The 54,856-nt window shown below is 58.8% G+C and carries 60 protein-coding genes (2 of these 60 only partly in view); 37 read left to right on the forward strand and 23 right to left on the reverse strand.

The window, feature by feature from the left end:
* Positions 1 to 99: the start of a CaiB/BaiF CoA transferase family protein gene (locus tag PFAS1_RS10430; protein WP_076029105.1), read on the reverse strand. It extends 1,122 nt beyond the left edge of the window; the window shows 99 of its 1,221 coding nt (coding positions 1-99); it begins with the start codon at positions 97 to 99; its stop codon lies off the left edge, out of view.
* Positions 100 to 112: 13 nt separating this feature from the next.
* On the reverse strand, positions 113 to 1,294 hold the full coding sequence (locus PFAS1_RS10435; RefSeq protein WP_076029106.1) for an acyl-CoA dehydrogenase: 1,182 nt from the start codon (positions 1,292 to 1,294) through the stop codon (positions 113 to 115).
* A 157-nt stretch (positions 1,295 to 1,451) separates the two neighbouring features.
* Between PFAS1_RS10435 and PFAS1_RS10440 the strand changes: the two genes are divergently transcribed.
* The 11 genes from PFAS1_RS10440 (at position 1,452) to PFAS1_RS10490 (ending at position 11,550) form a co-directional block, all read left to right on the forward strand.
* On the forward strand, positions 1,452 to 2,351 hold the full coding sequence (locus PFAS1_RS10440; protein WP_076029107.1) for a LysR family transcriptional regulator: 900 nt from the start codon (positions 1,452 to 1,454) through the stop codon (positions 2,349 to 2,351).
* Between the two features lie 435 nt (positions 2,352 to 2,786).
* A complete protein-coding gene (locus tag PFAS1_RS10445; protein ID WP_074872386.1) occupies positions 2,787 to 3,908 on the forward strand; it encodes a Re/Si-specific NAD(P)(+) transhydrogenase subunit alpha in 1,122 nt (373 codons plus the stop codon).
* 15 nt (positions 3,909 to 3,923) lie between these two features.
* Entirely contained in the window at positions 3,924 to 4,247 is a 324-nt protein-coding gene (locus tag PFAS1_RS10450) for an NAD(P) transhydrogenase subunit alpha part 2 (protein WP_003187010.1), read from the forward strand.
* Complete coding sequence (locus tag PFAS1_RS10455; RefSeq protein WP_076029108.1) at positions 4,247 to 5,683, forward strand: NAD(P)(+) transhydrogenase (Re/Si-specific) subunit beta; 1,437 nt, start codon at positions 4,247 to 4,249, stop codon at positions 5,681 to 5,683. The genes PFAS1_RS10450 and PFAS1_RS10455 overlap by 1 nt, the downstream gene beginning before the upstream one ends.
* A gap of 180 nt (positions 5,684 to 5,863) precedes the next feature.
* A complete protein-coding gene (locus PFAS1_RS10460) occupies positions 5,864 to 7,357 on the forward strand; it encodes an acetyl-CoA hydrolase/transferase family protein (protein WP_074872382.1) in 1,494 nt (497 codons plus the stop codon).
* 319 nt (positions 7,358 to 7,676) lie between these two features.
* Complete coding sequence (locus PFAS1_RS10465; RefSeq protein ID WP_008154465.1) at positions 7,677 to 7,892, forward strand: DUF1127 domain-containing protein; 216 nt, start codon at positions 7,677 to 7,679, stop codon at positions 7,890 to 7,892.
* A gap of 258 nt (positions 7,893 to 8,150) precedes the next feature.
* Entirely contained in the window at positions 8,151 to 8,357 is a 207-nt protein-coding gene (locus PFAS1_RS10470; protein ID WP_076029109.1) for a DUF1127 domain-containing protein, read from the forward strand.
* A 144-nt stretch (positions 8,358 to 8,501) separates the two neighbouring features.
* Entirely contained in the window at positions 8,502 to 8,819 is a 318-nt protein-coding gene (locus PFAS1_RS10475; protein ID WP_074872379.1) for a DUF2388 domain-containing protein, read from the forward strand.
* A 107-nt stretch (positions 8,820 to 8,926) separates the two neighbouring features.
* Positions 8,927 to 9,244 (forward strand): DUF2388 domain-containing protein, encoded by a 318-nt coding sequence (locus PFAS1_RS10480; protein WP_076029110.1) that lies wholly within the window; start codon positions 8,927 to 8,929, stop codon positions 9,242 to 9,244.
* 27 nt (positions 9,245 to 9,271) lie between these two features.
* Positions 9,272 to 9,592, forward strand: a complete 321-nt coding sequence (locus PFAS1_RS10485) for a DUF2388 domain-containing protein (protein ID WP_076029111.1) — start codon at positions 9,272 to 9,274, stop codon at positions 9,590 to 9,592.
* Positions 9,589 to 11,550 carry a DUF7844 domain-containing protein gene (locus PFAS1_RS10490; protein WP_076029112.1) on the forward strand — a complete coding sequence of 654 codons (1,962 nt, stop codon included), beginning with the start codon at positions 9,589 to 9,591 and terminating at the stop codon, positions 11,548 to 11,550. The genes PFAS1_RS10485 and PFAS1_RS10490 overlap by 4 nt, the downstream gene beginning before the upstream one ends.
* A 125-nt stretch (positions 11,551 to 11,675) precedes the next feature.
* Here PFAS1_RS10490 and trpA read toward each other — a convergent pair whose 3' ends face one another.
* Together trpA and trpB are read right to left on the reverse strand one after the other, a co-directional pair.
* On the reverse strand, positions 11,676 to 12,488 hold the full coding sequence (gene trpA / locus PFAS1_RS10495; protein ID WP_074872371.1) for a tryptophan synthase subunit alpha: 813 nt from the start codon (positions 12,486 to 12,488) through the stop codon (positions 11,676 to 11,678).
* Positions 12,488 to 13,708, reverse strand: coding sequence for a tryptophan synthase subunit beta (gene trpB / locus PFAS1_RS10500; protein WP_076029113.1), 1,221 nt, complete (start codon positions 13,706 to 13,708; stop codon positions 12,488 to 12,490). The genes trpA and trpB overlap by 1 nt, the downstream gene beginning before the upstream one ends.
* 122 nt (positions 13,709 to 13,830) lie before the next feature.
* Here trpB and PFAS1_RS10505 point away from each other — a divergent pair, with 122 nt between their 5' ends.
* A complete protein-coding gene (locus PFAS1_RS10505) occupies positions 13,831 to 14,724 on the forward strand; it encodes a LysR family transcriptional regulator (protein ID WP_076029114.1) in 894 nt (297 codons plus the stop codon).
* Here the strand turns inward: PFAS1_RS10505 and PFAS1_RS10510 are convergent.
* The gene (locus PFAS1_RS10510; RefSeq protein WP_076029115.1) at positions 14,721 to 15,047 is read right to left on the reverse strand and encodes an ElaB/YgaM/YqjD family protein; all 327 of its coding nucleotides are present in this window, start codon (positions 15,045 to 15,047) and stop codon (positions 14,721 to 14,723) included. The two genes, PFAS1_RS10505 and PFAS1_RS10510, sit on opposite strands and share 4 nt — an antisense overlap.
* 155 nt (positions 15,048 to 15,202) lie before the next feature.
* On the opposite strand from PFAS1_RS10510, the gene PFAS1_RS10515 reads away from it, so the two are divergent.
* Complete coding sequence (locus PFAS1_RS10515) at positions 15,203 to 15,418, forward strand: dodecin (protein ID WP_008027736.1); 216 nt, start codon at positions 15,203 to 15,205, stop codon at positions 15,416 to 15,418.
* A gap of 121 nt (positions 15,419 to 15,539) precedes the next feature.
* A complete protein-coding gene (locus PFAS1_RS10520; protein ID WP_076029116.1) occupies positions 15,540 to 15,764 on the forward strand; it encodes a DUF1161 domain-containing protein in 225 nt (74 codons plus the stop codon).
* Positions 15,765 to 15,828: 64 nt separating this feature from the next.
* On the opposite strand, the gene PFAS1_RS10525 is transcribed toward PFAS1_RS10520, so the two are convergent.
* Complete coding sequence (locus PFAS1_RS10525) at positions 15,829 to 16,830, reverse strand: LLM class flavin-dependent oxidoreductase (protein WP_076029117.1); 1,002 nt, start codon at positions 16,828 to 16,830, stop codon at positions 15,829 to 15,831.
* Positions 16,831 to 17,072: 242 nt separating this feature from the next.
* Between PFAS1_RS10525 and PFAS1_RS10530 the strand changes: the two genes are divergently transcribed.
* A complete protein-coding gene (locus tag PFAS1_RS10530; protein WP_008152515.1) occupies positions 17,073 to 17,504 on the forward strand; it encodes an OsmC family protein in 432 nt (143 codons plus the stop codon).
* A 156-nt stretch (positions 17,505 to 17,660) separates the two neighbouring features.
* Entirely contained in the window at positions 17,661 to 17,894 is a 234-nt protein-coding gene (locus PFAS1_RS10535) for a DUF1161 domain-containing protein (protein ID WP_074872359.1), read from the forward strand.
* A gap of 6 nt (positions 17,895 to 17,900) precedes the next feature.
* Here the strand turns inward: PFAS1_RS10535 and PFAS1_RS10540 are convergent, their stop codons facing one another.
* The gene (locus tag PFAS1_RS10540) at positions 17,901 to 18,323 is read right to left on the reverse strand and encodes a PA0061/PA0062 family lipoprotein (protein WP_076029118.1); all 423 of its coding nucleotides are present in this window, start codon (positions 18,321 to 18,323) and stop codon (positions 17,901 to 17,903) included.
* A gap of 40 nt (positions 18,324 to 18,363) precedes the next feature.
* Complete coding sequence (locus PFAS1_RS10545) at positions 18,364 to 18,786, reverse strand: PA0061/PA0062 family lipoprotein (protein WP_076029119.1); 423 nt, start codon at positions 18,784 to 18,786, stop codon at positions 18,364 to 18,366.
* Between the two features lie 59 nt (positions 18,787 to 18,845).
* Here PFAS1_RS10545 and PFAS1_RS10550 point away from each other — a divergent pair, with 59 nt between their 5' ends.
* Positions 18,846 to 19,922, forward strand: coding sequence for an aminopeptidase (locus tag PFAS1_RS10550; protein ID WP_076029120.1), 1,077 nt, complete (start codon positions 18,846 to 18,848; stop codon positions 19,920 to 19,922).
* Positions 19,923 to 20,040: 118 nt separating this feature from the next.
* Here the strand turns inward: PFAS1_RS10550 and PFAS1_RS10555 are convergent, their stop codons facing one another.
* Positions 20,041 to 20,691: an HAD family hydrolase gene (locus PFAS1_RS10555; protein WP_076029121.1), complete on the reverse strand. Its 651-nt coding sequence runs from the start codon at positions 20,689 to 20,691 to the stop codon at positions 20,041 to 20,043.
* Positions 20,692 to 20,717: 26 nt separating this feature from the next.
* Entirely contained in the window at positions 20,718 to 21,263 is a 546-nt protein-coding gene (locus PFAS1_RS10560) for a gamma carbonic anhydrase family protein (protein ID WP_076029122.1), read from the reverse strand.
* A 62-nt stretch (positions 21,264 to 21,325) separates the two neighbouring features.
* Between PFAS1_RS10560 and prlC the strand changes: the two genes are divergently transcribed.
* From prlC to PFAS1_RS10575, 3 genes are all read left to right on the forward strand, one after another.
* The gene (gene prlC, locus PFAS1_RS10565) at positions 21,326 to 23,404 is read left to right on the forward strand and encodes an oligopeptidase A (protein ID WP_198044962.1); all 2,079 of its coding nucleotides are present in this window, start codon (positions 21,326 to 21,328) and stop codon (positions 23,402 to 23,404) included.
* Complete coding sequence (locus tag PFAS1_RS10570; protein ID WP_074872347.1) at positions 23,401 to 23,688, forward strand: YheV family putative zinc ribbon protein; 288 nt, start codon at positions 23,401 to 23,403, stop codon at positions 23,686 to 23,688. Before prlC ends, PFAS1_RS10570 begins: the two co-directional genes overlap by 4 nt.
* 114 nt (positions 23,689 to 23,802) lie before the next feature.
* Entirely contained in the window at positions 23,803 to 25,845 is a 2,043-nt protein-coding gene (locus PFAS1_RS10575; protein WP_076029123.1) for a M3 family metallopeptidase, read from the forward strand.
* Between the two features lie 9 nt (positions 25,846 to 25,854).
* On the opposite strand, the gene PFAS1_RS10580 is transcribed toward PFAS1_RS10575, so the two are convergent.
* Positions 25,855 to 26,499 carry a phosphatase domain-containing protein gene (locus PFAS1_RS10580; protein WP_076029124.1) on the reverse strand — a complete coding sequence of 215 codons (645 nt, stop codon included), beginning with the start codon at positions 26,497 to 26,499 and terminating at the stop codon, positions 25,855 to 25,857.
* A gap of 300 nt (positions 26,500 to 26,799) precedes the next feature.
* Between PFAS1_RS10580 and PFAS1_RS10585 the strand changes: the two genes are divergently transcribed.
* The 3 genes from PFAS1_RS10585 to PFAS1_RS10595 are packed head-to-tail and all read left to right on the forward strand — an operon-like array spanning position 26,800 to position 30,641.
* Complete coding sequence (locus PFAS1_RS10585; RefSeq protein WP_076029125.1) at positions 26,800 to 27,540, forward strand: gluconate 2-dehydrogenase subunit 3 family protein; 741 nt, start codon at positions 26,800 to 26,802, stop codon at positions 27,538 to 27,540.
* 2 nt (positions 27,541 to 27,542) lie between these two features.
* Positions 27,543 to 29,327 carry a GMC family oxidoreductase gene (locus PFAS1_RS10590; protein WP_076029126.1) on the forward strand — a complete coding sequence of 595 codons (1,785 nt, stop codon included), beginning with the start codon at positions 27,543 to 27,545 and terminating at the stop codon, positions 29,325 to 29,327.
* Between the two features lie 12 nt (positions 29,328 to 29,339).
* Positions 29,340 to 30,641, forward strand: a complete 1,302-nt coding sequence (locus PFAS1_RS10595) for a c-type cytochrome (RefSeq protein ID WP_076029127.1) — start codon at positions 29,340 to 29,342, stop codon at positions 30,639 to 30,641.
* A 66-nt stretch (positions 30,642 to 30,707) separates the two neighbouring features.
* Here PFAS1_RS10595 and PFAS1_RS10600 read toward each other — a convergent pair whose 3' ends face one another.
* Positions 30,708 to 31,013 carry a hypothetical protein gene (locus PFAS1_RS10600; RefSeq protein ID WP_076029128.1) on the reverse strand — a complete coding sequence of 102 codons (306 nt, stop codon included), beginning with the start codon at positions 31,011 to 31,013 and terminating at the stop codon, positions 30,708 to 30,710.
* Positions 31,014 to 31,220: 207 nt separating this feature from the next.
* Here PFAS1_RS10600 and PFAS1_RS10605 point away from each other — a divergent pair, with 207 nt between their 5' ends.
* The 3 genes from PFAS1_RS10605 (at position 31,221) to PFAS1_RS10615 (ending at position 34,871) form a co-directional block, all read left to right on the forward strand.
* Positions 31,221 to 32,279, forward strand: coding sequence for a PA0069 family radical SAM protein (locus PFAS1_RS10605; RefSeq protein ID WP_076029129.1), 1,059 nt, complete (start codon positions 31,221 to 31,223; stop codon positions 32,277 to 32,279).
* 243 nt (positions 32,280 to 32,522) lie between these two features.
* Positions 32,523 to 33,254, forward strand: a complete 732-nt coding sequence (locus PFAS1_RS10610) for a carbonic anhydrase (RefSeq protein ID WP_033059830.1) — start codon at positions 32,523 to 32,525, stop codon at positions 33,252 to 33,254.
* Positions 33,255 to 33,344: 90 nt separating this feature from the next.
* A complete protein-coding gene (locus tag PFAS1_RS10615; RefSeq protein ID WP_076029130.1) occupies positions 33,345 to 34,871 on the forward strand; it encodes a SulP family inorganic anion transporter in 1,527 nt (508 codons plus the stop codon).
* Positions 34,872 to 34,990: 119 nt separating this feature from the next.
* On the opposite strand, the gene PFAS1_RS10620 is transcribed toward PFAS1_RS10615, so the two are convergent.
* Positions 34,991 to 35,641, reverse strand: a complete 651-nt coding sequence (locus tag PFAS1_RS10620; RefSeq protein ID WP_008152480.1) for a hypothetical protein — start codon at positions 35,639 to 35,641, stop codon at positions 34,991 to 34,993.
* Between the two features lie 371 nt (positions 35,642 to 36,012).
* Between PFAS1_RS10620 and coxB the strand changes: the two genes are divergently transcribed.
* The 4 genes from coxB to PFAS1_RS10640 all read left to right on the forward strand — a co-directional run bounded on the left by coxB (position 36,013) and on the right by PFAS1_RS10640 (position 40,459).
* Positions 36,013 to 37,140: a cytochrome c oxidase subunit II gene (gene coxB, locus PFAS1_RS10625; RefSeq protein ID WP_074872331.1), complete on the forward strand. Its 1,128-nt coding sequence runs from the start codon at positions 36,013 to 36,015 to the stop codon at positions 37,138 to 37,140.
* Between the two features lie 82 nt (positions 37,141 to 37,222).
* The gene (gene ctaD / locus PFAS1_RS10630) at positions 37,223 to 38,815 is read left to right on the forward strand and encodes a cytochrome c oxidase subunit I (RefSeq protein ID WP_074872329.1); all 1,593 of its coding nucleotides are present in this window, start codon (positions 37,223 to 37,225) and stop codon (positions 38,813 to 38,815) included.
* A gap of 165 nt (positions 38,816 to 38,980) precedes the next feature.
* Entirely contained in the window at positions 38,981 to 39,538 is a 558-nt protein-coding gene (locus tag PFAS1_RS10635) for a cytochrome c oxidase assembly protein (RefSeq protein ID WP_074872327.1), read from the forward strand.
* A gap of 33 nt (positions 39,539 to 39,571) precedes the next feature.
* Entirely contained in the window at positions 39,572 to 40,459 is an 888-nt protein-coding gene (locus tag PFAS1_RS10640; protein WP_074872326.1) for a cytochrome c oxidase subunit 3, read from the forward strand.
* Positions 40,460 to 40,462: 3 nt separating this feature from the next.
* On the opposite strand, the gene PFAS1_RS10645 is transcribed toward PFAS1_RS10640, so the two are convergent.
* Positions 40,463 to 40,666, reverse strand: coding sequence for a twin transmembrane helix small protein (locus PFAS1_RS10645; protein ID WP_076029131.1), 204 nt, complete (start codon positions 40,664 to 40,666; stop codon positions 40,463 to 40,465).
* A 70-nt stretch (positions 40,667 to 40,736) separates the two neighbouring features.
* On the opposite strand from PFAS1_RS10645, the gene PFAS1_RS10650 reads away from it, so the two are divergent.
* The 5 genes from PFAS1_RS10650 to PFAS1_RS10670 are packed head-to-tail and all read left to right on the forward strand — an operon-like array spanning position 40,737 to position 44,645.
* Entirely contained in the window at positions 40,737 to 41,477 is a 741-nt protein-coding gene (locus PFAS1_RS10650; RefSeq protein WP_076029132.1) for an SURF1 family protein, read from the forward strand.
* A complete protein-coding gene (locus PFAS1_RS10655) occupies positions 41,443 to 42,036 on the forward strand; it encodes a hypothetical protein (protein ID WP_076031517.1) in 594 nt (197 codons plus the stop codon). Before PFAS1_RS10650 ends, PFAS1_RS10655 begins: the two co-directional genes overlap by 35 nt.
* Before the next feature lie 10 nt (positions 42,037 to 42,046).
* A complete protein-coding gene (locus PFAS1_RS10660; protein WP_076029133.1) occupies positions 42,047 to 43,126 on the forward strand; it encodes a COX15/CtaA family protein in 1,080 nt (359 codons plus the stop codon).
* Positions 43,114 to 44,013: a heme o synthase gene (gene cyoE / locus PFAS1_RS10665; protein WP_076029134.1), complete on the forward strand. Its 900-nt coding sequence runs from the start codon at positions 43,114 to 43,116 to the stop codon at positions 44,011 to 44,013. The genes PFAS1_RS10660 and cyoE overlap by 13 nt, the downstream gene beginning before the upstream one ends.
* Entirely contained in the window at positions 44,010 to 44,645 is a 636-nt protein-coding gene (locus PFAS1_RS10670) for an SCO family protein (protein WP_076029135.1), read from the forward strand. Before cyoE ends, PFAS1_RS10670 begins: the two co-directional genes overlap by 4 nt.
* Before the next feature lie 173 nt (positions 44,646 to 44,818).
* Here PFAS1_RS10670 and PFAS1_RS10675 read toward each other — a convergent pair whose 3' ends face one another.
* From PFAS1_RS10675 to PFAS1_RS10685, 3 genes are all read right to left on the reverse strand, one after another.
* Complete coding sequence (locus tag PFAS1_RS10675) at positions 44,819 to 45,592, reverse strand: MetQ/NlpA family ABC transporter substrate-binding protein (RefSeq protein WP_076029136.1); 774 nt, start codon at positions 45,590 to 45,592, stop codon at positions 44,819 to 44,821.
* 80 nt (positions 45,593 to 45,672) lie between these two features.
* Positions 45,673 to 46,347 carry a methionine ABC transporter permease gene (locus PFAS1_RS10680; protein WP_074872313.1) on the reverse strand — a complete coding sequence of 225 codons (675 nt, stop codon included), beginning with the start codon at positions 46,345 to 46,347 and terminating at the stop codon, positions 45,673 to 45,675.
* The gene (locus PFAS1_RS10685; RefSeq protein ID WP_076029137.1) at positions 46,347 to 47,354 is read right to left on the reverse strand and encodes a methionine ABC transporter ATP-binding protein; all 1,008 of its coding nucleotides are present in this window, start codon (positions 47,352 to 47,354) and stop codon (positions 46,347 to 46,349) included. Before PFAS1_RS10685 ends, PFAS1_RS10680 begins: the two co-directional genes overlap by 1 nt.
* 263 nt (positions 47,355 to 47,617) lie before the next feature.
* Here PFAS1_RS10685 and katE point away from each other — a divergent pair, with 263 nt between their 5' ends.
* Complete coding sequence (gene katE, locus PFAS1_RS10690) at positions 47,618 to 49,762, forward strand: catalase HPII (protein WP_076029138.1); 2,145 nt, start codon at positions 47,618 to 47,620, stop codon at positions 49,760 to 49,762.
* A gap of 125 nt (positions 49,763 to 49,887) precedes the next feature.
* On the opposite strand, the gene PFAS1_RS10695 is transcribed toward katE, so the two are convergent.
* From PFAS1_RS10695 to zur, 4 genes are read right to left on the reverse strand one after another with little or no spacing between them, the layout of a single operon-like run.
* Positions 49,888 to 50,604 carry a PA5502 family lipoprotein gene (locus tag PFAS1_RS10695; protein ID WP_076029139.1) on the reverse strand — a complete coding sequence of 239 codons (717 nt, stop codon included), beginning with the start codon at positions 50,602 to 50,604 and terminating at the stop codon, positions 49,888 to 49,890.
* Between the two features lie 37 nt (positions 50,605 to 50,641).
* Complete coding sequence (gene znuB, locus PFAS1_RS10700) at positions 50,642 to 51,430, reverse strand: zinc ABC transporter permease subunit ZnuB (RefSeq protein ID WP_074872307.1); 789 nt, start codon at positions 51,428 to 51,430, stop codon at positions 50,642 to 50,644.
* Entirely contained in the window at positions 51,423 to 52,208 is a 786-nt protein-coding gene (znuC, locus tag PFAS1_RS10705; RefSeq protein WP_076029140.1) for a zinc ABC transporter ATP-binding protein ZnuC, read from the reverse strand. Before znuC ends, znuB begins: the two co-directional genes overlap by 8 nt.
* Positions 52,208 to 52,690 carry a zinc uptake transcriptional repressor Zur gene (gene zur, locus PFAS1_RS10710; protein ID WP_033059798.1) on the reverse strand — a complete coding sequence of 161 codons (483 nt, stop codon included), beginning with the start codon at positions 52,688 to 52,690 and terminating at the stop codon, positions 52,208 to 52,210. The genes znuC and zur overlap by 1 nt, the downstream gene beginning before the upstream one ends.
* Before the next feature lie 66 nt (positions 52,691 to 52,756).
* Here zur and PFAS1_RS10715 point away from each other — a divergent pair, with 66 nt between their 5' ends.
* A complete protein-coding gene (locus PFAS1_RS10715; protein WP_076031518.1) occupies positions 52,757 to 53,677 on the forward strand; it encodes a zinc ABC transporter substrate-binding protein ZnuA in 921 nt (306 codons plus the stop codon).
* A gap of 123 nt (positions 53,678 to 53,800) precedes the next feature.
* Here the strand turns inward: PFAS1_RS10715 and PFAS1_RS10720 are convergent, their stop codons facing one another.
* Positions 53,801 to 54,751: a homoserine kinase gene (locus PFAS1_RS10720; protein WP_076029141.1), complete on the reverse strand. Its 951-nt coding sequence runs from the start codon at positions 54,749 to 54,751 to the stop codon at positions 53,801 to 53,803.
* 58 nt (positions 54,752 to 54,809) lie between these two features.
* A protein-coding gene (locus PFAS1_RS10725) for a DUF2782 domain-containing protein (protein WP_076029142.1) crosses the window boundary here: on the reverse strand, positions 54,810 to 54,856 show its end. The gene runs 244 nt beyond the window's last position; only the last 47 of its 291 coding nucleotides appear in the window; its start codon lies beyond the right edge, outside the window — the gene reads right to left on this strand; its stop codon occupies positions 54,810 to 54,812.

Here is a 54,856-nt window from a genome sequence, read left to right on the forward strand (position 1 = left end):
GATCACTTCGGCGCCAAGGTCAGCAAGGATCTGCCCGGCCCACGGCCCGGCCAGAACACGCGATAAATCCAGTACCCGTAGATGCGAAAGCGCGCCCATGGCCGTTCTCCTATTAATAGAACGCCTGAATGCCAGTCTGCGCACGACCGAGGATCAGTGCATGCACGTCATGCGTACCTTCATAGGTATTCACCACTTCCAGGTTGACCAAGTGGCGAGCAACACCGAACTCATCGGAAATACCGTTACCACCCAGCATGTCACGCGCCATGCGAGCAATGTCCAGGGACTTGCCGCAGGAGTTGCGCTTCATCATCGAAGTAATCTCGACTGCCGCAGTACCTTCATCTTTCATACGTCCCAGTCGCAGGCAACCTTGCAGCGCCAGGGTGATTTCGGTCTGCATGTCGGCCAGCTTCTTCTGGATCAACTGAGTGGCGGCCAATGGACGGCCGAACTGCTGACGATCCAGGGTGTACTGGCGAGCGGTGTGCCAGCAAAACTCGGCCGCGCCCAGTGCGCCCCAGGAAATGCCGTAACGCGCCGAGTTGAGGCAAGTAAAAGGGCCTTTCAAGCCACGGACATCCGGGAAGATGTTCTCTTCAGGGACAAACACGTTGTCCATGACGATCTCGCCGGTGATGGATGCACGCAGGCCAACCTTGCCGTGAATCGCAGGAGCACTCAGGCCCTTCCAGCCCTTCTCCAGAACGAAGCCACGGATGTCCCCGGCGTCGTCCTTGCCCCAGACCACAAACACATCAGCGATTGGGCTGTTGGTGATCCACATCTTGTTGCCGGTCAGGCTGTAGCCGCCTTCCACTTTGCGTGCACGAGTAATCATCGCGCCCGGGTCGGAACCGTGGTTAGGCTCGGTCAGACCGAAGCAACCAATCCATTCGCCTGAGGCCAGTTTCGGCAGGTACTTCTGCTTCTGGGCTTCGGTGCCGAATTCATTGATCGGCACCATGACCAGCGAGGACTGCACACTCATCATCGAGCGATAGCCGGAATCGACGCGTTCGACTTCACGGGCAATCAGGCCGTAGCTGACGTAATTCAAGCCACTGCCACCATACTGCTCGGGGATAGTCGCGCCCAACAGACCCACTTCACCCATCTCGCGGAAGATCGCCGGGTCGGTCTTTTCATGGCGGAAAGCTTCGAGAACACGCGGTGCAAGCTTCTGCTGAGCGAATTGCTCAGCGGTGTCGCGGATCATGCGTTCTTCTTCGGTGAGCTGTTGATCCAGCAGCAGGGGATCGATCCAGTTGAAGCTAGCTTTACCGCCCATGAGTGTGTCCTCTCGAATCGGGTCAAATAACGTGGGCTGATCCTAGGCCGGGTTCGGTGTTACGGCAAACGAGGATTTTGCATACTGTTGTGCTAATTTCTCACTCCGAAACATCGCAAGTTAGCTTTTATGCGATGTATTAGTGAGGTTGACGTACATGCGCAGGAAAATCCCCAGTACAACGGCCCTGATCAGCTTTGAAGCGGCCGCGCGGCACGAAAGTTTTACCAAGGCTGCTCAGGAACTTTCGCTCACTCAAGGCGCCATTTGCCGACAGATCGCCAGCCTTGAGGAGTTCCTCAGCGTAGAACTGTTCCGACGCTCGCGACGTGGGGTCAAGCTGACGGAGGCCGGTCTTTCCTACAGCCGTCGGGTGGCCACCCAACTCGATGCCGTTGAACGGGACACCTTGTCAGTGATGGGCCAGCAAGGAGCCAACGTGATTGAGCTGGCGGTGGTTCCAACCTTCGGCACTCAATGGCTGCTGCCACGACTCAAGGATTTCCAGCAAAAACACCCGGAAGTGACGGTCAACCTCACTAACCGAACGCGGCCCTTTCTGTTTGCCGACACCGACTTCGATGCCGCGATCTATTTTGGCGACGCGGACTGGTCGGGTACCGAATCCCACAGGCTGATGGGCGAAAATCCGATGCCGGTGTGCAGCCCCAATCTCATGGGGAAAAACACAACCCTGTCTCCCAGCGATATCGCTGAATTGCCCCTGCTGCAGCAGACCACTCGCCCTTATGCCTGGCGCCAGTGGTTCAACTCTCAAAACCTAAATATCCCGCGAGACATGACAGGACCGCGCTACGAGCTATTCTCCATGCTTGCCCAAGCGGCCATGCACGATATGGGAATAGCACTGATTCCGCCGTTCCTGATTCAACGCGAACTGGCCGAGAAGCGCCTGGTCATTGCCAACCCCCAGGCGCTATCAAGTATCAAGGCGTATTACTTGATGATTCCCGAGCGAAAGGTCGAATCAGCCTCTTTAAGGGCATTTCGCGATTGGTTGGTCAATCAGGCACAGAGCTACAGCCTAGAAGGATAAAGGCTTTTCGCGACAATCTGACCGCGTAGTCAATAAAACCAAAACACTACAGATATAAGTATTTGTCGCATATTTGATAACTGTACCGACAAGCAGTACAAACGTCCCACAAGCGCCTGAAAACGTGGCCTTGAGCCTCTATTGCGGAGCAATAACGACTCATTCACCTGACCGATGCGTAAATTCTTCAATTTTTATAAAAATCCTTAAAAGGCACGGCCTGCAAGGGATTGAACCGGTTAGTTGCGACATTCGGTCACGGGGTGACTTGTAGTTAATTTTCCGTCACCCCTCATAAACCCTTGAAGGGCACTAAGTTCGCCTGCAAAATGCCGCGCCCCGCCCTGATTTGGCGGGATCGTGCTGATCGGCCGCCCCAGCCGCACCATCCGAAGTGCCTGGGTTTACTCAATAAGATCACGCAGGAGATTTGACGTGCACATTGGTGTTCCTCTCGAAACCCAGACGGGTGAAACGCGGGTTGCTGCAACCCCGGAAACCATCAAGAAGCTGATCGGCCAGGGTCATAAGGTCACTGTGCAAAGCGGCGCCGGTATTAATGCCAGCGTTGTCGACAGTGCCTATGAAGCGGCAGGCGCAATTATTGGCAGCGCCAACGATGCGTTTGGTGCCGAACTGATTCTCAAGGTGGTCGCCCCCAGCGACAGCGAGCTGACGCTGATTAAGAGCGGCACCGTTGTGGTGGGCATGCTCAATCCGTTCAGCAATGAAACCATTGCCAAGCTGGCCGAGTGCGGCATTACCGCGTTTGCGCTGGAAGCCGCGCCACGCACCTCCCGCGCTCAGAGCCTGGATGTTCTGTCCTCCCAGGCAAACATCGCCGGTTATAAAGCCGTGTTGCTGGCCGCTCACCACTATCCACGCTTCATGCCGATGCTGATGACGGCTGCGGGTACCGTGAAAGCGGCGCGCGTGCTGATTCTTGGCGCAGGTGTAGCCGGTTTGCAGGCGATCGCTACAGCGAAACGTCTGGGTGCAGTGATCGAAGCGTCTGACGTACGCCCTGCGGTAAAAGAGCAGATCGAATCCCTCGGCGCCAAGTTCGTCGACGTGCCTTACGAAACCGATGAAGAGCGCGAATGCGCCGTTGGTGTGGGCGGTTACGCACGACCAATGCCCGCCAGCTGGATGCAACGTCAGGCCCTGGCCGTGCACGAACGCGCCAAACAGGCCGACATTGTCATCACTACCGCACTGATCCCGGGCCGTAAGGCGCCAGTATTGTTGAGCGCGGAAACCGTGGCGCAGATGAAGCCTGGCTCGGTGGTCATCGACCTCGCGGCAGCCCAGGGCGGCAACTGCCCGCTGACCGTGGCGGACCAGGTTGTGGTCGAGAACGGCGTGATCATTTGCGGCCCGACCAACCTGGCCGGCGCCGTAGCCGCAGACGCTTCGGCCCTGTACGCGCGCAACCTGCTGGACTTCCTGAAGCTGGTCTTCAACAAAGAAGGCCAGTTCGAGATCAACCTCGAAGACGACATCGTCGCCGCGTGCCTGATGTGCCGCGACGGCCAAGTCATCCGCAAAAACGCCTAAGCAGGGATTCAGACGATGGAAGAGCTTATCTCCCCCGGTATCTACAACCTGATCATCTTCGTGCTGGCGATTTATGTCGGTTATCACGTGGTCTGGAACGTTACACCCGCACTGCACACGCCTTTGATGGCTGTCACCAACGCAATCTCGGCGATCGTGATCGTCGGCGCCATGCTGGCCGCGGCTTTGACCGTAACGCCACTGGGCAAGACCATGGGCACCCTGGCGGTAGCCCTGGCAGCGGTGAACGTATTTGGCGGCTTCCTGGTTACCCGCAGGATGCTTGAGATGTTCAAGAAAAAAGCCCCGAAAGCAGTAAAAGAAGAGGCGCCTAAGTAATGAGCATGAATCTCGTAACGACGCTCTACTTGATCGCGTCGATCTGCTTCATCCAGGCCCTGAAAGGCCTGTCGCACCCGACCACCTCGCGGCGCGGCAATGTGTACGGCATGCTCGGCATGGCTTTGGCGATTCTCACCACAGTGGGTCTCGTCTATAAGCTAGGTGCCGAATTGGCCACCGCCGGCATCGGCTACGTCATCGTAGGTCTGTTGGTCGGCGGTACTGCCGGGTCGATCATGGCCAAGCGCGTTGAAATGACCAAAATGCCGGAACTGGTCGCCTTCATGCACAGCATGATCGGTATGGCCGCGGTGTTCATTGCCATTGCAGCGGTTGTCGAGCCGCAATCGCTGGGTATCGTCAAAGAACTGGGCGATGCGATTCCTGCCGGTAACCGCCTGGAGCTGTTCCTCGGTGCGGCCATCGGTGCAATCACCTTCTCCGGTTCGGTAATCGCTTTCGGCAAGCTGTCGGGCAAGTACAAGTTCCGCCTGTTCCAGGGCGCACCCGTACAGTTCGGCGGTCAGCACAAGCTGAACCTGCTTCTGGGCCTGGCGACACTGGGCCTCGGCGTGACCTTCATGCTGACCGGTAACCTGAACGCCTTCGCGCTGATGCTGGCCCTGGCCTTCGTGCTGGGCGTGCTGATCATCATCCCGATCGGCGGCGCGGACATGCCGGTGGTTGTGTCGATGCTCAACAGCTACTCCGGTTGGGCAGCGGCAGGCATCGGCTTCTCGCTGAACAACTCGATGCTGATCATTGCTGGTTCGCTGGTGGGCTCAAGCGGTGCGATCCTCTCGTACATCATGTGCAAAGCGATGAACCGCTCGTTCTTCAACGTGCTGCTCGGTGGTTTCGGCAACACCGCGGACGCCGCCGGCCCTGCTGGCTCGAAAGAAGCCCGCCCGGTCAAATCCGGTTCGGCTGACGATGCGACCTTCCTGCTGACCAACGCCGACACCGTGATCATCGTTCCGGGCTACGGCCTGGCGGTAGCACGGGCGCAGCACGCGCTGAAAGAGCTGACCGAGAAGCTGACCCATCGCGGCGTGACCGTGAAGTATGCGATTCACCCGGTCGCCGGTCGTATGCCTGGCCACATGAACGTATTGCTGGCCGAGGCCGAAGTGCCTTACGACCAGGTGTTCGAAATGGAAGACATCAACTCCGAGTTTGGCCAGGCCGACGTGGTGCTGGTACTGGGCGCCAACGACGTGGTCAACCCGGCTGCCAAGAACGATCCGAAATCGCCAATTGCCGGTATGCCGATTCTCGAAGCGTTCAAGGCCAAGACGATCATCGTCAACAAGCGCTCGATGGCCAGCGGCTATGCCGGTCTGGACAACGAGCTGTTCTACCTCGACAAAACCATGATGGTCTTCGGCGACGCCAAGAAAGTCATCGAAGACATGGTCAAAGCCGTCGAGTAAAACCTGCTCCAGCGCAATACCCAAAACCTCAGCCTTTAGTAGGCTGGGGTTTTTTATTGCCCGCCAAAAACCGACCAAAGGCTCTAAATCGGGGCTCTGCATTCGACCATGGTAGCGGGAGGATTTTTTTTGAAATCACTAGACTGCACTCCTTGCTTTCGTTGCCCGAGATAACAATCCATGTACCGTGACCGTATTCGCTTGCCTTCGTTGTTGGATAAAGTGATGAGCGCTGCTGACGCCGCCGCTCTGATTGAGGACGGCATGACCGTCGGCATGAGTGGCTTCACCCGCGCCGGCGAAGCCAAAGCCGTGCCCCACGCATTGGCCGAACGCGCCAAAATCACTCCGCTGAAAATCACCCTGATGACCGGCGCCAGCCTGGGCAACGACCTCGATAAACAGCTCACCGAAGCTGGCGTATTGTCACGACGCATGCCCTTCCAGGTCGACAGCACCCTGCGCAAGGCTATTAATGCCGGCGAAGTGATGTTCATCGACCAGCACCTGTCGGAAACCGTGGAATCGCTGCGCAATCAGCAACTCAAGCTGCCGGACATCGCGGTGATTGAGGCCGTGGCGATCACCGAGCAGGGCCATATCGTGCCGACCACGTCGGTGGGTAACTCGGCCAGCTTCGCGATTTTCGCCAAGCAGGTGATCGTCGAGATCAACCTCGCGCACAATCCGAATCTCGAGGGCCTGCACGACATCTACATCCCGACCTATCGGCCGACTCGCACACCGATTCCACTGGTCAAGGTCGACGATCGCATTGGCAGCACTGCCATCCCGATCCCACCGGAAAAGATCGTCGCCATCGTGATCACCAATCAGTCCGACTCGCCGTCCACCGTGCTGCCGCCGGACGTTGATACCCAGGCCATTGCCGACCACCTGATCGACTTCTTCAAGCAGGAAGTGGCAGCCGGGCGCATGACCAACAAGCTCGGCCCGCTGCAAGCCGGGATTGGCAACATCGCCAACTCGGTGATGTGCGGGCTGATCGACTCGCCGTTCGAAGACCTGACGATGTACTCCGAAGTGCTTCAGGACTCGACCTTCGACCTGATCGACGCCGGCAAGCTGAGCTTTGCTTCTGGCAGTTCAATCACCTTGTCGAGCCGTCGCAATACCGATGTTTTTGGCAACCTTGAGCGCTACAAGGACAAACTGGTCCTGCGCCCGCAGGAGATTTCCAACCACCCGGAAGTGGTGCGCCGGCTCGGCATCATCGGCATCAACACGGCGCTTGAGTTCGACTTGTATGGCAACGTCAACTCCACCCACATCTGTGGCACGCGGATGATGAACGGTATCGGCGGCTCGGGCGACTTTGCGCGCAATGCTCACTTGGCAATCTTCGTGACCAAGTCGATCGCCAAGGGCGGCGCAATTTCCAGTGTGGTGCCGATGGTCAGTCACGTTGATCACACTGAGCATGACGTCGACATCCTTGTCACCGAGATCGGTCTGGCGGACTTGCGTGGCCTGGCGCCGCGAGAACGCGCACGGGTCATCATCGACAACTGCGTGCACCCGGACTATCGCCAAGCCCTGGATGACTACTTCACAGCCGCTTGTGCGCTCGGCGGTCACACACCGCACATCCTGCGTGATGCCCTGAGCTGGCACATCAACCTGGAAGAAACCGGACGGATGCTCGCGGTGTAATTGGTACAGATAGCAGCTGACGCAAACACAGTTTCGTCAGCTCGCTGTTGCCAGACCAAATCCTGAATAAAACTGTACTGCTGTACCGGTCTTTTCCTACCGTAATTGCCTACCTTTCCGAGTCAATCTAGCAAAAACGCACAATATTAGTGCAGACAAGTACAGTTGCCTCAATTTAGACCAGTACACCACCCTTTAACAGTTAACTGGTCCCTCACAATACAGGTGAACTGTATCTAGAGAGACTGGCCAAACGAGAGGATCATTGGCATCAGTTAAACCACTACCTAATCCCGCCATAAGCGGAAGGATGTCAACCATGGAACGTACACTCAGTTCCGAGCTGTTTTTCGAAGACAACGCTGTAAAAACCCAGGCTTCCACGCCTCTTCGCGTTCTCGCCAACCTGATGCTGTGGCAGCGCCGCATCTCCAGCCGCCATCAACTGGCTCGTCTGGATTCGCGTCTGCTGGCTGACGCAGGGATTAGCGAAGCACAACGCTACGAAGAGCTGAGCAAGCCGTTCTGGCGCTAAGTTAGCGTCGCTGGCTCTGACCCAACGGGTCCACCGCCAGCACTCCAAATTGAAAAAACAAAGCCCGTCGTGGGAAACCACGACGGGCTTTGTCGTTTTGGACCTTCAACATGGGTCATACAGTAGCGACCCTGAGTAACAGGTACAGTTTCACTATTTCAACAATTGAACCAGTACAATTCAATCGCAGTGTGTCTGTTGCGGAAGAAAGGACGGGATCACCATGAAATCCCGATCTGCCAGCAAAAGGACCGCGCCATGAATCACTTACTGGATGTTTCCGTTTCCACGCAATCACCACCTCGTTTCCTTTGGCTTCGTAGATTACTGAGAGGCGTTGCCAACCCTCTTGAAAGGGCCCGAACCCGGCGTTTACTAGGCCAATTTGATGACCGACAACTCTCGGACCTGAACATCAGCCACGCAGATCGTCTCAACGAACTGGATAAGTCGTTCTGGCGTTAACTTCCCGCTTGAACAGACGGGACTGTGCGAACCGATACTCATAGGCCTAATATCCAAATGGAACGTGGCGAACGCTGCACGACTGGCGTCTGAATAAACAGACACTGCGCCACCTCTCAATCGGTTTTCCAAAGGAGTTTCACCATGTCCCGTCTTCGTCTGCTCAGCGCTGCAGCCCTGCTTGCCGTGGCCGCCAATTCCCACGCCACCAGCTTTATCGTGACCACCGATGCCGTCGTCGGCGCGCTCAAGGCCACGTCCGATGCAACCTCCGATGTCACTTCTTCCTTTCGCGATGACAAAATCGTACGTGCCGCACGCGACGACGCCGCCAGCTTCGTGGCCAGCGAAGGCGCCATTCGTGGCGTGAAACTGGAAAGCGCACTCGACCATATTCGCCACCAGGCACCTCAGCTGAACGCGAGTGACGCACAACTGGCGCAAGCCATACTGACTATCTAAGCGTCACCACTGCTGTGGGACACGCCCGCCGTGTCCCAATGTTTCGGCGCTGGCTCTAGACCGGGCGTTGCGCTAGCCTTGGGACTCGCCTTCAGCTATCGAGTCTCATGCGTTTTCTTTCAAATCTGCTGATCTCCCCGCTTTTCGTGGCAGCCTGCTGGGTGGGCTCGGTCCATGCCTATGACGCCTTCAATCTGTCTACCCAAGGCATCGTGGCTACCGGCTACGCCTCAAGCATGGTGACCTCCGCCCCCTTCGACCGTAAGCTGCTCCTCGCTGCACAGGATGACGCTGCGGCGTTCATCGCCAGTGACGGCCAACTGCGAGGAGCACAACTGGAGTCCGCCCTGGTTTATCTGCGCCGGACCCAGCCAAAACTTCGTGCCAGCGACCTTGAACTGGCGCAGGCAATTCTCGTCCAATAGTTATCCTTGTTCTTGCGGAGTCGTTCCATGCGTAGCCCTCTGATTGTTGCCGCCCTTGGCCTTCTGTTCCTGGTCGATGTGGCCCAGGCGCACACTCTGGTCGCCACCAGTAACATCCTCATCAATGCCACCCAGCGCACGCTTGATTTCACTTCCGATACCACGACGTCCATCCGAGACTCGAAGATCATTCGTGAAGCCCACGACGATGCGGCCAGTTTCGTCGCCAGCGATGGCGAGATTCGTGGCGCGCACCTGGAAGCGGCCTTCAACACGTTGCGTACCCGCGTACCGGAAGCTCGCGACGCCAGTGATCAGGTTCTCGCCGAAGCCATCCTCGCACTGTGAGGTCGACAGGCGCCTGGCTGTTGGCCGGGGTCATGTTGCTGCTCGGCAACGTGGCCCAGGCTGACTTGCAATTAAGGCTTAAAACCGAAGGTCTCAGCCCCGCTCAACAACAGGCCAGTCAGGCGCTGCTGGATGAAGCCATGCAAGCGTTGCCGCCGCGGTTCATCGAGCAGCTCGACCGACGCATCGACGTCGGCTGGACCGATAACATGCCAAGCAACGCCTATGGCCAGGCGTCACTGGTGTCGGAGCTCGACCTGAACCGCAACCTGCTTGCCGGCCTTACTGACGGCAGCGCCGCGACCAAAAAGACTTATCGCCCCCATGGCACCGTGCGCCGCGAAATGCTTGCCACGGTGTTGCACGAGCTCACCCACATTTATGACCGCTCGCGCCTGTGGCCAGATGCGGAGCGCAGGCTGGTTCAACGCTGCACCCGCCGCAACAGCAGCTCAGGGCTGGTGGGTATCCCCGATGAATGCCGCGGCCAGTTCGACCGACGCTTTACGCTCAGCGATGACCCGCGCCTGCTAGACCTCGCCGGCTGGCCGCAATACGTAGGCCGTCGTGGCGAGCGCGAACAGCACAACCGACAAATTGCTCGCAGCCCGGACATTTACGAGACGAGCAGCCCCAAGGAGTTCGTCGCGGTCAACATGGAGTATTTCCTTCTCGACCCCGCCTACGCCTGTCGCCGTCCTGCGCTGTACCGTTATTACAACGAACATTTCGGCTGGGCGCCCGCCGCTAAAGACACCTGCGGCAAATCCTTTTCCTTCCTCAATGCCGGCAATGATTTCGCCAAAACGCCCCTGGGCCAGGTCGATCCGGAACGGGTTTACGCCGTCGACTATCTGCTGGCTGAAGCCAACCAGAACTGGGTCAGCCGCTGGGGTCACAGCATGTTGCGGTTGGTGATCTGTGCACCCGGACGACCACGCGGGCCGGATTGTCGATTGGATCTGGATCAGCACCTGGTGTTGTCCTACCGCGCCTTCGTCGGTGATGTGCAACTGTCGAGCTGGGACGGATTGGTGGGCAAATATCCGTCACGCCTGTTTGTCCTGCCGCTGGCTCAGGTGATCGACGAATACACCAAGACCGAACTGCGCAGCCTGGCCTCGGTGCCGCTGAACCTGTCGCGCAGCGAGATCGAAGACGTGGTGGAACACGCCGCCGAAATGCATTGGAGTTACGACGGCAACTACTTCTTCCTGTCCAATAACTGCGCGGTAGAGGGCCTGAAGTTACTGCGTAGCAGTACCAACAATACAAAACTGGTCGGGTTGGACAGCATCATGCCCAACGGTTTGCTGGAAGTGCTCAAGGGCCGCGGGCTGGCGGACACCAGCGTGCTGGATGATCCCCGCGAAGCGCTGCGCCTGGGTTATCGTTTCGACTCCTTCCGCGATCGTTATCAAGCGATGTTCGAAGTGCTGAAGAAGCACTTGCCGATCAAGCAGGAAAAGGTCGAAGACTGGCTCGCCTTGAAAGCTGAAGAGCGTCGCCAATGGATCGACCAAGCCGATTTGCGCACCAGCGCAGCCTTGCTATTACTGGAGCAGGCAGCCTTCCGCCAACAATTGGTGCTGGCCCAGGACGAAGTAAAGCAACGCTATCTGGGCGCTCGGGAACTGAAAAATGGCGGCATGGACAAGGCCAATGCGACCTTGCAGCAAATTCTTGCCAACAGCGGCTTCCTCAGCCGTCCGGCGGAACTGCTCGGCACCGGTGGTTATGGATTGCCGCAGCCGAGCGAGTGGCAACGTCTTGAATCGGAAAGCAGTCTGCGGCAGAAACAGCTTCAGGCGCTCACAGGCGATCTGGACAAAGAGGTAAGAGCGTTGCTCGAACCGAGTCGTGCAGCCGAGATGGCCGCCAACGAAGCCAACGTGAAGCAGGTGGGCGAGCATCTGAGAAAGCTGCACAAAGCGTCCGGCGGCTTGGAGTTGCCGTGATACAAACACCGCAAGACTTGCGTCAGCTGCACATACAGCAAAAAGGGCTTCAGAACCTAGTCCTGAAGCCCTCGATCTTGCTGTTTAGCTGTGACGCGAAGCTCTGATTCCTCTGTATCAGGAACTCAGCTGATGCGGGCTTTACGCACGCCATCTGCCAGCGCCGAGCAAAGGCTCAACACGCCATCAACTGCCTGATCCGGCGTCGAGGCATTGGCGATGTGATCGATCAACGCCGAACCCACCACCACGCCATCAGCCAGGCGCGCGATGGACGCCGCTTGCTCCGGTGTCCGAATGCCGAAACCGATGCTGATCGGCAGATCGGTATGGCGGCGCAGACGGGCAACGGCTTCCTCAACGTGTTCCAGCGTCGCCGCGCCCGCACCGGTCACACCGGCGACAGACACGTAATAGACGAAGCCTGAGCTGCCGTTCAAGACGGTCGGCAGGCGCACATCATCGGTCGTCGGGGTGGTCAGGCGGATGAAGTCCAGACCGGCAGCCTGAGCCGGGTCGCACAGCTCGCCGTTATGCTCGGGCGGCAGGTCGACCACGATCAGACCGTCAACGCCGGCCTCTTTTGCGTCCGCGATGAAACGCGGCACGCCGTACATGTGGATCGGGTTGAAATAACCCATCAGCACCAGCGGCGTCTCGGTGTTGCCTTCCCGGAACTCACGAACCATTTGCAGGGTTTTCGCCAGGTTCTGCTTGGCGCCGAGGGCGCGGATGTTGGCCAACTGGATGGCCGGGCCATCGGCCATTGGATCGGTGAAGGGCATGCCCAGCTCGATCACGTCGGCACCCGCGCCGGGCAAGCCTTTAAGGATCGCCAGGGAAGTGTCATAGCTCGGGTCGCCAGCAGTCACGAAGGTCACCAGGGCGGCGCGATTCTGTTCCTTGAGTTCGGCAAAACGCGTTTGCAGGCGGCTCATCAGTGTTTCTCCTGCTTCGATTGTTCCATATGGTGCATCACGGTTTGCATGTCTTTGTCGCCACGACCGGAAAGGTTGACCACCATCAGGTGATCTTTCGGCAGGGTCGGTGCGCGCTTGAACACTTCGGCCAGGGCATGGGCGCTTTCCAGTGCAGGAATAATCCCTTCCAGGCGGCAGCATTTGTGGAACGCATCGAGGGCTTCGTCGTCGGTTACCGAGGTGTACTGAACGCGGCCGATGTCATGCAACCAGGCGTGTTCCGGTCCGATGCCTGGATAGTCGAGGCCGGCAGAGATCGAGTGAGCGTCGATGATCTGACCATCGTCGTCCTGCAGCAGGAAGGTACGGTTGCCGTGCAGTACCCCCGGTACGCCGCCGTTCAGGCTGGCCGCGTGTTTACCGGTTTCGATGCCGTAGCCGGCCGCTTCAACGCCAATAATCTCGACGCTCTTGTCGTCGAGGAACGGGTGAAACAGGCCCATGGCGTTAGAGCCGCCACCGATGCACGCCACCAGGCTGTCCGGCAGACGACCTTCCTGATCTTGCAGTTGAGTACGGGTTTCTTTGCCGATAACGGACTGGAAGTCGCGAACCATCGCCGGATAAGGGTGCGGGCCGGCCACAGTGCCAATCAGGTAGAAGGTGCTGTCAACGTTAGTCACCCAGTCACGCAGGGCTTCGTTCATCGCATCTTTCAAGGTGCCGGTACCGGCCACGACCGGGATCACTTCGGCGCCCAGCAGCTTCATGCGAAATACGTTGGCCTGCTGACGTTCGATGTCAGTGGTGCCCATGTAGATCACGCAATCAAGGCCGAAACGTGCAGCAACGGTGGCGGTCGCCACGCCGTGCATGCCAGCGCCGGTCTCGGCGATGATGCGTTTCTTGCCCATGCGCCGCGCCAGCAGGATCTGGCCGATGCAGTTGTTGATCTTGTGCGCGCCAGTGTGGTTCAGCTCTTCGCGCTTGAGGTAAATCTTCGCGCCGCCGCAGAACTCTGTCAGACGTTCGGCAAAGTACAGTGGGCTTGGACGACCCACGTAGTCGCGCTGGAAGTAGGCCAATTCTTCTTTGAATGCAGGATCTTCCTTGGCCAATTCGTATTCACGGGCCAGATCGAGGATCAACGGCATCAGGGTTTCGGCGACGTAACGGCCGCCGAACGCGCCAAACAGGCCGTTGGCGTCGGGGCCGTTGCGCAGGTTAGTCTGGGTCATGGGTCGCTCCAGTTGAATGCGTGGGATGCGTTTGAAGAGAGAGTGGGCTAACTCTACCCCTGACGCCTCAGGCTGAAAACCGATAAGATCGCGTCAACCTGTCAGGAAAACTCACAGATCTCATGAGCCATGACCTTCCCCCGCTAAACGCCCTCCGGGCCTTCGAAGCGACTGCCCGCCTGAACAGCGTCAGCAAGGCCGCCGAACAGCTGCACGTCACCCATGGCGCGGTCAGCCGACAACTCAAGGTGCTTGAAGAACACTTGGGCGTAAGCCTGCTGATCAAGGACGGGCGCGGCCTGAAACTCACAGATGCCGGTATTCGCTTGCGCGATGCCAGTGGCGAGGCGTTCGAGCGATTACGGACGGTTTGTGCAGAGCTGACCCAAAGCACCGCCGATGCACCGTTCGTGCTGGGTTGCTCGGGCAGCTTGTTGGCACGCTGGTTTATTCCCAGGTTGGGACGATTGAATACCGACCTGCCGGACTTGCGCCTGCACCTGTCGGCTGGTGAGGGTGATCTCGATCCGCGCCGGCCGGGGCTGGACGCCTTGCTGGTATTTGCCGAGCCACCGTGGCCTGCGGACATGCAGGTCTATGAGTTGGCGAGCGAACGGATCGGCCCGGTCATGAGCCCGCGATTCGCGGGCTACGAACGACTGCAAAACGCACCGCCCGCAGCACTGTTGGGCGAGCCATTGCTGCATACGACCTCCCGCCCTCAGGCTTGGCCAAGTTGGGCACAGCAAAGCAGCCTCGACACCAAAGCATTGAAGTACGGACAGGGTTTCGAGCATTTGTATTATTTGCTGGAGGCCGCAGTGGCCGGCCTGGGTGTGGCGATTGCGCCCGAACCGCTGGTGGCCGAGGACTTGAAAGCCGGGCGCCTGGTTGCGCCTTGGGGCTTCAGTGAAACCCCGGCGCAACTGGCGTTGTGGCTACCCAAGCGCGCCGCGGACGGCCGCGCTCGGCAACTGGCGCAGTGGCTCAAAAACGAGCTGCGCCAGACGGATTAGTCACCGCGTTTGAACAGCAGATAAGCCGCGAGCAGACCCAATGCACCGACAGCCACACCCGCTGTCGTCCAAGGGTGTTCCTGGGCGTAGTCCCGCGTGGCAATCCCGGTTTCACGGGTTTTGACTTTGACTTCTTCGTAGGCATCGTTGAGCAGGTGGCGCGAATGCTTCAGCGCGTTCTCGGCGTTGCTTTTCAGGACTTTCAGGGTTTTACGCGACTCGTCCGAGGCGTCGTCCTTCAGATTTTCCAAAGACTTCAGCAGACTCTCGATTTCGGCTTCCATGCTTTGCAATGAGGCTTTACGTAAAGAGGTGTTGGCCATGGTGGCTCTCCTGCATTGATTGAGTTGCGTGTGTTGGTTGGGACTTCAGGGCTTCGAGAAAGTGCAGTAAATCTGAACTTTCACTTCGGATTGGCCGACAGAAGTAATACGAAAAATCACTGCTAGGCTGTATTTCACACCCTGAGGAGAACGCCATGACCGACCATCACACCTATAAAAAAGTCGAACTCGTCGGTTCGTCCACCAGCAGCATCGAAGACGCCATCAACAACGCACTGGCCGAGGCCAGCAAAAGCCTTAAATATATGGAATGGTTCGAAGTGACCGAAACCCGCGGGCACATCAAGGACGGTAAGGCAGCGCACTTTCAGGTGACGCTCAAGGTCGGGTTCCGGATTGCCAGTAGCTGAGGTTGAGCTAATCTTCTGAGCCTGCGCGCTGGCCGAGCGCCATAGGGAATGGCAAAGCGCTACATATTTACACCCGCTGATTGCTGGGTGCCCCTATTGATCCGACCAGGGAATGCGACCGATGAAGCATTTTATTTTAGCGGTAGGTTTGTTGAGTCTTGCGGGAACAGCCCTGGCTCAGGGCAAGTCGTGCGAAGAACTGAAAGCCGAAATCACAGCGAAACTCGATGCCAAGGGCATTTCAAATTATTCACTGGAAATTATCGATAAAGGCGCCGCTGCTGACGGGAAAGTCGTCGGCACCTGTGAAAAAGGCTCCAAGCAAATCGTCTACAAGCAAGGCTGACCGCCCTCGAAAATGAAAAAACCGACGCAACGACGTCGGCTTTTTTGGGCTCGCTATTTGAACGTCAGCCCTTCATGACCTGCGCCAGCAGCTCATAGGAATGCACGCGATCGGCATGTTCGTACAAGTCGCAGGTAAAAATCAGCTCGTCCGCCTGGGTCTGCTCGATCAGCACTTCCAGTTTGGCGCGGATTTTCTGCGGACTGCCAACCATCGCCAGGCCAAGGAAATCGCCGACGGCTTCTTTTTCATGAGGCAGCCACAGGCCATCCATGGTTTTTACCGGCGGACGTTGCACCAGGCTCTGGCCACGCATCAACGCCAGGATGCGCTGATAGACCGAGGTCGCCAGATAATCGGCCTGCTCGTCGGTATCGGCCGCCACCAACGGCACACCGAGCATCACGTAGGGCTTATCCAATACCGCTGAAGGCTTGAAGTGATTGCGATAGACGCGAATGGCCTCATGCATGAAACGCGGTGCGAAATGTGAAGCGAAGGCGTAGGGCAAACCGCGTTCACCTGCCAGTTGTGCACTGAACAGGCTGGAGCCCAACAGCCAGACCGGGACATTGGTGCCGGTGCCTGGCATTGCGATAATCCGTTGGTCCGGGGTGCGCGGGCCGAGGTAGCGCATCAGCTCCGCCACGTCTTCCGGAAACTCGTCGGCGCTGCCGGAGCGTTCGCGACGCAAGGCGCGAGCGGTCATCTGGTCGGAACCGGGAGCACGGCCCAGACCCAGGTCGATCCGGCCCGGGTACAGGCTTTCGAGCGTGCCGAACTGCTCGGCGATCACCAGCGGCGCGTGGTTTGGCAGCATCACACCGCCCGAGCCAACTCGAATGGTCGAAGTGCCGCCAGCCAGGTAGCCAAGCAGTACCGAAGTCGCCGAACTGGCAATGCCGTCCATGTTGTGGTGTTCGGCAACCCAGAAACGGTTGTAACCGAACTTTTCGACGTGCTGCGCCAGGTCCAGGGAATTGCGCAGCGACTGGGCCGCGCTGCCGTTCTCCCGCACGGGCACCAGATCGAGGGTGGAAAACTTGATATCGGACAGTCGTTTCATAAGCCTGCTTCTCCAATTGGGGGGCGCAGGTTTTTTCTTACAAACGAAAACCTGCCGAATCTATAAGCGTGATTCATGCAATGAGGGCATATACCCGAGTTTCAATGGCAGAGCCAAAATTCCTACGAAATAAGAGGAACAATCAGATCAGGTGAACTTTGCACCACGGTCTATCCTCAGAACCCTAGCAACCGAAAACCACGAAGGCGCGACGCTCGCGCCGGAATCTTGAGGAGGCATTCATGGCTATCACAAAGAAAGCATCAGCTCATTGGGAAGGTGATCTGAAAACCGGCATCGGCTCGATTTCCACGGAAACCGGTGTTCTCAGAGAAGCGCCCTACGGCTTCAAGGCGCGCTTCGAAGGCGGCAAGGGTACCAATCCGGAAGAGCTGATCGGCGCAGCGCATGCGGGCTGTTTCTCCATGGCATTTTCGATGATTCTCGGCGATGCCGGTCTCAAGGCTGACAGCATCGATACCAATGCCGAAGTCACTCTGGACCAGGTGGACGGCGGATTCGCGATCACGGCGGTGAAACTGATCCTCAAGGCGAAGATTCCTGGGGCGACCCAGGCGCAATTTGAGGAACTGAGCAATAAAGCCAAAGAAGGCTGCCCGGTTTCCAAAGTTCTGAATGCAAAAATCAGTCTGGATGCAACGTTGGTCAGCTGATAGCGGGTTATCGCAATCCCCGATAAAAAGATCGCAGCCTCGGTGGGCTGCGATCTTTTTTGCCCTGAAACAAACAGGGCTGGCGAAATTGTGGTCGAATAAATGGCAGCAGCTAACGCGCATTACTCTGCGCGCTGCCTCAAAGGAGCTTCAACCATGAAACGTTTTGCCTTGGCGATTATCTGTTGCGCGCTGGCCACATCGGCCCTGGCGGCAACGAAATCCTGTGAAGAACTCAAGGCCGAGATCGAAGCCAAGATCCAGGCCAATAACGTCTCGTCCTACACGCTGGAAATCGTCACCAACGACGAAGTACACGATCAGAACATGGTCGTCGGTTCATGCGAAGGCGGCACCAAGAAAATCATCTACCAGAAGAACGACCGCTGATTCTCCTCACATGAGGCAATAGGACTCTCGATCTTGCGCGACGATTTCACGCTTGGCGTTGTACAACCGGGCGCCAGGGGTGAACGCTATCGAACGGCCTTCCAGTACATAACGCTGGCCGGCTTCGAAATGATCGTAATTGATGGTCAGGTAGCACAAGCGTTCCGAGGGGCCGTTCATCATGCCCAGGCCACCACCACCGGGCACTTCAAAGTCGAATCGTACAATCAGCTCATGGCTACCGGGGGTGACCTGGAAAAAACGCCCGTCGGGCAACCGCTGATTGTCCAGGCGTTCGGCCATCAGCAATTTATCGTTGGGGAATGGTGTAGAAAACTCGACCCAGGCCATCTGCGGATTAACCGCTGGCAACGGGCTCTGACAGCCTGCAACGATGCTTGCAGCAAGCAATAGCGGTAACCTGCGCATGATGATTTTCTCAAGGACCAGCCCTTTAGAATAGCGCCGATCAGGTGCGCTGGCAGCCTGCCGGTACACCCTGGCCAATTACTTTTCGCTGCTGATCATAAAGTTTTGCCCATGGCCGAAAGCCAATATTTCCTGCTTTGAGCTGATACCGCTCGCCAGCGTTGAAGTCGTTGAATTTCACGTTTAGCTGGCAGTCACGCCATAGCGGCTCGGCGTCTGGTCCGATGTTGGTGGGTGCGACCGGGAATTGATAACGAACCGTCAACTCATGGCTACCCGGCTGAACCTCGAAATAGCGTTTGTCGGTGGCGGCCTTGTCATCGACTTCCAGCGCTTGCAGCGCGGTGTCTTCCTGCTTCGAATCAAGATCGATCCACGCTTGAGCCGGATCATGGGGGGGTAATCCGAATCCAGCACAACCTGCCAGCATCAACAGGCTTCCTGTCAGCATCAACGTGCGCATAGCGGAGCTCCAGTCAGGCGGGATAGTCTTGCGGGCAGACTCTCCAGGGATGATTCATTTTGATCAGGCCGCTTCCAAGCCTTGGGTTACTTGATCGCGTTTTACGCATTTTGTTTCCGGGTGTGCTGTTTTTGTTTCTCACCGGTTGCGCCGGCGTCAGCTATTACGGCCAATTGGCCAGTGGTCAGCTGCAATTGCTGCGGGCGCGCGAGCCAGTTTCCACAGTGATTACCGATCCCGGTCGCGATCCGCTATTGCGTGCGCACCTGGCTCAATCGCAAAAGGCCCGCACGTTCGCCAGCCAACAGCTGCAACTGCCGGATAACCAGAGTTACCGTTTGTACGCCGACATTAGCCGGCCGTTCGTAGTCTGGAACGTGTTTGCCACGCCGGAATTTTCCCTGACCCCACAGAACCATTGCTTCCCGATCGCCGGTTGCGTTGCCTATCGCGGTTATTACAGTCAGAGCGCGGCCCGCGGTGAAGCTGCGTTGCAACGTTTGCAAGGTATGGACGTGTCGATCGGCGGCGTCGAGGCTTATTCGACGCTCGGCTGGTTCAACGATCCGATTATCAGTTCGATGATGGCCTGGGGTGACGAACGATTGGCCACGCTGATCTTCCATGAGCTGGCGCATCAACGTTTTTATGTGAAGGACGACACGGAGTTCAATGAGTCTTTCGCCACCTTCGTCGAACAGGAAGGCACCCGCCAATGGCGTGCATTCCGCGGCCTGGCACCGGACAGTGGCGCGCAGGTGCAGCAACGCAACCAGTTCGTTCAATTGGTTCTGGAGACCCGCTCGCGACTCGAACGGCTGTACACCCTGCCCCTGCCCGCCGACCAGATGCGCCAGCGCAAAGCCGACGAGTTCGAACGCTTGCGGGATAAATACCGGCAGTTGCGCGACAGCCAATGGGCTGGGGACAAACGCTATGACGCGTGGATCAATGCACCGATGAACAATGCCCGTCTGTTGCCATTTGGGCTGTACGACCAATGGGTGCCGGCGTTTGCGGCGTTGTTCAGGCAGGTGGGCGGGGATTGGGTGAAGTTTTATGCGGCCGTCGAGAAGCTCGGAGCCTTACCCGTTGGAGAGCGAAAAGACGCGCTGAGGAAGCTGACAGGCAAATAATGTTGTGGCGAGGGAGCTTGCTCCCGTTCGGCGGCGAAGCCGTCGCCATGCGGTGCCTGCCGATTTTGGGGCCGCTGCGCGACCCAGCGGGAGCAAGCTCCCTCGCCACAATTTAGTATCAGCCCCGCAAAAACGCCTGATGCATCTCTTCCAGCGTCTCGAAGTGCCAGGTTGAGGCTTCTGCACTCAACTCTTCCCGGCTGCCAAAACCATAACCAACAGCCGCTGCGTCCAGCCCGTTACTGCGCGCACCGATCAGGTCGTGTTTACGATCACCGATCATCAGGGTGCTGGCCGGGTCCAGGCCTTCTTCGGCCATCAAGTGGGCGATCAGCTCGACTTTGTTGGTCCGGGTTCCATCCAGTTCGCTGCCGTAGATCACTTTGAAGTGCTTGGCAAAGTCGAAGTGCCGGGCAATTTCCCGGGCAAAAATCCACGGTTTGGACGTCGCGATGTACAGCTGTCGCCCTTGCCCGCCGAGGGTTTCCAACAGGGGAGTGACGCCGTCGAATACGCGGTTCTCGTACAGGCCGGTGACCTTGAAGCGTTCGCGATAGAAGTTCACCGCTTCCCAGGCCTTGGGCTCGTCGAAGTCGTAGAACTGCATGAACGCCTGCAACAACGGCGGACCGATGAAGTGTTCAAGTTTGCTCAGGTCGGGCTCATCGATCCCCAGTTTGCTCAAGGCGTACTGGATCGAACGGGTGATGCCCTCGCGTGGATCGGTCAGGGTGCCATCGAGGTCGAACAATACGGTTTGGTAATGCATGTTGAATCCTGAATAAGGGCGCAGGGTCAGAGCTGGTCGTAGCCTTCGGCCAAGTGCAAATTCTTGAGCTTCACGTAGTTCGCCGCGCTGTAGGTGAAAAAGGCTTTTTCCTTGTCAGTCAGTGGCCGAATCTGCTTCACCGGGCTGCCCACATAAAGGAAGCCGCTCTCCAGGCGTTTGCCCGGTGGCACCAGACTGCCGGCGCCGATGATCACATCGTCCTCGACCACCGCACCGTCCATGACGATGCTGCCCATGCCGATCAGAATCCGATTGCCCACGGCGCAGCCGTGGAGCATGACTTTATGCGCGATGGTCACCTCGTCGCCGATCAGCAACGGAAAACCATCGGGATTGAACGGCCCGGCGTGGGTGATGTGCAGCACACAGCCGTCCTGCACGCTGGTGCGCGCGCCGATACGGATGCGGTGCATGTCGCCACGAATCACCGTCAGCGGCCACACCGAGCTGTCTTCGCCGATTTCAACGTCGCCGATCACCACCGCGGAACCGTCGACAAAGGCGCCTTTGCCCAGTAGCGGCGTGTGGTTCTGATACTTGCGAAGGGTCACGATAGGCTCTCTCTCTTTTGCTGATAGCTGCGGTGAGCGTCGATTGTAATTAAGATGGCGCAATGTTTCTTCCAGCCAAGGTGCCAACCGTGAGCGTGAACAACCCTCTTTTGCAGTCCTACGACCTGCCGCCGTTCTCGGCGATCCGTGCCGAACACGTGCAACCGGCCATCGAACAGATCCTGGCTGACAACCGCGCCGCCATTACCGAGATCCTCAAAACCCAGGGCAAACAACCGACCTGGGCCGGCCTGGTGCTGGCGATGGACGAGCTGAACGATCGACTGGGCGCCGCCTGGAGCCCGGTTAGTCACCTGAACGCCGTGTGCAACAGCGCCGAATTGCGAGAAGCCTATGAGTCCTGCCTGCCGGCCTTGAGTGCCTACTCCACCGAATTGGGCCAGAACCGCGAGTTGTTCGAGGCATTCGAAGCGCTGGCCAACAGCCCTGAAGCGGCCGGTTTCGAGGTGGCGCAGAAAACTATCCTGGAACACTCCCTGCGTGATTTCCGTCTGTCGGGTATCGACCTGCCGGAAGCCGAACAAAAGCGTTATGCCGAAGTGCAGAGCAAATTGTCGGAGCTGGGCAGCCGTTTCTCCAACCAGCTGCTAGACGCCACTCAGGCCTGGACCAAGCACGTCACCGATGAAGCAGCCCTCGCCGGCCTGACCGATTCGGCCAAGGCGCAAATGGCCGCGGCGGCACAGGCCAAAGGTCTGGAAGGCTTCCTGATCACCCTGGAATTCCCGAGCTACTACGCGGTGATGACCTACGCCCAGGACCGCGTCCTGCGCGAAGAAGTCTACGCCGCCTACTGCACCCGTGCGTCGGACCAAGGCCCGAATGCCGGTCAGAACGATAACGGCCCGGTCATGGAAGAAATCCTCGACCTGCGTCAGGAATTGGCGAAGCTGCTCGGTTTCGCCAGCTTCTCCGAGCTGAGCCTGGCCACCAAAATGGCCGAATCCAGCGATCAGGTGCTGAGTTTCCTGCGCGATCTGGCCAAGCGCAGCAAGCCGTTCGCCGCCCGGGATCTGGAACAGCTCAAGGCGTACGCCGCCGAACAAGGCTGCCCGGACCTGCAAAGCTGGGACAGCGGTTTCTACGGTGAAAAGCTTCGTGAGCAGCGCTACAGCGTGGCCCAGGAAGCCCTTCGCGCTTACTTCCCGATCGATAAAGTGCTGGGCGGTCTGTTCGCTATCGTTCAGCGCCTGTACGGCATCGAAATTGCCGAACTGAAAGGCTTCGACACCTGGCACCCGGATGTTCGCCTGTTCGAGATCAAGGAAAACGGCCAGCACGTCGGCCGCTTCTTCTTCGACCTCTACGCCCGCGCCAACAAGCGCGGCGGTGCCTGGATGGACGGCGCCCGTGACCGTCGCCGCACGATCAGCGGCGTACTGCAAAGTCCGGTGGCGAACCTGGTGTGCAACTTCACCCCGGCCGACAGCGGCAAGCCAGCGCTGTTGACCCACGATGAAGTGACCACCCTGTTCCACGAATTCGGTCACGGCTTGCATCACTTGTTGACCCGCGTTGAACACGCCGGCGTATCCGGCATCAACGGCGTGGCCTGGGATGCGGTCGAGCTGCCAAGCCAGTTCATGGAGAACTGGTGCTGGGAGCCTGAAGGTCTGGCGCTGATCTCCGGTCACTATGAAACCGGCGAACCGCTGCCTCAGGACCTGCTGGAGAAAATGCTCGCCGCGAAGAACTTCCAGTCCGGTCTGATGATGGTCCGCCAACTGGAGTTCTCGCTGTTCGACTTCGACCTGCACGCCACCCACGGTGATGGCCGTAGCGTGGCGCAGGTACTTGAAGGCGTACGCGACGAGGTCTCGGTCATGCGTCCGCCGGCCTACAACCGTTTCCCCAACAGCTTCGCCCACATTTTCGCCGGCGGTTATGCGGCGGGCTACTACAGCTACAAATGGGCTGAAGTGCTGTCGGCCGATGCCTTCTCGAAATTCGAAGAAGAAGGCGTACTCAACGCCGAAACCGGCCGCGCCTTCCGCGAAGCGATCCTGGCGCGCGGTGGCTCCCAGGAACCGATGGTGCTGTTCGTCGACTTCCGCGGACGTCCGCCGTCGATTGACGCACTCTTGCGCCACAGCGGCCTGAGTGAGGTCGCGGCAGCATGAGCGAGGGTCCTGTGATCACGAAAAAACGCTTTATCGCCGGGGCAGTCTGCCCGGCCTGCAGCGAGCCGGACAAGTTGATGATGTGGAACGAAGACGCAGTCCCGCACCGTGAGTGCGTGGCCTGCGGTTATTCCGACACGCTGAATGAACAAGGCCTGTCCGTGCCCAAGGAGTTGGGCACGCGGGTCAACACTTCGGCGCTGAAGGTCCCGGACGCCAAGGTTCAGGCCGTGCAGTTTTTCCCCAATCCGAAGCTGAAGAAAAAACCTGACGAGCAACACTGAGTCACCGCCACCTTCCACTTCAGAACGGAGTGGAAGGTGGTATCTATCTACCACCTTTGCCCTGCGCTTCCTTTATAGGCTGACCACATTCAGCCTCTACTCAAGGAAGACGCCATGCCCGACACCAATCCGCTTTTGCAGGCCTGGGACCTGCCGCCCTGGTCGCAGATCCGCACCGAACACCTCGTGCCGGCAATCACAACGATCATCACCGACAACCGACAGATCATTGCCGAAACCATCATCAGCCAATCCGTACTTCCCAATTGGGATGATCTGGTTCTGGCCATCGATGAAGTCGATGCACGGCTGAGCGAGGCTTTGGACATCATCCAGACCCTGGCGATGACGAAACACGTCGATACCGCCTGGAACACGGCAGTTGCTGCATGCAATGACGCCGCAGCGCAGTACCGATCCGAAAAAATGAGCAATCGCCCGTTGTTTGAGGCGTACCGGCGGTTGGCAAACAGCTCGATCGCCCTCCACTTCGATGAACCGCGCAAGGCCGCGCTGGCCAAGATTCTGCGCAAATTTCAATTGGCGGGAATCGAATTGCCCCAGGCGCAACGGGAAAAGCTGGCCCGGTTGAACCTCGACATTAATCGACTCGAAGAGCTGTTTGTCATCCATCTGAAAAGCGCCAACGCTGCCTGGACCAAGCATGTCGATGACGTTGCGGTTCTGGAAGGTTTATACCCCACCGTAAAAAATCGCCTGAGACACCTGGCCAAAGAAGCAGGACATGAAGGCTGGCTGATTCCCCTGGATGAAAACACCTGCCAGCAAATCATGATGTACGCCGAAAATCGGGCATTGCGAGAAGAATATTTCGTGGCGTACTCCACGCGCGCGTCCGATCAAGGCCCGCATGCCGACGAGTTCGATAATGATCCTGTACTGACGCTGCTGCTTTCGCTGCGCCACCAGAAAGCCGAACTGCTTGGTTTCGACAATTACGCGCAATTGCGTCTGGCCACTGCAGCGGCCGAGTCCACCGATCAGGTTCAGCATTTCCTGCGTCGGCAAGTGGCATTGAACACACCGTCACTTGCACAGGATTCAAAGGAGCTACAAGCGTTTGCGCTCGAACGGGGAATTTCGGAAGTACAGGCCTGGGACCACGAATTTCTCGCTGAAAAACTGCGCCACCATCGTTTCCCTCAAGCCTTGGAGAATCTGCGCGACTATTTTCCCCTGGACGGCACCTTGCGACGACTCTGTCTGTTCTGCGAACGCCTGTTCGGGATCCGGATCCTCGAGCAGGCTGAATTCAGTCGCTGGCATAACGAAGTGCGACTGTTTGAGATCAGCGAGCATGGCCAAGTCCTCGGGCATATTTATCTTGACCCGTACCACCGCAAAACAGCCCCGGATTACGCCTGGACCGGCACACTGCGAAACCGGCGAAGAAACGCCGAAGGCCGCGTAGCACTACCGATTGCCGATCTTCACTGCAACTTCACCCCTGGGGTCGACGGCCATCCGTGCCTGCTTGAGCACAAGGATCTGCGGGTGCTTTTTCATGAGTTCGGTCATTGTCTGCAACATGTGCTGACGAGTTCGCCGCATCACAACCTCTCCGGCATTTCCCAACTGGGGCGCGACAGTGCGGAATTTGCAGGGCAAGTATTCGAACAATGGTGCCTGTCACGGGAGTTTCTGTTATGGCTGGGGGGCCACCACCAAAGCGCTGAACGCTTGACCGAGGCGCGGGTAGACGCGGCATTGGCAGCCCTCGAAACCCAGACCAGCCGACAAACCGCACTCTTGTTGTTGGGCTCAATGTTCGATTTCGAAGTGCATCACAGCCAAGGCGATGGTCGTAGCATCCAGCAAGTATTCGACGAGGTTCAGCGGGAGCTTCCTCACGTGCAACTGCCGTCTTATTGTCGGTTCGCAAACAGCTTCGATTACATGGTGACCGGTTACGCAGCCTCCGTTTACGCCTACTCGTGGTCAGGGGTACTGGCTGTCGAAGCCTTCAAGCGATTCCAACAGGATTGGGTCTTCAACGCGCAAACAGGGCGAGCCTTTCGCGAAGCGTTTTTTTCTCCGGGCGATTCGCGCTCCTTGCTGACCGCCCTGGAAGCGTTTCTTGAACGGCCGATCGCCGAAGATCTGTTCGCGCTTTCGTCAGAGGCCGTTGCCGGCTGACGTAACGGTTTACTCGACGTGGGCCGATTTGAACCAGCTCTTCATCGAACAACTGGCGAACGGACTGGTGCTGCAATCGCCGTTGGCCAACGCGGTGCGGAGCTTGTCGACATCGGCCTGCATCATGTAACGGATGCCGTCCTTGAAATGAGTGCTGTCACCAAAGCCACCCTGAGTCATTTCGTTCAAGGCGTCTTCCTTGCTCCAGCCCTGCACCACGACCCGGTACATGGCCGCCATCAGGCCAGTGCGGTCGGAACCATGTTTGCAGTGCATCAGCACCGGCCCCTTGGCTTCGGCAGCCTGGATCGTACGAAGGGCATTGAGTACCTGCGCGTCATCCACATGGTTGGTGCGGTAGGGCAGCTGTATTTGTGCGATTCCTTGCGTCGATAACCAGCTTGAATCCGACTCGGGCAAGAACGAGATAACCGTCCCGACCTTGAGTTTTTCCAGTAACGGCACAGCGCCCCTGTCTGGCAATGCACTGCGATAGAGCGTCGGGGACATTTTGAAAAGGTTGTACTGCACCTCGACCGATTGAGCCCATTCCTCAGGTCGGGGTAATGCACTGTCGTCGGCAAGGGCCAGCGGCAGGTTTAAAAGTGCGGCCAGCGACAGGCAGATCGCCTGGGTACAACGCAGTAGAGACATGCTCGGGGTGACCGTTCATGAAGAGTCGGGAAGATGGCGCCGAGCTTCAACTTCCAGCGGTCAAAGGCCTGTGACCCCTCTGTCAAAGAATCGTGAATCAGCCGATCGCTTTCGTTGCAAAACCGAGGTTTTTCAGCTGAATCGGTTCATCTTGATGCTTAGCCTGCTACCATTTGTTTCTCAATATTACCGATGCGCCCTATTGCTCCCCGCTTGCTGGCGATCTGCATCGGTGCCAAAACGAAAAGTCGTCCTGCGAGACGGCTGAAAAACCGCTACTGCCTGATGAGGTGCCACCCTATGTCCGATCAAGATCGAGACAACCCGCGGCGTGAGTTTTTGCGCAAATCCCTGACCTTGATCCCGGTGGTCACCGTTGCCAGCAGCGGTCTGGGCAGCGCAGTCCTGATGGCCGCGCCCGAAGCAGCCCCGGCCGGTTCCGCCAAAGCGCCGGTCAGCACCAGCACCTATGAACCCAGCTACTTCACCGCCGAAGAGTGGGCGTTCATCAACGCCGCTGTCGCCCAATTGATTCCGAGCGATGCCCAAGGGCCAGGCGCTCTGGAAGCCGGTGTGCCGGAATACATCGACCGCCAGATGAACACGCCTTACGCGGCCGGCGCGTTGTGGTTCATGCAGGGACCATTCAACGCAGACGCCGCTCCGGAAATGGGCTGGCAGAGCAAATTGGTGCCCAAAGAGATCTATCGCCTGGGCATTGCCGCTACGGATGCGTGGTCGAAAACGTTCAACGGTAAAGTATTTGCTGAGCAAGACAGCGCTACCCGAGACGATTTGCTCAAGCAACTCGAAGTCGGAAAACCGCAGTTCGACAGTGTCCCCGCGAAGATTTTCTTCAACCTGCTGCTGCAAAACACCAAAGAAGGGTTCTTCTGCGACCCGATTCACGGCGGCAATAAAGGCATGGTCGGCTGGACCATGATCGGCTTCCCCGGCGCCCGCGCCGATTTCATGGATTGGGTGGAACGCAACGAGCAATACCCCTTCCCGGCAGTTTCGATTCGCGGCGAGAGGGCGTAAGCATGGCAACGGTAATGAAGAAGGTCGACGCAGTGATCGTCGGTTTTGGCTGGACGGGCGCAATCATGGCCAAGGAGCTGACAGAAGCCGGCCTGAATGTGCTGGCGCTGGAGCGCGGGCCAATGCAGGACACTTACCCCGATGGCAACTATCCACAGGTGATCGACGAACTCACCTACAGCGTGCGGAAAAAACTCTTCCAGGACATTTCCAAAGAGACCGTGACCATTCGCCACAGCGTGAATGACATCGCGCTGCCGAACCGCCAACTGGGCGCCTTCCTGCCCGGCAACGGTGTCGGCGGCGCCGGTTTGCACTGGTCCGGCGTGCACTTTCGGGTCGACCCGATCGAGTTGCGCATGCGCAGCCACTACGAAGAACGCTACGGCAAAAGCTTCATCCCCAAGGACATGACCATCCAGGACTTCGGCGTCAGCTATGAAGAGCTGGAACCGTTTTTCGATTACGCCGAGAAGGTCTTCGGCACGTCGGGCCAGGCCTGGACCGTGAAGGGTCAGTTGGTCGGTGAAGGCAAGGGCGGCAATCCTTACGCGCCGGATCGTTCGAATCATTTCCCGCTGGAATCGCAGAAGAACACTGTTTCCGCACAGCTGTTTCAGAAAGCGGCCACCGCAGTGGGTTACAAACCCTACAACCTGCCGTCGGCCAATACGTCAGGCCCTTATACCAACCCTTACGGCGCACAAATGGGCCCGTGCAACTTCTGCGGCTTTTGCAGCGGTTACGTCTGCTACATGTATTCCAAGGCATCGCCGAACGTAAACATTCTGCCGGCGCTCAAACCGCTGCCCAATTTCGAGCTGCGGCCCAACTCCCACGTACTGCGGGTCAATCTCGACAGCACCAAGCGCAAAGCGACAGGCGTCACCTACATCGACGGCCAAGGCCGGGAAATCGAGCAGCCGGCAGACCTGGTGATCCTCGGTGCCTTCCAGTTCCACAACGTGCGGCTGATGTTGCTTTCGGGTATCGGCAAGCCGTATGACCCGATCAGCGGCGAAGGCGTGGTCGGCAAGAACTTCGCCTACCAGAACATGGCCACCATCAAGGCTTACTTCGACAAAGACACCCACACCAACAACTTTATTGGTGCCGGCGGCAACGGCGTGGCGGTGGACGACTTCAACGCCGACAACTTCGATCACGGGCCCCATGGTTTCGTCGGCGGCTCGCCAATGTGGGTCAACCAGGCCGGCAGCCGACCGATCGCTGGCACATCCAACCCACCGGGCACCCCGGCGTGGGGCAGTGCCTGGAAACGTGCCACCGCCGATTACTACACCCATCAAGTGTCGATGGATGCCCACGGCGCCCATCAATCCTACCGTGGCAATTACCTCGATCTGGACCCAGTGTACCGCGATGCCTACGGCTTGCCGCTGTTGCGGATGACCTTCGACTGGCAGGAAAACGACATCAAGATGAACCGCTTCATGGTCGAGAAAATGGGCAAGATCGCCGAAGCGATGAACCCCAAGGCCATCGCCGTGCTGGGCAAGAAGGTTGGCGATCACTTCAACACCGCGTCTTACCAGACCACCCACCTCAACGGTGGCGCGATCATGGGCACCGACCCGAAAACCAGCGCCCTGAACCGTTACTTGCAGAGCTGGGACGTACACAACGTTTTCGTCCCCGGAGCGTCAGCTTTCCCACAAGGTCTGGGCTACAACCCTACCGGCCTGGTGGCCGCGTTGACCTACTGGTCGGCCCGGGCGATCCGCGAGCAGTACCTGAAAAACCCCGGCCCGCTGGTACAGGCTTAAGGAGCGATGACCATGAAAGCACTTGTTATCGCGACCCTGGCACTGTTCGGTTGTGGCTTCATCAACGCCGCAGAAATCGATCAAAACCTGATCAAACAAGGCGAGTACCTCGCCCGCGCAGGTGACTGCGTGGCCTGCCATACCGCCAAGGACGGCAAGCCGTTCGCCGGTGGTTTGCCGATGGAAACGCCGATCGGGACGATCTACTCCACCAATATCACGCCGGACAAAACCGGCCTGGGTGACTACAGCTTTGAGGATTTCGACAAGGCCGTGCGCCATGGCGTCGCCAAAAACGGTAGTACGTTGTACCCGGCGATGCCGTATCCGTCCTACGCCAGCGTCACCGAAACCGACATGAACGCCTTGTACGCCTACTTCATGCACGGCGTGGCGCCTGTCGCTCAGGCGAACAAGGCCAGCGACATTCCCTGGCCTTTGAGCATGCGCTGGCCGCTTGCGGGTTGGCGCTGGATGTTCGCCCCGGCTGTGGCGGACTACAAAGCGCCATACGGCGAAGATGCCGTGGTCAGTCGTGGGGCTTATCTGGTGGAAGGTCTCGGACATTGCGGCGCGTGCCATACGCCGCGTGCCCTGACCATGCAGGAAAAATCCCTGAATGCAGGCGAAGGCAGCGCATTTCTGTCAGGCAGTGCGCCATTGGAAGGCTGGATCGCGAAAAGTCTGCGCGGTGATCACAAAGACGGCCTCGGCAGCTGGAGCGAAGAACAACTGGTGCAGTTCCTCAAGACCGGCCGCAGTGATCGCAGCGCCGTGTTTGGCGGCATGAGTGATGTGGTGACGCACAGCATGCAGTACATGACCGACAACGATCTGACCGCGATTGCCCGTTACCTCAAGTCCTTGCCGGCGAATGATCCCAATGATCAGCCGCACCAGTACGACAAACAGGTCGCACAGGCGCTGTGGAACGGGGACGACAGCAAGCCCGGCGCTTCGGTGTACATCGATAATTGCGCGGCCTGTCACCGTACCGATGGCCATGGCTACACCAAAGTGTTCCCGGCGCTGGCAGGCAACCCGGTGTTGCAGTCGCAGGATCCGACGTCGCTGATTCACATCGTGCTCAAGGGCGGCACGCTGCCGGCGACTCACACGGCACCTTCGACCTTTACTATGCCCGGATTCGCCTGGCGCTTGTCGGATCAGGAAGTGGCGGATGTGGTGAGTTTCATTGCCACTAGTTGGGGAAACAAAGGGGCCCCTGTTAAAGCCAGTGATGTAATGGCAGTAAGGGAAGACCATTTGAAAACAACTTCAAGTGATGACAAGGGCCAAACGGCGCCTCATTAAATAAAAAAGCGGTATGGGAAATTCCATACCGCTCTTTTTAGATTCCAGTTACAACCTCAATCGCGATTAAGGTTTGACGATCTTCGAATAGGCACTCGCCAAGGCCAGCAGTACAGCCTTGTCTTGTGCGTCGATGTCACCATCGCCGTCCACATCAGCATGGGCTGTACCCATGGTGAAAGTCACGCCGCCGTCGTTCGATACGGCCTCGCGGGTGCTCGAGTCCAGCAGAGCGTAAGTGACAGCACGGTTTTCCGGATCGTAACCCTCTTCCTTTAGTGCAAACTGCATGGAAACCCGAACTTCTTTTGGACTAACAGTAGAGGCTCGCATCAGTTGCAAAAAAATACCGCGCTGATTGTAATTCGACATTGATTAATTCCATTTAATAGTTGGTCACGAAACTTCGTGCGAGGGGGATATTACTAACAGCTCTTATAACTATGCCAGTCGTTATATGTATCTCATGGTGACGAGCGTTAAATACAAAGAACTCAGAATTACCAGGCGCCGAACGGCACTGGCCGAATTTGCCGAGCCCCTATACTGTATGAACATACAGCCAAAGGACCCTTGTCGATGTCTACTCCCCTGCCACCTCGCGGCCGCGGCACCTCCACCAACCCGCACAACCGTTTCGCACCGAATCGCTCGGTGGCCGAGGATGACGGCTGGTATCAGGAGGCGCCGGTCACCCAGGGCACCGAGGTGCGCATCGAAACGGCGAAAACCATCATCACGCGCAACAACTCGCCGGACTTGCCCTTCGATCGCTCGATCAATCCCTATCGCGGCTGCGAGCACGGTTGCATCTATTGCTACGCACGGCCCAGCCACGCTTATTGGGACATGTCGCCAGGGCTGGATTTCGAAACCAAACTGATCGCCAAGACCAACGCCGCCGATGTGCTGGAAGAACAACTGTCCAAGCGCGGCTATCAATGTGCGCCGATCAATCTGGGCTCCAATACGGATCCTTATCAACCGATCGAACGCGAACACAAAATCACCCGAAAAACCCTCGAAGTGCTGCTGCGCTATCGCCATCCCGTGACCATCATCACCAAGGGCTCGCTGATTCTTCGGGATCTGGACCTGCTGGCCGAACTCGCCGAGCAGAGGCTGGTGGCAGTGATGATCAGCCTCACTACCCTGGACGATGAGCTCAAACGCATCCTCGAACCGCGCGCCGCGGCACCCAAGGCTCGGTTGCGGGCGATCCGCGTGATGCGTGAAGCGGGTATTCCGGTGGGCGTTCTGTGCTCGCCGATGATTCCGATGATCAACGACAGTGAACTCGAAAGCCTGCTCACCGAAGCTCATGCCGCGGGGGCGCAAAGTGCGGCCTACATGATGCTGCGCTTGCCGCTGGAGGTTGCACCGCTGTTCGAAGAATGGCTGGCGGCCCACTATCCTCAACGTGCCGCGCATGTGTTGAGCCTGATTCGCCAAAGCCGTGGCGGCGAGCTCTACGACAGTCGCTTCGGTGCCCGGATGCGTGGCGAAGGGCCGTTTGCCGATCTGCTGGCGCAGCGCTTTGCCAAAACCATCAAACGCCTGGGACTCAATCGTCGGGAAGGTTTTAATCTGGACTGCGAAGCCTTCTGTCCGCCCGGTCGCCAGATGTCGTTGATTTGAGGACAATTGGCCTATGGTTGCGTAGGGTGAAATGCACTTTGCCACTACGCCAGTCACGTTTTTTGTGAGCTGTAACACACGTTCTAGAGCGTTTTATTCAGTTTGAGTTAAGTTTCGACCGCTACCTTGTTCATCGAGTGACTGATGGGTCGAGGCTCTCGACCTGGATGTTTTTTAAACAGCCACTGGCTTCACACCGGACAAAACGGGAAAATTCCCTGACTCCGCCAAAGAGGATGAATCATGAGTGACAAGGATAAACAGCCGTTGGCTGCGTCGGCTTCAGCCCAACCGGAGGCGGAAACCGCCGATGCAGCGCTGCAGCATATCGTTGACGGCTTTTTGCATTTTCATCACGAAGTTTTTCCACAGCAGGAAGAACTCTTCAAAAAACTCGCCACGGCCCAGAGCCCCAGAGCGATGTTCATCGCCTGCGCCGATTCGCGCATCGTTCCCGAGCTGATCACCCAAAGCGCCCCCGGCGATCTGTTCGTCACCCGTAACGTCGGCAACGTTGTGCCGCCTTATGGGCAAATGAATGGCGGTGTTTCCACGGCGATCGAATACGCCGTCCTGGCCCTTGGCGTGCAGCACATCATCATCTGCGGGCACTCCGACTGTGGCGCGATGCGCGCAGTGCTCAACCCGCAAAGCCTGGAAAAAATGCCGACGGTCAAAGCCTGGTTGCGTCATGCCGAAGTGGCAAAAACCATGGTCCAGGAAAACTGCCATTGCGCTGATGAAAACGAAAGCATGCACGTCCTCACCGAGGAGAATGTGATCGCCCAGCTGCAGCATTTGCGCACGCACCCGTCGGTAGCCTCGCGCATGGCCAATGGTCAGTTGTTTATCCATGGCTGGATCTACAACATCGAAACCAGCGAAATCAGAGCTTACGACGCGGACAAGGGTTGTTTCCTGCCGCTCGATGGCAGCCACCCGATTCCGGTGGCGACGCCTAAAGCGCGCTTCTAAATCCTCCTAAATCATTGTGTGGTTTAGCCGAGGCTGCCGATCAGGCAGCCTGGCTTCGCCATGCCTGAAGAAAACTTCGGGAGAGTCACCATGCGTGCTGCTCAACTTAAAGCTGTTCTGCCACGGGAGCTGCTGGCGTCCGTGGTTGTGTTTCTCGTCGCCCTGCCCTTGTGCATGGGCATCGCCATCGCCTCGGGGCTGCCGCCATCCAAAGGCTTGATCACCGGCATCATCGGTGGCCTGGTGGTGGGCTGGCTTGCCGGTTCGCCACTGCAAGTCAGCGGCCCGGCGGCCGGCTTGGCGGTTCTGGTGTTCGAACTGGTGCGCCAGCATGGTATCGCCATGCTCGGTCCGATCCTGTTACTGGCGGGTTTTCTGCAGTTGCTGGCCGGGCGCTTTAAATTGGGCTGCTGGTTCCGGGTGACGGCGCCAGCAGTGGTCTACGGCATGCTCGCCGGGATTGGTGTACTGATCGTGTTGTCACAGGTGCATGTGATGCTCGACGCCGTGCCCAAGCCTTCGGGGCTGGACAACCTGGCAGCCTTCCCCGCTGCCGTCGTGCAGGCCTTGCCCTCCTTCGGTTGGCAAGCCGGGTTGCTCGGACTGTCGACGATTGCGGTGATGTGGCTGTGGGAGAAATTCCGCCCACATTCCCTGCGCTTCATTCCCGGCGCGCTGCTGGGTGTAGGCCTGGCGACGGTCGCCAGCCTGATGCTCGCCTTGCAGGTCAAACGCGTGGAAGTCCCGGCCAACCTCGCAGAAGCCATCGACTGGCTGAAGCCTGCCGACTTGCTCAATCTGGCTGACCCGACCTTGCTGATCGCCGCATTTGCCGTGGCGTTTATCGCCAGCGCCGAAACCCTGCTCTCAGCCGCTGCGGTGGACCGCATGCACAGCGGCCAACGCTCAGACTTCGACCGGGAATTGTCGGCTCAAGGCGTAGGCAACATGCTTTGCGGCCTGCTCGGCGCGCTGCCAATGACCGGCGTGATCGTACGCAGTTCGGCCAACGTCCAGGCTGGGGCCACCACGCGACTGTCGGCGATCTTCCATGGCGTGTGGCTGCTGGCTTTCGTGTTGCTGGTGTCTAGCGTGCTGCAAAGCATTCCGGTGGCGAGCCTGGCGGGCGTTCTGGTTTACACCGGTTTCAAACTGGTCGACCTCAAGGCCTTCCGCGGTCTGGGCCGTTATGGCCGGATGCCGATGTTCACCTACGCGGCAACAGCCCTGGCGATCATCTTCACCGACCTGCTGACCGGCGTGCTGATCGGCTTCGGCCTGACCCTGGCCAAACTGGCCTGGAAGGCTTCGCGACTGAAAATCAGCCTGATCGACCTGCCCAAGGACGGCGAAATGGAATTGCGGTTGATCGGTGCAGCGACCTTTCTCAAAGTGCCGGCGCTGACCCAGGTGCTGGGAACCATTCCGGCTGGCGCGACGGTGCATGTGCCGCTCAATAACCTGAGCTACATCGATCACTCGTGCCTGGAGTTGCTGGAGGAATGGAGTCGGGCCAATGCGGCCAAGGGGTCAAAACTGTTGATTGAAGCGCGGGGGTTGAAGCGCAGGCTGGAAGGGCGATTGCGGACCACTACCGGTGTAGGTTCCACCGCGTAGATAACAATGTGGGAGCGGGCTTGCTCGCGAAAGCGGTCAATCATTCAACATTAATGTTGACTGACACGCCACTTTCGCGAGCAAGCCCGCTCCCACAGGGGATTGCGTTGATCTATGGATCAAGCCGCTGGCTGATCCAGCTCCAGGCCGACGCCCAACTGGCGCGACAGGCACGGCCAGCGCTTCCATGCAGCGCCGGTGTCCGGGCTGTTGAGTTTCTCGCGGTAGGCCTCGACGGACTCCAGCGCGAAACTGTCTTCATTGAGCATCTCGTCCACGGCGTGATGCACCGCCTCATCCAGTTGATTGGCGAACTCTTCGCCGATCAGCTGGTGGGCAATCAGGTTGGCAACCGTCATGTCCAAGGGGATCAGTGGCTGGCCAAAATGCTTGATGTACAGGTCATTGACCTCTTCGACCAGGCGGTGTGCCAGATAGGCTTCGTCCAGCAGGCTGTCCAGACCCACGTGACCGGCCATGATCGCTGGCGGCTGAAGGAAGAACTGCTCGGCGATTTTCAGCACCGGTTTGATCTGTGATTCGATACCCGCTTCCCTGGCGACTTCATTGGCTGCGTCCAGCAGGTCCGGCACTTGCTCTATATACGCGGCCACAAAACGCGTCATCACGCCGTTGGCGTCGACATCCGGCAATTGGATGGCGGAGTGAAGGTGTGGCAATTGGGTTTCCAGCTGACGAGTCAGCAGGCCGGTTTCGGCTTCGTGTTGTTGGGCTTTTTGGATCTGCTCGCGCAATGCGGCGGTGTTCATGAAAACTCCAGGAAACAAAGGCAATGAAATAGGGAAGACATAACTTAGCTGGCATACGAAAAATGCTAAGACGCATTTGTCATAATTATTTCATCCTTGAGACATCAAAGTTATATCGATTTGCCACCACTCGTCTGCATCCTTCTCCATTCGTGCCTTGGAACGCAAGTCCCAGCTGTTTCAGATGATTTACGCCATCACGTTGCGAGGTGGCAGTCGCTGTCTATACTCGGGTGGGAATGGAGTTAGCTGATGACGCCCGACTGCACACGCAGCAAGGCTCGGCGATTCAAGTTCGTAGTCTGAAAAAGCCGCTCCCTTGCCGCAGGTGAAAGCCGGCGGGATAAAAAGAACTATAAGGGGAACCCGCAATGATGCGACATCCACATGTCTGGATGGGCCTCCTGTTGTGGTCGATTTTCAGTCAGGCACAAGCGGCCTGGACTGTGAATATGGCGCCTGGAGCGACTGAAATCAGTCACGCAGTATTTGACCTGCACATGACCATTTTCTGGATCTGTGTAGTGATCGGCGTCATCGTCTTCGGCGCCATGTTCTGGTCGATGATTCTCCACCGCCGCTCGACCGGGCAGGTGGCCGCAAAATTTCATGAAAGCACCACCGTCGAAATCCTCTGGACCATCGTGCCCTTCCTGATCCTGGTGGCCATGGCGGTTCCCGCGACCGCAACCCTGATCAAGATGTACGACGCCAGTGAGCCGGATATCGATATCCAGGTCACCGGCTATCAGTGGAAGTGGCACTACAAATACCTGGGCCAGGATGTCGAGTTCTTCAGCAACCTGACCACGCCTGCCGATCAGATCAACAACAAGGAAGCCAAGAGCGAGCACTACTTGCTGGAGGTCGACAAGCCTTTGGTGCTGCCGATCGGCGCCAAGGTGCGCTTCCTGGTGACTTCCGCCGACGTCATCCACTCCTGGTGGGTGCCGGCCTTTGCCGTCAAGCGCGATGCGATTCCGGGGTTCGTCAACGAAGCCTGGACCCGCGTCGACAAACCCGGCCTCTACCGCGGTCAATGCGCCGAATTGTGCGGCAAGGACCACGGTTTCATGCCGATCGTAGTCGAGGTCAAGGAGAAGGCCGATTACGAAAAATGGCTGGCCGAACGCAAGGCTGAAGCCCTCCAACTCAAAGAGCTGACCAGCAAGGAATGGACCCTCGAGGAGCTCAAGGAGCGCGGCGACAAGGTCTATCACACCACCTGCGTCGCCTGTCACCAGGCCGAAGGTCAGGGCCTGCCGCCGATGTTCCCGGCGCTCAAGGGCTCGAAAATCGCTACCGGACCGATCAAGGATCACTTGGGCATTGTCTTCCACGGCAAGCCCGGAACCTCCATGGCAGCGTTCGGCAAGCAGCTTTCGGAAGTCGATATCGCAGCGGTCGTGACCTACGAACGTAACGCCTGGGGCAACAATAAAGGCGACATGGTCACCCCTAAAGAAGTGCTGGAGCTGAAACAGGCGGAAAGCAAATGACCCGGTCTATTGCGCACGTAAGCAACCCGTCGGGGCATCGCGCCCCGGCCTGCCCAGCCCATCTGTTTGCAGGAGACAGGACATGACTGCTGTCGTCGATGACCATGTTCATACCGGCACCGCCCACGCCCACGGCCCAGCCAAAGGCCTGATGCGCTGGGTGCTGACCACCAACCACAAGGATATCGGCACGCTGTACCTGTGGTTCGCGTTCTCCATGTTCCTGCTGGGCGGCTCGTTCGCGATGGTGATTCGTGCCGAGTTGTTCCAGCCGGGACTGCAAATCGTCCAGCCGGAATTCTTCAACCAGATGACCACCATGCACGGTCTGGTGATGGTCTTCGGTGCGGTGATGCCGGCCTTCGTCGGCCTCGCCAACTGGATGATCCCGTTGATGATCGGCGCGCCGGACATGGCCCTGCCACGGATGAACAACTTCAGCTTCTGGCTATTGCCGGCGGCGTTCATCCTGCTGGTATCGACCCTGTTCACCCCCGGCGGCGGACCGAACTTCGGCTGGACGTTCTACGCCCCGCTGTCGACGACCTACGCACCGGAAAGCGTGACCTTCTTCATCTTCGCCATCCACTTGATGGGGATCAGTTCGATCATGGGCGCGATCAACGTGATCGCCACCATCCTCAACCTGCGCGCCCCCGGCATGACGTTGATGAAAATGCCGCTGTTCGTCTGGACCTGGCTGATTACCGCGTTCCTGCTGATCGCGGTGATGCCGGTACTGGCCGGCTGCGTGACGATGATGCTGATGGACATCCACTTCGGCACCAGTTTCTTCAGTGCCGCCGGTGGTGGTGACCCGGTGTTGTTCCAGCACGTGTTCTGGTTCTTCGGTCACCCCGAGGTGTACATCATGATCCTGCCGGCCTTCGGTGCCGTCAGCTCGATCATTCCGGCCTTCTCACGCAAGCCGCTGTTCGGCTACACCTCGATGGTCTATGCGACGGCGAGTATCGCGTTCCTGTCGTTCATCGTCTGGGCGCACCACATGTTCGTGGTCGGCATTCCGTTGGTGGGGGAGTTGTTCTTCATGTACGCCACATTGCTGATCGCGGTGCCGACCGGCGTGAAGGTGTTCAACTGGGCCAGCACCATGTGGCAAGGCTCGCTGACCTTCGAGACACCGATGCTGTTTGCGGTGGCATTCGTGATCCTGTTTTCCATCGGCGGTTTCTCCGGGCTGATGCTGGCCATCGCCCCGGCGGACTTCCAGTACCAGGACACCTACTTTGTGGTCGCGCACTTCCATTACGTGCTGGTACCGGGGGCGATCTTCGGGATCTTCGCCTCGGCCTACTACTGGCTGCCGAAATGGACCGGCCACATGTACGACGAAACCCTCGGCAAGCTGCACTTCTGGCTCTCGTTCATCGGCATGAACCTGGCGTTCTTCCCGATGCACTTCGTGGGGCTGGCGGGCATGCCACGGCGGATTCCCGACTACAACCTGCAGTTCGCCGACTTCAACATGGTCTCGTCGATCGGTGCGTTCATGTTCGGCGCCACGCAGATCTTCTTCCTGTTCATCGTGATCAAGACCATCCGTGGTGGCGAGCCGGCACCGGCCAAGCCGTGGGATGGAGCAGAAGGCCTGGAATGGAGCATTCCGTCGCCGGCGCCGTATCACACCTTCACCACGCCGCCGGAAGTGAAATGAACACTGCGACCTTTGTGGGGGCGAGCCTGTGTGGCGAGGGAGCTTGCTCCCGCTGGGTCGCGAAGCGGCCCCAAAAGGTTTGCGTCTGCTTCGCAGCCGAGCGGGAGCAAGCTCCCTCGCCACAAAGGGCAGCTCCCATAGGGTTCTCTGCGGAGGTTAGAAGCGATGGCTGACTCTATTTCTTTGAAGAAACTGGTCACGCGCCTGTTGCTGGTGGTGGTGGCGATGTTTGTCTTCGGGTTTGCCCTGGTGCCGATCTATGACGTTATGTGCAAGGCGTTCGGCATCAACGGCAAGACCGGCGGGCAGTACGAGGGCGAGCAAACGGTCGACACCTCGCGGCAGGTTCGCGTGCAGTTTCTGTCGACCAATTCCGCCGACATGTCTTGGGATTTCTACCCCAAGAGCGATGAGCTGACGGCGAATCCGGGGGCGGTGAACGAGATGATCTTCATCGCGCACAACCCGACCGATCAGCCGATGAGCGCCCAGGCGGTTCCGAGCATCGCGCCCAGCGCCGCGGCGGCGTATTTCCACAAGACCGAATGTTTCTGCTTTACCCAGCAAGTGCTGCAGCCCGGTCAACGGATCGAGATGCCGGTACGTTTCATCGTTGACCGTGACATGCCCAAGGATGTGAAGCACCTGACGCTTTCCTACACGCTGTTCGATATCACCGCACGTCATCCGCCCGCAGCTGTTGCTGCAAACACTGGTGGCTAGGCGTTAAAGCGTGCCCGATAAGGAGAACAATAAATGGCAACTCATGAGCATTATTACGTTCCGGCACAGAGCAAATGGCCGATCATTGCCACGATCGGAATGTTCGTCACCGTGTTCGGCCTGGCCACCTGGTTCAACGACCTGAAGGCGGCGCGGCCGGAGTCCCACGGCCCGCTGATCTTTTTCGTCGGTGGCCTGCTGCTGGCGTACATGCTGTTCGGCTGGTTCGGTACGGTCATCAAGGAAAGCCGCCAGGGGTTGTACAGCGCACAGATGGATCGCTCGTTCCGCTGGGGCATGAGCTGGTTCATCTTCTCGGAGGTGATGTTCTTCATCGCGTTCTTCGGCGCGCTGTTTTATGTCAGAGCCATTTCCGGCCCGGCGCTCGGGGGTGAAGGGGCCAAAGGCCTCGCTCATATGCTCTGGCCTAATTTTGAGTTCGTCTGGCCGTTGCTGAACAACCCTGATTCGAAACTGTTTCCGCCGCCCAAGGACGTCATCAGTCCCTGGGGCCTGCCGTTGCTCAACACCGTCTTGCTGGTGAGTTCCAGCGTCACCGTGACCATCGCTCACCACGCTTTGAAAAAGGGCCATCGCGGCGCGCTGAAAATCTGGCTGGCGCTCACCGTGCTACTGGGCTGCGCGTTCCTTGGTTTCCAGGCCGAAGAATACATACACGCGTACCACGAACTGGGCCTGACGCTCGGTTCGGGCATCTACGGCGCGACCTTCTTCATGCTCACCGGTTTCCACGGCGCCCACGTGACCATCGGCACCATCATCCTGTTCGTGATGTTGATGCGGGTCATGCGCGGGCACTTCGATGCCGATCATCAGTTCGCGTTTGAAGCGGCGAGTTGGTACTGGCACTTCGTGGACGTGGTGTGGATCGGTCTTTTCGTTTTCGTCTACGTGCTCTGAGGGTTACCAAGGTACGTGCGACACCAGTTGGCCGCTGAAAAAACCCCAGGCAATCAAGCCGACGGTTATGGCGGCCAGCGTGACACGAACACTCAAGGCAATGACGAGGCGGTTCGAGCTGCTGTCGTCCTTGACCAGAAAAAACAGGCCGCTGAACAGGCTGACAACCGTGGCAATCAGCATCAGGACGATGGCTGCTTTGAGCATGGTGAGACTCCGGGGGAAAGGCGATGCACTTGAGTATAGCTATCGCGACTACTGACTTTCTGGCGACGCCATGAAGCGTTTCCGGCCGGGCATCGTGCCGACCCTGGTGGTCGCGGTGTTGTTGCCCATGCTGGTGTCACTCGGGTTCTGGCAATTGAGCCGGGGCGCAGAGAAAAGTGCGCTGCTGCAAAGCTACGCCGAGCGCCGCGCCGCCGAACCGATGGCCAGCACCGAGTTGCAACACACCGCAGATCCGGCCTTTCGCCGGGTTCACCTGCACGGCCAGTTCGATGCCGCCCACAGCCTGTTGCTGGATAACCGTCAGCGCGACGGCAAGGTTGGCGTCGAACTGCTGCAGCCGTTTCAGGATCAGGCGACCGGGCTTTGGCTGCTGGTCAATCGCGGCTGGCTGCCGTGGCCGGATCGCCGCATCCCACCGCAATTCACCACGCCGACTCAGGCCTTGAGTCTCGTTGCCTGGGTCTATATCGCCCCTGGCGCTACCTTCCAGTTGCACGCCGACCCGAACACCACGACCTGGCCACAACTGATCACCGCAGTCGAACCGGCCAGGCTCTGGACGGCGCTGGATCGTGAAGGTTTTGCCTACGAATTACGCGCAGAAAGCGCTCCCGCGACTTACCAGGCTGACTGGCCGGTAGTCGCCATGGGACCGGAAAAACACCTGGCTTATGCCGTGCAGTGGTTCGCCATGTCGATCGCCCTGTTCGGCCTCTATCTCTATCTCGGCTGGCACAACGCAAAGGAGAAACACCATGGGAGCGGCCATGAATCCACCCAGCATGTCTGAAGCGAAAGCGCCGGTGAGTCGGCGCAAGGGGCGATTGCAGTTGCTGCTGATCCTGCTTGGGGTGATCGGTCCGATGATCCTCGCCACCGGCATGTACAAATTGCAGTTCTGGGTACCGGAAGGTCGCAGCTATCACGGCGAACTGATCGGCAACGGCCAGACCCGCGCCGACCTCGGCGTGCAGGCGCAGGAGGATCGTTGGCAGATACTGGTGACCGCGCCCAAGGAGTGCTCGGTGGACTGCCAGCAACTGGTGTACCTGGCGCGACAGATCCAGATCGGCCTCGGCCGTGATGCCGGGCGCGCCAGTCATGCCTTGGCCATGGCACAACCGCTGAGCAGCGAGTACGACGCCAAGCTGACGCGCGAGTATCCTCAATTGCAGCGCTATCCACTGAGCCTGACCGAGTTCCACAAAACTGCCGGCGACAAAGCTGTGCCGCAGCTGTGGATCATCGACCCTCACGGCAATCTGGTGCTGCGCTACGACCCGACGGTGAAAGGCAAGGATCTGCTCAACGACCTGCGCCATTTGCTGAAACTGTCGAACATCGGATAAGGGCATCGTCATGGCCAAACCTGGATTTCGCCTCGCGCTGTTTGCCACCTTGCTGGCACTGATTGTGGTGTTGCTCGGGGCCTACACCCGCCTGACCCACGCAGGCCTCGGCTGCCCGGACTGGCCGGGTTGCTATGGCTTTATCAGCGTGCCGCAAAGCGAAGTTCAATTGGCCCATGCCGAACTACATTTTCCCGACGCTCCCGTGGAAGCCCATAAGGGCTGGAACGAGATGGTTCACCGCTACTTCGCCGGCACGTTGGGGCTTCTGATCTCGGTATTGGCTGGCCGCGCCTGGGTTCATCGTCGTCACCCGGGGCAGCCGGTGAAGTTGCCGTTGTTTCTGCTGGCGGTGGTGATTGCCCAAGCGGCATTCGGCATGTGGACGGTGACGCTCAAGCTCTGGCCGCAAGTGGTCACCGGGCATTTGCTCGGCGGCTTTGCGACGTTGAGCCTGTTGTTTTTGCTGACGTTGCGCCTGTCCGGCGTACTGCCAGCGCTGACCGTGCCCCGACGTTTGCAGTACTGGGCGACTGCCGGGTTGCTGCTGGTGATCCTGCAAATTGCCTTGGGTGGCTGGGTCAGTTCCAACTACGCGGCGGTGGCCTGTATCGACTTCCCGACCTGTCATGGGCAATGGCTGCCGCCCGCAGACTTCGCCAACGGCTTTCATCTGAGTCAACACATCGGTCCCAATTACCTCGGCGGGCAACTGGACAGCGATGCGCGTACGGCGATTCATCTGACTCACCGCATCGGCGCCGTGTTAGTGACGCTGGTGCTGCTGGGGCTGGCCTGGCAACTGAAAGTCGTCGGCATGACGCGGTTGGCCGGGCTGGTGCTGATCGCCCTCGCGGCACAAATCACCCTTGGCATCAGCAACGTGCTGTTTCACCTGCCGCTGCCAGTGGCCGTCGCGCATAACGCGGGCGGCGCGGCACTGTTGCTGACGATGGTGCTGGTCAATTATCACGCGCGAACCAGTCTGGTTCGGGTCAAGCAGCAACCCCCTGCACGCTGGCGGTTCAGCCCGCGCAAACACTCAGCCGGGCCCATAACAATAAAAGGAGAGATGCCATGGCGACTCTGATCGGCGCACGTCACAGTCAGGCGATCTGGCGTGACTATCTGGAGCTGACCAAGCCGAAAGTGGTGGTGCTGATGCTCATCACCTCGCTGGTCGGCATGTTCCTCGCGACTCGCGCCGGGGTGCCGTGGACGGTGCTGGTGTTCGGCAATCTGGGGATCGCGCTGTGTGCCGGTGGTGCAGCGGCGGTCAACCATGTGGTGGACCGGCGCATCGATGCAGTCATGGCCCGCACGCACAAACGTCCCCTGGCCGAGGGCCGGGTGTCGCCAGCGGCCGCGCTGACGTTTGCCTTGGTATTGGCGGTGCTTGGGCAAGCCGTACTGCTGATCTTCACCAATCCGCTGACGGCGTGGCTGACCCTGGCCTCGCTGCTCGGCTATGCGGTGGTCTACACCGGTTTCCTGAAACGCGCGACGCCGCAAAACATCGTCATCGGAGGTTTGGCCGGCGCCGCCCCGCCGCTGCTCGGCTGGACCGCCGCCACCGGCCACGTCAGCGCCGAACCACTGTTACTGGTGCTGATCATCTTCGCCTGGACACCGCCGCACTTCTGGGCCCTGGCCATTCACCGCAAAGAGGAATACGCCAAGGCCGACATCCCGATGCTGCCGGTGACCCATGGCGAGCACTACACCAAGGTCCACATCCTGCTTTATACCTTCGCGCTGCTGGCCGTGAGCTTGATGCCGTACGTGATCCACATGAGCGGCGTGCTCTACCTGATTTGCGCGCTGGGACTGGGCGCGAGGTTTCTGCAATGGGCCGTGGTGCTGTACCGTGGCACTCGGCCGCACGCGGCGATCAACACCTTCAAGTACTCTATTTACTACTTGTTCCTGCTGTTTATCGCGCTGCTCGTAGACCACTACTTACTGTTGAACCTATGACTCGAACCCAGAAAACCGTCTTCATCCTCGTCGCCCTGATCGCGCTGGTCCTGGGCCTGACCATCAACAAAGTGCTGTCCGGCAAAGGCGAGGGCGATCCGACGGCCCTGATCGATGCCGGGATCATTCTGCTACCGCAAAGCCGCAACCTGCCGACCGTCACCATGACCGATCAAAACGGCAAGCCAGTGGCGGTCAACGAGCTGAAAGACAAATGGTCGCTGCTGTTCTTCGGCTACACCTTCTGCCCCGACATCTGCCCGACCACCCTCGCCCAACTGCGTCAGATCAAAAGCGAGCTGCCGCCAGAGGCTGTGGCCAAGTTGCAGATCATTCTGGTCAGCGTCGACCCGAATCGCGACACGCCCCAGCAGCTCAAGCAGTACCTGGGCTACTTCGATCCACAGTTCCAGGGGCTGACGGCTTCGTCGGTGGAAGACATCCAGAAACTGGCCAACGCGGTGAGCATTCCGTTCATTCCGGCGGACACCAGCAAGCCGAACTACACCGTCGATCACAGCGGCAACCTGGCGGTGATCGGGCCGGACGGGACGCAGCGTGGGTTCATTCGGGCGCCGTTGAACAACGTGAAACTGGTAGAGCAGTTGCCGGTGATGCTCAAGCGCGAGTAACCAACACAAATACCCTGTGGGAGCGGGCTTGCTCGCGAAGAGGCCATAACATCCAACATCAGTGTTGACTGTTGCATCGCTTTCGCGAGCAAGCCCGCTCCCACAGGTACGGTGTTTCAGGCATAAAAAATGGGGCGCATTCAATGCGCCCCATTTTTCGTTACCGCAACAGATCAGAACGCCGGCACTACCGCGCCTTTGTACTTCTCGAGGATGAAGGCTTTCACTTCCGGGCTGTGCAAGGCAGCAATCAGTTTCTGCATCGCGGCGCTGTCCTTGTCGTCCGGACGGGCAACGAGGATGTTCACGTAAGGCGAGTCGCTGCCTTCGATGACCAGCGCGTCCTTGGACGGATCAAGCTTGGCTTCCAGCGCGTAGTTGGTGTTGATCAGTGCCAGGTCGACCTGGGTCAGCACGCGCGGAATGGTCGCGGCTTCCAGTTCACGGAATTTCAGGTCCTTGGTGTTCTCGGTGATGTCCTTGACGGTCGCGAGGATGTTGTTCGAATCCTTCAACTTGATCAGGCCAGCCTTCGCCAGCAGCAACAGCGCACGGCCGCCGTTGGTGGCGTCGTTCGGGATCACCACGTTGGCGCCGCCTGGCAGCTCGGTCAGCGCTTTGTGCTTGCTGGAGTAAGCGCCCAGCGGTTCCAGGTGCACACCGGCAACGGCCACCAGGTTGGTGCCTTTGGCCTTGTTGAATTCATCGAGGTACGGCTGGTGCTGGAAGAAGTTGGCGTCCAGACGTTTTTCCGCCACCTGCACGTTCGGCTGGATGTAGTCGGTGAAGACTTTGACCTTCAGGTCCACGCCTTCCTTGGCCAGGGCCGGTTTCACGAATTCGAGGATTTCTGCGTGCGGGACCGGGGTGGCCGCGACGGTCAGGGTATCGGCAGCGTGAGCGGAAAAGGCTGCAACGGCAGCAAACGCGACGAGTAGTTTTTTCATTCAGCTAACTCCTTTTGAGGCGCCTGAAATTCGGCGCCTGCCAGCGAATGGCCGGCTCAATTGTTATTTACGAGAACTGTTTATTTCCTGGAAAAATGTACAACCAACTTGTCGCCAACGGTTTGCAGCACCTGAACGATCACCAGCAGCAACATCACCGTCACGACCATCACATCAGGCTGGAAACGCTGGTAACCGAAACGGATCGCCAGGTCGCCCAAACCACCCGCGCCGACGACACCCGCCATCGCCGTGTAGGACACCAGTGTAATGGCTGTCACCGTAATCGCCGCGAAGATGCCTGGGCGGGCTTCCGGCAGCAAGGCATTGGTGATGATCTGCCGGGTCGTCGCGCCCATGGCCTGGGTCGCCTCGATGATGCCGCGATCCACTTCACGCAGGGCGGTTTCCACCAGTCGCGCGAAGAATGGCGTAGCGCCCACCACCAGCGGCGGGATCGCACCGGCGACACCGAGGGACGTACCAGTGATCAGCACCGTGAACGGAATCATCACGATCAGCAGAATGATGAACGGCAGCGAACGCAGGATGTTCACCACCAGCGACAGCATCGCGTAGACGCCTCTGGCTTCCAGCAACTGACGCGGGCTGCAGAGGAACAACAGCACGCCCAGGGGCAGGCCGAGCAAAACGGTGAACAACAGCGAACCGAAGAGCATCAGAAAGGTATCGCCGGTGGCCAGCCAGATTTCGTACCAGTCGATATTGACGAAGAAACTTGTCAGGACTTCCATCAGCGCAGCACCTCCATGTGGACGTCAGCTGCAGTGAAGTGGGCGAACGCCGCTTCCATGTCGCCACCAGTCACGGCCAGGGTCAACTGCCCGTAGGGCACGTCTTTGATGCGGTCGATGCGACCGGCCAGAATGCTGTAGTCCACACCCGTTTCGCGAGCGACGGTGCCCAGCAACGGTGCGTAGGTCGATTCGCCCTGGAAGGTCAGACGCACGATACGCCCTGGAACATGAGCGAAGTCGTCGCGCTGTTCGCTTTCGTCGATCTGCTCGTCTTCTTGCACGAAGCGCTTGGTGGTCGGGTGCTTCGGATGCAGGAATACCTCAGCCACCGAACCTTGCTCGACGATCACGCCAGCGTCCATCACCGCAACCTGGTCGCAGACGCGGCGGATCACGTCCATCTCGTGGGTGATCAACACGATGGTCAGCTTCAGCTCGCGATTGATCTCGGCCAGCAATTGCAGGACCGACGCCGTGGTCTGCGGGTCCAGTGCGCTGGTGGCTTCGTCGCACAGCAGGATTTTCGGCTTGGTCGCCAGGGCACGGGCGATGCCGACGCGTTGCTTCTGGCCACCGGACAACTGCGCCGGGTACTTCCTGGCGTGGTCGGACAGGCCGACCCGTTTCAGCAATTCGGCCACACGCTGGTCAATCTCACTGCGCGACAGTTCACCGGCCAGGGTCAGCGGCAGCGCGACGTTGTCGGCCACGGTCTTGGACGCCAGCAAGTTGAAGTGCTGGAAGATCATCCCGACCTGCTGACGAAAGCGCCGCAGGCTGTTGGCATCGAGCGCGGTGACTTCTTCGCCGTCGACCAATATCTTGCCGCCACTGGACTCTTCCAGGCGATTGATCAGACGCAGCAGGGTACTTTTTCCCGCGCCGGAATGGCCGATCAGGCCAAAGACCTGACCGTTCTCAATCGTCAGACTGGTCGGATGCAGGGCGGGAATATCCTTACCGGCGACGCGGTAGGTTTTGTGGACGTTTTGAAACTCGATCACGTAGCGAACCTTGTGGGGCGCGTTGGAAAAGGATCAGCGGTTAGCCGGGCGCGCATTTTAGCCTGTCCGTATAGAGGTTATTAGCATTTATTCCGTATTCAACCTTCCATTTGGCAATATCGCGATCAAAGGTTAGAAAAAAGGAACGGCGCAAAACGACATCAGTCACTAATTAGGCAACTCGAAAACGCCCCCGGTCCGTGCCTGGGGTATTGCTCAAGAATCCTGGCTACGGCGGGAATCGCAACGAGGAGTTTTGTCTGATGAGTATTAAAAAACCTGCCGCAACCAAAAGCGCACTGGCCGGGACCGATACCCCGGACCGCGGGAACACCAATGCCAAGCTCGACAGCCTGGAGCAATTTCGTTCCGACGCCACTGAACAGGCCCTGCGCACCAACCAGGGCGTGAAAGTCTCGGACAACCAGAACACGTTGAAGGCCGGCGCCCGCGGGCCATCGTTGCTGGAAGATTTCATCATGCGTGAAAAGATCACGCATTTTGACCATGAACGCATTCCCGAACGCATCGTCCATGCCCGCGGCACCGGGGCTCACGGCTACTTCCAGAGCTATGACACTCATTCCGTGCTGACCAAGGCCGGGTTCCTACAAGACCCAAGCCAAAAAACCCCGGTCTTCGTCCGCTTCTCCACGGTGCAGGGTCCTCGGGGGTCAGGCGATACCGTGCGGGACGTACGAGGTTTCGCGGTGAAGTTTTTCACCGACGAAGGCAACTTCGACCTGGTGGGCAACAACATGCCGGTGTTTTTCATTCAGGATGCGATCAAGTTTCCGGACTTCGTGCATGCGGTGAAACCCGAGCCGCACAATGAGATCCCTACCGGTGGCTCGGCTCACGATACCTTTTGGGATTTTGTCTCTCTGGTGCCGGAGTCGGCGCACATGGTGATCTGGACCATGTCCGACCGGGCGATCCCAAAAAGCCTGCGCAGCATGCAAGGGTTCGGCGTGCACACCTTCCGCCTCATCAATGCCGAAGGTAAATCGCGCTTCGTCAAATTCCACTGGCGCCCCACTGCCGGGACCTGTTCGCTGGTGTGGGATGAAGCGCAGAAACTCGCCGGTAAAGACACCGATTACCACCGCCGCGATCTCTGGGAGTCGATCGAGATGGGCGACTACCCGCAATGGGAGCTGGGCGTACAGATCATCGAGGAGGAGAACGAACATACATTCGACTTCGACATCCTCGACCCGACCAAGCTGATCCCGGAAGAACTGGTGCCGATCACCCCACTGGGCAAAATGACCCTCAACCGTAACCCCGACAACTTTTTCGCCGAAACCGAACAGGTCGCCTTCTGCCCTGGACATATCGTGCCGGGAATCGACTTTTCCAACGATCCATTGCTGCAAGGCCGGTTGTTTTCCTACACCGATACGCAAATCAGCCGACTCGGCGGGCCTAACTTTCACGAAATCCCGATAAACCGTCCGGTGGCACCGTTCCACAATGGTCAACGGGACGCGTTGCATCGCTCCACCATCGACAAGGGCCGCGCGTCCTACGAGCCGAACTCCATTGATAGCGGCTGGCCGAAAGAAACGCCGCCGGCAGACCTGGATGGTGGCTTCGAAAGTTATCCAGAGCGCATTGACGCCAACAAGATCCGTCAGCGCAGCGAATCGTTCAGCGATCACTTCTCCCAGGCGCGGCTGTTTTTCCACAGCATGAGCAAGCACGAGCAGGAGCACATCATCTCGGCTTACAGCTTCGAGCTGGGCAAGGTTGAGCGAGCATTCATCCGCGAGCGCCAGGTGAATGAGATTCTGGCCAATATCGATCTGGAACTGGCCAAGCGCGTGGCGCAGAACCTGGGGTTGCCAGTGCCCAAAGCCGGGACGGTCGAAGTACGCAAAACCTCACTGGATCGCTCGCCGGCGCTGAGCCAGGCCAACTTGCTGCCGGCGGATATCAAAACCTGCAAAGTGGCAATCCTGGCAGCCAATGGCGTCGATGGTGCGGCGATTGATGCAATGAAGAAAGCGCTGAAGGCCGAAGGTGCGCACGCCAAACTGCTCGGCCCGACATCGGCGCCTGTGACCACCGCCGATGGCAAGGCCTTGCCGGTCGATGCGTCGATGGAAGGCTTGCCTTCGGTGACGTTCAATGCGGTGTTTGTGCCCGGTGGCGCGGCGTCGATCAAGGCGTTGAGCACCGATGGCGTGGCGCTGCATTACGTGTTGGAGGCGTACAAGCACTTGAAGCCGATCGCGCTGCAGGGCGAGGCCAAACAGTTGCTGGATGTGTTGAAGCTGGAGGTTGATGCGGGGTTGATCGTGGGTGCGGGCGCGGATGCGAATTTGACCAAACCGTTTTTTGCCGCGATCGGGCAGCATCGGGTGTGGGACAGGGAGCCTAAGGCCAAGGCGATTCCGGCCTGAAGTTTTGTATCGATGGCAAGGACGCCTTCGTCGGAACGCCGCCCGGAGCAAGCCCGCTCCCACATTAGACCGAGTATTTTTGAACAACCCGGTCAACTGTGGGAGCGAGCCTGCTCGCGATGCTTTTAGGGTTTACGCGGACTCAAAACCATCTGCGCCGGCACATTGCGCAAAATCTGCTTCTCCAGATTCAGATCAAAATCCGAATCGAGCTTCTTCACGCGTTTGGTCAACAACGTGGTCAACCAAGGGAAGTCCTGGGTGCGTGGCGCCTGAATGCTCACATCGCACTGGTAATTCACCACATCGGCGGCGATCGCATCCAGTTGGCGACGAAGCTTGGTCATATCCGTCAGGTTCAACGCAACCGTGGTGCTTTCAGCCGTCGGATCAATAACCTTGGCCTGTGGCTTGGCTTCGGCAGCCATGAGCGCAGCTTCGGCTCTATCGAGTTCAGCTTTGCGGGCATCAACAATGGCATTGTTGACCCCACCGGTTAGCGCCGGTGCCTTGGGCATCAACGCCCGGGCGCGGCTCAGCGCCGTGGCAGCGGCATTCACATCACCTTTTTGCAGCACGATCCGACTGCGGTGCAGATAGGCTTCGGCCAGTTGCCGTTGGTATTGCTCAAGGGATGGATCATTGGGCGACTCGGCCTGCAAGGCCGCCAGTTGATCTTCGGCAGTCGCCAGTTCGCTGCTGGCCAGGCTTTGTTGCAGCTGTGCGATGGCCGTGGCCCGTGCACCGCTAGCCTCGGGGGCCGCCGGTGGCGTGCTTTGACAAGCGCCCAGTAGCAATGAAAATGCGACAAGGAGCAGATAACGGGAGGGGAACAGCTTCATTCCTGCGACTCTCTATTTGCGCAAAAAACGAGCAAGTCTACACCCCTCGACGGGGCAGGACAAAACTCAGCAGAAACAGTGCGGCGGCCGTCACAACAATCGATGGGCCCGCCGGGGTGTCCTTGAACCATGACAATGCCAGCCCGCCACAGACCGCGAGCATACCCAGCAGGCTCGCGCCCAGCGCCATCTGCTCCGGTGACCGGGCGTGACGTTGTGCCGCAGCCGCCGGGATGATCAGCAACGACGTAATCAGCAACACCCCGACGATTTTCATCGCCACCGCGATCACCACGGCGATCAGCAACATCAGGGTCAAGCGCAACGCCGCCACCGGCAGGCCTTCAACCCTGGCCAGCTCTTCATGCACCGTGATGGCCAGCAATGGCCGCCACAACGTCACCAGCAACGCCAGGACGGCCGTGCTGCCGCCGAGTATCCAGGCCAGATCGGTCGGGCTGATCGCCAGCAAGTCGCCGAACAGATAAGCCATCAGGTCGATCCGCACTTCGTGCATGAAGCTTAGTACGACCAGGCCCAAAGAGAGCGTGCTCGGTGCGAGAATTCCCAAAAGCGTGTCAGACGCCAGCGGTTGGCGCTGTTGCAAGGTCACCAGCAACACCGCCAGCAGCAGACAGCCTACGGTGACCGCCACGGTCGGGCTGACATCCAGCAGAAACCCCAGCGCCACACCGAGCAGCGCGGCATGGGAAAGGGTGTCGCCGAAATAGGCCATGCGCCGCCAGACCACGAACGAACCCAGAGGGCCCGCGACCAACGCCAGGGCCAGGCCTGCAAGCAGGGCGTAGAGCAGAAAATCAGCCATGCTTGCAGCTATCTCCGTGAACGTGGGTAGAGGCCGATGGGACGGCGCTGACCACCGAGCCATGCAAGTCATGGGCGTGGTCGTGATGGTGGTGATAAATCGCCAGGCTTTGTGCGTTCTTTCCGAACAGCTCGACGAAAGCCGGATCACTGCTGACTTGCTCGGGATGACCGGAGCAGCAGACGTGACGGTTGAGGCAGACCACCTGGTCGGTGGTACTCATTACCAGGTGCAGATCGTGAGACACCATCAACACGCCGCAGCCGTGACGGTCGCGCAATCGTGTGATCAAGCTGTAGAGCTCGGCCTGCCCGGCCACATCGACGCCTTGCACAGGTTCGTCGAGCACCAGCAGTTCCGGCTCGCGCAGCAATGCCCGGGCCAGCAGCACCCGCTGCATTTCGCCGCCGGAAACACTTTGCACCGGACTGTCGATCACCTGTTCGGCGCCGACTTCCCTGAGTGCCGCCAAGGCCATGGCGCGGTCCACGCCCGGCACCAGACGCAAGAAGCGCAGCACCGACAGCGGCAACGTCGGATCGACGTGAAGTTTTTGCGGCATGTAACCGACCCGCAGCTTCGGCTTGCGCCACACGCTGCCACTGTCCGGTTTCAACAGACCAAGTACAGCGCGAACCAGCGTGGTCTTGCCAGCGCCGTTAGGGCCGATCAGCGTGACGATCTGCCCGGGCTCGACGCTCAGCTCGATGTTATCCAGCACGTTTTGCCCGGCGAAGGTGACGGCAACCTGCTCGAGGCGGATCAGCGCATTGCTCATCAAACCCCCTGACAACCCGAGCAGAGGCCGACCACTTCAACGGTCTGGCCTTCGACGACAAATCCGACATCCTTGGCGCTACTGATGATCGCGTCGCTGATGGATTTCTGTTCGAGCTCGATGGCGGCGTGACATTCGCGGCAAATCAGGAACTGGCCTTGGTGAGCGTGTCCCGGGTGATTGCAGCCGACGAAGGCGTTCAGCGAGGAGATGCGGTGTACGAGGCCGTTTTCCAGCAGGAAGTCCAGCGCACGGTACACGGTCGGCGGCGCCGCACGGCGGCCGTCCTGCTCGCTGAGCACCGCGAGAATGTCGTAAGCACCCAACGGTTTGTGGCTTTGCCAGACCAGTTCCAGCACCCTACGGCGCAAGGCGGTCAGGCGCAGGCCTTGACGTGCGCACAGGGCATCGGCCTCAGACAATGCGCTATGGACGCAATGAGAGTGGTCGTGGGGACGGCTGGCAATCGGTGTTTTAGGCATGAGCGGCGACGAGTTTTGTGAGAGACGTTATTATGTTACCCGTTCTCGCCTCTTCGAGTGGTCATCGTGTCCCGACTTTTTTCTATCTTTGTCGCATTTGTCGCCAGTTTTCTGCTGATCGGTTCAGCTCATGCCGAAGTCAAAGTTCTCACCAGTATCAAGCCTCTACAGCTGATCGCTGCGGCGGTGCAGGACGGCGTGGCGATTCCGGAAGTCTTGCTGCCGCCTGGTGCCTCGCCTCATAACTATGCCTTGCGCCCATCCGACGTACGGAAGGTGCAATCGGTGGATCTGGTTTACTGGATCGGTCCGAGCATGGAAGGTTTCCTGCCCCGCGTGCTGAATGGTCGTACGCTACCCAGCGTCGCCGTGCAGGATCTGCCGGGCCTGAAACTGCGACATTTCGCCGAAGAAAGCCACTCACACGCCGATGAAGCCGACGAGCATGATCACGATCACCGCCCCGGCAGCCTGGACGCGCACTTGTGGCTTTCGCCGGTCAACGCCCGTGCCATTGCCACAAAAATGGCCGCTGATTTGAGTGCAGCCGATCCGGCCAATGCCGCGCGTTATCAGAGCAACCTCAAGGCGTTCGATGAGCGCCTGGACGCCATGGATCTTCGCTTGAAGGCGCGCCTGGCCGGCATCGCGGGCAAACCGTACTTCGTATTCCACGAGGCCTTCGACTACTTTGAAGACGCCTACGGCCTCAAGCATGCCGGCGTATTCAGCGTCGCCGCCGAGGTCCAGCCCGGTGCCCAGCACGTCGCGGCGATGCGCACTCGATTACAGGAAGTCGGCAAAACCTGCGTGTTCAGCGAACCGCCTCTGCGCCCGCGCCTGGCGGAAACCCTGGTGGCGGGTCTGCCGGTGAAGCTGGCGGAACTGGACGCGCTGGGCGGTTACACGCCAGCGACCGCCCAAGGGTATGAGCAGGTACTGGAGAAATTGGGGAATGATTTGGCGGGGTGTCTGGAGTCGTTGTAACCGCCCCCCATATCCTGTGGCGAGGGAGCTTGCTCCCGCTGGACTGCGCAGCAGTCCCCTTCTTTTTAGGTAGAGAGTGGGGCCGCTTCGCGGCCCAGCGGGAGCAAGCCCCCTCACCACAATTTAAAGCGCGAACGGCAGCGGCGTGCTGACCTTCTGCCGCTGCGCCAGACGCTGCTGAAATTCCATCGGATCGTGAATCAACACGTCCTGCCCGGCAAACGACTCGGCGGCGATCAACCGCGACAACCAGAACCGCACACACGCCACTCGGAGCATGGTCGGCCACAATTCCGCCTCGGCCGCCGTGAACGGTCGCAGCGCTGCATAAGCGCCAAGCAACGCCCTCGCCCGCGGCCCGTCGATCAACCCGCTCTCGTCCGAACACCAGTCGTTCAAGGCGATCGCCACGTCGTAGAGCATTGGCCCCGAACACGCGTTGTAGAAGTCGATCAACCCGGTCAGGTGCGTGCCTTCGAACATCGCGTTATCGCGGAACAGGTCGGCGTGGATATTGGCTCGTGGCAGCGCCAGAATTTTCGTCTTTTGCTGTGTGATCTCGTCCAGCGCCCGTTGCAGCAGATCGCTTTGCTCGGCATTGAGGTGCGACAGCAACTGCGTGCCCTCTTCCAGCATCCAGTCCAGGCCGCGATCGGTCTTGCGCTTGATCATGTTGGCCTGGGTCGCCAGATGCAGATGGCCGAGCAACTCGCCCACCTGAGCGCAATGCTGCGCATTGGCTTCCTTGATGTGCTTGCCGGCCAGACGTGGCTGCAACAGCGCAGGTTTGCCGGCCAGTTCGCGCAAGGCGATGCCGTCGGTGGTGCGCAAGGCATAAGGCACGGGCAGGTTGGCGTCATGCAGCACGTCGAGCAATTCAATGAAGAACGGCATCTCCTGAACCGGACCGCGCTCAACCAGGGTCAGGACAAATTCGCCCTGCTCCAGGCTGATGAAGAAATTGGTGTTTTCGCTACCGGCGGCAATCCCCTGGAAATCAAGCAGGCGGCCGAGCCCGTAAGGGGCGAGAAAGGTTTCCAGCTCGGGCCGAGCCAGCGGGGTGAACACAGACATGTTTGAACTGCCAGTACGGGCGCCGCTGCTTGAGCCAGCGCCGATTGAAATTAAGAAACTACTTCCACTCAAAGATCTTCCACGACGGAATCAGCATATCCGGCT

This window comes from Pseudomonas frederiksbergensis (assembly GCF_001952935.1).
Taxonomy (GTDB): domain Bacteria; phylum Pseudomonadota; class Gammaproteobacteria; order Pseudomonadales; family Pseudomonadaceae; genus Aquipseudomonas; species Aquipseudomonas frederiksbergensis.

Excerpts from the sequence above, each read along its gene's own strand:
- PFAS1_RS10435 (WP_076029106.1), bottom strand. The coding sequence starts at position 1,294 with ATGGGCGGTAAAGCTAGCTTCAACTGGATCGATCCCCTGCTGCTGGAT.
- PFAS1_RS10440 (WP_076029107.1), top strand. The coding sequence starts at position 1,452 with ATGCGCAGGAAAATCCCCAGTACAACGGCCCTGATCAGCTTTGAAGCG.
- PFAS1_RS10450 (WP_003187010.1), top strand. The coding sequence starts at position 3,924 with ATGGAAGAGCTTATCTCCCCCGGTATCTACAACCTGATCATCTTCGTG.
- PFAS1_RS10455 (WP_076029108.1), top strand. The coding sequence starts at position 4,247 with ATGAGCATGAATCTCGTAACGACGCTCTACTTGATCGCGTCGATCTGC.
- PFAS1_RS10460 (WP_074872382.1), top strand. The coding sequence starts at position 5,864 with ATGTACCGTGACCGTATTCGCTTGCCTTCGTTGTTGGATAAAGTGATG.
- PFAS1_RS10465 (WP_008154465.1), top strand. The coding sequence starts at position 7,677 with ATGGAACGTACACTCAGTTCCGAGCTGTTTTTCGAAGACAACGCTGTA.
- PFAS1_RS10470 (WP_076029109.1), top strand. The coding sequence starts at position 8,151 with ATGAATCACTTACTGGATGTTTCCGTTTCCACGCAATCACCACCTCGT.
- PFAS1_RS10475 (WP_074872379.1), top strand. The coding sequence starts at position 8,502 with ATGTCCCGTCTTCGTCTGCTCAGCGCTGCAGCCCTGCTTGCCGTGGCC.
- PFAS1_RS10480 (WP_076029110.1), top strand. The coding sequence starts at position 8,927 with ATGCGTTTTCTTTCAAATCTGCTGATCTCCCCGCTTTTCGTGGCAGCC.
- PFAS1_RS10485 (WP_076029111.1), top strand. The coding sequence starts at position 9,272 with ATGCGTAGCCCTCTGATTGTTGCCGCCCTTGGCCTTCTGTTCCTGGTC.
- trpA (WP_074872371.1), bottom strand. The coding sequence starts at position 12,488 with ATGAGCCGCCTGCAAACGCGTTTTGCCGAACTCAAGGAACAGAATCGC.
- trpB (WP_076029113.1), bottom strand. The coding sequence starts at position 13,708 with ATGACCCAGACTAACCTGCGCAACGGCCCCGACGCCAACGGCCTGTTT.
- PFAS1_RS10505 (WP_076029114.1), top strand. The coding sequence starts at position 13,831 with ATGAGCCATGACCTTCCCCCGCTAAACGCCCTCCGGGCCTTCGAAGCG.
- PFAS1_RS10510 (WP_076029115.1), bottom strand. The coding sequence starts at position 15,047 with ATGGCCAACACCTCTTTACGTAAAGCCTCATTGCAAAGCATGGAAGCC.
- PFAS1_RS10515 (WP_008027736.1), top strand. The coding sequence starts at position 15,203 with ATGACCGACCATCACACCTATAAAAAAGTCGAACTCGTCGGTTCGTCC.
- PFAS1_RS10520 (WP_076029116.1), top strand. The coding sequence starts at position 15,540 with ATGAAGCATTTTATTTTAGCGGTAGGTTTGTTGAGTCTTGCGGGAACA.
- PFAS1_RS10525 (WP_076029117.1), bottom strand. The coding sequence starts at position 16,830 with ATGAAACGACTGTCCGATATCAAGTTTTCCACCCTCGATCTGGTGCCC.
- PFAS1_RS10530 (WP_008152515.1), top strand. The coding sequence starts at position 17,073 with ATGGCTATCACAAAGAAAGCATCAGCTCATTGGGAAGGTGATCTGAAA.
- PFAS1_RS10535 (WP_074872359.1), top strand. The coding sequence starts at position 17,661 with ATGAAACGTTTTGCCTTGGCGATTATCTGTTGCGCGCTGGCCACATCG.
- PFAS1_RS10540 (WP_076029118.1), bottom strand. The coding sequence starts at position 18,323 with ATGCGCAGGTTACCGCTATTGCTTGCTGCAAGCATCGTTGCAGGCTGT.
- PFAS1_RS10545 (WP_076029119.1), bottom strand. The coding sequence starts at position 18,786 with ATGCGCACGTTGATGCTGACAGGAAGCCTGTTGATGCTGGCAGGTTGT.
- PFAS1_RS10555 (WP_076029121.1), bottom strand. The coding sequence starts at position 20,691 with ATGCATTACCAAACCGTATTGTTCGACCTCGATGGCACCCTGACCGAT.
- prlC (WP_198044962.1), top strand. The coding sequence starts at position 21,326 with ATGTTTCTTCCAGCCAAGGTGCCAACCGTGAGCGTGAACAACCCTCTT.
- PFAS1_RS10570 (WP_074872347.1), top strand. The coding sequence starts at position 23,401 with ATGAGCGAGGGTCCTGTGATCACGAAAAAACGCTTTATCGCCGGGGCA.
- PFAS1_RS10575 (WP_076029123.1), top strand. The coding sequence starts at position 23,803 with ATGCCCGACACCAATCCGCTTTTGCAGGCCTGGGACCTGCCGCCCTGG.
- PFAS1_RS10580 (WP_076029124.1), bottom strand. The coding sequence starts at position 26,499 with ATGTCTCTACTGCGTTGTACCCAGGCGATCTGCCTGTCGCTGGCCGCA.
- PFAS1_RS10585 (WP_076029125.1), top strand. The coding sequence starts at position 26,800 with ATGTCCGATCAAGATCGAGACAACCCGCGGCGTGAGTTTTTGCGCAAA.
- PFAS1_RS10590 (WP_076029126.1), top strand. The coding sequence starts at position 27,543 with ATGGCAACGGTAATGAAGAAGGTCGACGCAGTGATCGTCGGTTTTGGC.
- PFAS1_RS10595 (WP_076029127.1), top strand. The coding sequence starts at position 29,340 with ATGAAAGCACTTGTTATCGCGACCCTGGCACTGTTCGGTTGTGGCTTC.
- PFAS1_RS10600 (WP_076029128.1), bottom strand. The coding sequence starts at position 31,013 with ATGTCGAATTACAATCAGCGCGGTATTTTTTTGCAACTGATGCGAGCC.
- PFAS1_RS10605 (WP_076029129.1), top strand. The coding sequence starts at position 31,221 with ATGTCTACTCCCCTGCCACCTCGCGGCCGCGGCACCTCCACCAACCCG.
- PFAS1_RS10610 (WP_033059830.1), top strand. The coding sequence starts at position 32,523 with ATGAGTGACAAGGATAAACAGCCGTTGGCTGCGTCGGCTTCAGCCCAA.
- PFAS1_RS10615 (WP_076029130.1), top strand. The coding sequence starts at position 33,345 with ATGCGTGCTGCTCAACTTAAAGCTGTTCTGCCACGGGAGCTGCTGGCG.
- PFAS1_RS10620 (WP_008152480.1), bottom strand. The coding sequence starts at position 35,641 with ATGAACACCGCCGCATTGCGCGAGCAGATCCAAAAAGCCCAACAACAC.
- coxB (WP_074872331.1), top strand. The coding sequence starts at position 36,013 with ATGATGCGACATCCACATGTCTGGATGGGCCTCCTGTTGTGGTCGATT.
- ctaD (WP_074872329.1), top strand. The coding sequence starts at position 37,223 with ATGACTGCTGTCGTCGATGACCATGTTCATACCGGCACCGCCCACGCC.
- PFAS1_RS10635 (WP_074872327.1), top strand. The coding sequence starts at position 38,981 with ATGGCTGACTCTATTTCTTTGAAGAAACTGGTCACGCGCCTGTTGCTG.
- PFAS1_RS10640 (WP_074872326.1), top strand. The coding sequence starts at position 39,572 with ATGGCAACTCATGAGCATTATTACGTTCCGGCACAGAGCAAATGGCCG.
- PFAS1_RS10645 (WP_076029131.1), bottom strand. The coding sequence starts at position 40,666 with ATGCTCAAAGCAGCCATCGTCCTGATGCTGATTGCCACGGTTGTCAGC.
- PFAS1_RS10650 (WP_076029132.1), top strand. The coding sequence starts at position 40,737 with ATGAAGCGTTTCCGGCCGGGCATCGTGCCGACCCTGGTGGTCGCGGTG.
- PFAS1_RS10655 (WP_076031517.1), top strand. The coding sequence starts at position 41,443 with ATGGGAGCGGCCATGAATCCACCCAGCATGTCTGAAGCGAAAGCGCCG.
- PFAS1_RS10660 (WP_076029133.1), top strand. The coding sequence starts at position 42,047 with ATGGCCAAACCTGGATTTCGCCTCGCGCTGTTTGCCACCTTGCTGGCA.
- cyoE (WP_076029134.1), top strand. The coding sequence starts at position 43,114 with ATGGCGACTCTGATCGGCGCACGTCACAGTCAGGCGATCTGGCGTGAC.
- PFAS1_RS10670 (WP_076029135.1), top strand. The coding sequence starts at position 44,010 with ATGACTCGAACCCAGAAAACCGTCTTCATCCTCGTCGCCCTGATCGCG.
- PFAS1_RS10675 (WP_076029136.1), bottom strand. The coding sequence starts at position 45,592 with ATGAAAAAACTACTCGTCGCGTTTGCTGCCGTTGCAGCCTTTTCCGCT.
- PFAS1_RS10680 (WP_074872313.1), bottom strand. The coding sequence starts at position 46,347 with ATGGAAGTCCTGACAAGTTTCTTCGTCAATATCGACTGGTACGAAATC.
- katE (WP_076029138.1), top strand. The coding sequence starts at position 47,618 with ATGAGTATTAAAAAACCTGCCGCAACCAAAAGCGCACTGGCCGGGACC.
- PFAS1_RS10695 (WP_076029139.1), bottom strand. The coding sequence starts at position 50,604 with ATGAAGCTGTTCCCCTCCCGTTATCTGCTCCTTGTCGCATTTTCATTG.
- znuB (WP_074872307.1), bottom strand. The coding sequence starts at position 51,430 with ATGGCTGATTTTCTGCTCTACGCCCTGCTTGCAGGCCTGGCCCTGGCG.
- znuC (WP_076029140.1), bottom strand. The coding sequence starts at position 52,208 with ATGAGCAATGCGCTGATCCGCCTCGAGCAGGTTGCCGTCACCTTCGCC.
- zur (WP_033059798.1), bottom strand. The coding sequence starts at position 52,690 with ATGCCTAAAACACCGATTGCCAGCCGTCCCCACGACCACTCTCATTGC.
- PFAS1_RS10720 (WP_076029141.1), bottom strand. The coding sequence starts at position 54,751 with ATGTCTGTGTTCACCCCGCTGGCTCGGCCCGAGCTGGAAACCTTTCTC.